Genomic DNA, 44,333 nt, shown 5'->3' on the forward strand with positions numbered 1-44,333 from the left:
CCATCTTGACTCCTTACAGTGCGGGGGCATAGTGTCAGGACCAATACCCCACTTTACTCCTGACGGGAGGCATCCGTGCCCGCATCGAACAACCGCGCCAAAACGGCGCTAACCTCAACGGCTCCCGCTTCGGTGGTGGCGCCGGCCCCAGTGCCGGCCCAGGCTCCCGCCCGTGCTCAGGACGCCGCCCCCGGCCGGGCGGCCACGGCCAAAGCCTCCGGCTTCCTGGCGTCAGGACTGGGTGTCGCCCTCTTTTCCTCCGCGATCTTCGGGCTTTCGGGCTCGTTCGCCAAGGCACTGCTGGAAACCGGCTGGACGCCCGGGGCAGCCGTGACTGCCCGGCTGACGGGGGCCGCGCTCATCCTCGCAATCCCCGCGGTTCCGGCGCTCCGGGGCCGGTGGCACCAGCTGCGGTCGAACTGGCTAACCATTGTCCTGTTTGGCCTGATCGGCGTCGCAGGCTGCCAGCTGTTCTACTTCAACGCCGTGGCCCGGCTGTCTGTTGGCGTGGCACTGCTGCTCGAATACCTCGGCCCGGTACTGATTGTGCTGTGGCTCTGGGCGGCCAGCCGGAAGCGGCCGCGCCCCCTCACCATCGCAGGGACGCTGCTGTCCCTGGGCGGGCTGGTCCTCGTCCTGGACCTCACGGGTGCCGTGCAGGTCGACGCCATCGGCGTGCTTTGGGGCCTTGCCGCGGCTGTCTGCCTTGCCATCTATTTCTTCCTCACGGCCAAGGAAAACGACACCCTGCCGCCCATCGTGCTCGCGTCGGGCGGGCTTCTGATGGGTGCCGCTGTCATGTGGCTGATGGCGGCCACCGGCCTCCTGCCCATGGCCATGAGCACGGCCGATACCAAACTCGGCCCATGGACCACGCCGTGGTGGGTTCCGCTGGGCGGCCTTGTGGTGCTTGCAACCGTCCTGGCCTACGTCTCGGGGATCGTGGCTGCACGCGCACTCGGCACCAAGGTGGCCTCGTTCGTGTCCCTCACCGAGGTGCTGTTTGCCGTGATCTGGGCCTGGCTGCTGCTTGGCGAACTGCCCGGCGCCATCCAGCTCGCGGGCGGAATGCTGATCGTAGGCGGCGTGCTGTGCGTCCGGCTGGATGAGCTCCGCGGAGCCAAATCTGGGGGACCGGCAGCGGTGACTGGACCGCTCGACCACGCGAACGACGTCGAGCCCGTCCCCTAAGTCTTCAATGGCGGGGACTTCAGTGACGGACCGTCAGTGACGCGCCGCTTAAATGCCGGAGGGCCGGACGCATGGTGCGTCCGGCCCTCCGGTGCGTTCCCGGCTTAGCGGGAGGCTTCCTCCTGCTGGGAAGCGTTGCGGCTGGCCTGCTTGCCGGCCTCGTCCAGCGCCTGCGCCACCTTGGCAAGGGCTGCTGCGTGCTGGCCGTGCCACTCGCTGCGGAACTTGTCGGCGTCCGGGCCCTTCCAGTCGGTGCCCTCGAGCACCTTGGTCAGCAGGGACTTCTGCTTCTCGATTTCGTTCGAACCAGCCTGAAGCTTGGCGCCCAAGTTCTTCAGCTGCGCAATGTCTGCACCCCAAATAGCCATTAGATATCTCCTTCAATCAACGGACCCGATCCAGTCGGCATCCCCAGCGGCCTCCGGCTCGTCCGGAAGATCCATTGCCTAAAAACTATCCTCCGGCCCAAAAGAGTGTCGATGGGCAGCGCTCCCCATGGAGTCCTTTCCATAGGCAGAAGCCCCGCCAGGAGCGGGCACGGAAGGGTCGATCCTCGGCGCTCCAGAGCCTAGCATGGGGGTATGTGCCGGAATATCCGTACCCTTCACAACTACGAACCCCACGCCACGTCCGAGGAGGTACACGCCGCGGCGCTGCAGTATGTCCGCAAAATCAGCGGCAGCACCAGGCCCTCCAAGGCCAATGAGGAGGCGTTCGAGCGTGCCGTGCACGAGATAGCGCACGTGACCCAGCATCTGCTCGAATCCCTTGTGACGCACGCTCCGGCCAAGGACCGCGACGAGGAAGCGGCCAAGGCGAAGGCGCGGGCGGCCGTCCGCTTCGGGGCGGCCTAGGGGCTGGTCCGCCGGCCCAAGTGAGTAGCAGCTGAGGGCGTTCCCAGCGCTGGGAACGCCCTGTGCTGCTACCTGGTTGGGTGCTGCCTGCCGAAGCGGCGCAGCCTCAGCGAGTTGGCCACCACCAGCACCGAACTCGCCGCCATGGCCACACCGGCCACCATGGGATTGAGCAGGCCGAGGGCCGCCACCGGAATGCCCACCGCGTTGTAGAAGAAGGCCCAGAACAGGTTGGTCTTGATGGTGGCCAGCGTGCGCCGGGACAGCTCGATTGCGGTGGCCACCTGCCCGAGGTCGTTGCCCATCACGGTCAGGTCGGCGGCTTCGATCGCCACATCCGTGCCCGAGCCCATCGCGATGCCGAGGTCCGCCTGCGCCAGGGCCGCCGCGTCGTTCACACCGTCGCCGGCCATGGCCACCGTCGCACCGCCGGCCTGCAGCCGGCGGACGGCTTCCACCTTGCCTTCGGGCAGCACGCCGGCGAAGACATCGTCCGCGTCGATCCCGACGGCGGCAGCCACCTGGGCTGCGACCGCGGCGTTGTCGCCCGTGAGCAGCATGGGCCGCAGGCCCAAGGCTTTGAGACGTGCGACAGCCGCCTTCGATCCCGCCTTGACCGTGTCCCGCAGCTCGATGATGCCGGCAGCCTCGCCGTCCACGGCCACCCAGATTGCCGTGGCACCGGACTCTTCAGCGGCGCGGAGCGCCTGGCCCTGCGCCGGCGTGGGCTCCACGCCGTTGTCCCGCAGCCAACCGCTGCGCCCGGCAGCCACGAGCCGGCCTTCAACGGTTCCCACCACTCCGCCGCCCGGCGCCGAATGGAAGCCGACGACGGCGGGCAGGCCCGCGCCGTCGTCCGCTTCACTGCCGCTATGGCTGGCGTGCGACCGGCGGCTCGTTGCGGGCACTGCGGACCGTGCGGCAGCAGCTATCGCGGCGGCGATCGGATGCTCCGACGCCGATTCGACCGCACCGGCCAGCCGCAGGACTTCCGCCTCGCTGAACGGGGCGAACGCCGCGATTGCGATGACGGACAGCTGGCCGCTGGTGACGGTTCCTGTCTTGTCCAGCAGGATGGTGTCCACCGTGCGGGTGTCTTCCAGGACCTGCGGACCCTTGATGAGGATGCCCAGTTGAGCGCCGCGGCCCGTGCCGGTCAGGAGGCCCACGGGGGTAGCCAGGCCAAGGGCGCAGGGGCACGCGATGACCAGCACGGCAACCGCCGCCGTGAAGGCCGCGCGAAGCTCCGGTCCCGTGATGTCCGGCCCGGCGGCGAGCAGCCAGCCGGCGAACGTGAGGACAGCGATGGCCAGGACCACCGGCACGAATACCGCGCTGATCCGGTCAGCAAGCCGGGCGATGGGCGCCTTTCCGGTCTGCGCCTGGGACACGAGCCGCCCCATCTGGGCCAGGGTGGTTTCGGCACCGACGCGCGTGGCCCGGACCAGCACCCGCCCGGACGTATTGATGGTGGCACCGGTGACAAGGCTGCCCGGACCGACGTCCACCGGAACCGATTCGCCGGTGACCAGGGATGCGTCCACTGCCGAGGTGCCGTCCACCACCACGCCGTCGGTGGCGATCTTCTCACCGGGGCGGACCACTATCAGGTCACCGACCGCAAGCCGGCTTGCCGGGATCTTTACCTCGGTGCCGTCCTGGAGGATAGTGGCGTCCTTGGCACCCAGGTCCAGGAGGGCGCGCAGGGCGTCCCCGGCCTTCGACTTGGCGTTCGCCTCCAGGAACCGGCCCAGCAGGAGGAATGTGGTGACCACGCTGGCCACCTCGAAGTACAGGCCGCCGGAACCCGCACCCATCTGCTCCATGCCGGGATGTTCGGTCAGACGGGGGTTGGCGAGGAGCTGCCAGGCGGAAAACAGGTAGGCGGCGGTGACACCGAGCGATACCAGGGTGTCCATGGTGGAGGCGAAGTGGCGGGCGTTGATGGCGGCAGCCCGGTGGAACGGCCACGCCGCCCAGCTGACCACGGGCAGCGCCAGGGCGCCCACCACCCAGCCCCAGTTGGCGAACTGGAGGGCGGGGACCATCGAGATCAGGAACACCGGCACGGTCAGGACGGCCGCGACGAGCAGGCGCGGCTTCAGTTCGGATGCCGTGCCGCCGTGGTTCATGTGATTTTCGTGCTGTTCCGGGGCTCCGCCGTGCGCCGCGTGCTGGGTCGCTGCGGCGTCGTGCCGGGCGCTCTCTTCCGGGTCTTGGTGGAGTGGCCTTCGGATCCTCGCCTTGTAGCCGGCTGAGGCTACTTGGTCGGTGATCTGCTGGTCCGTGATGCCTGCCGGGACTGATACGTGGGCCGTTTCCAGGGGGAGGTTGACCGTGGCCTGGACGCCGTCGAGCTTGGCGAGCTTCTTTTCCACCCTGTTCACGCACGACGCGCAGGTCATGCCCTCGACGTCGAGTTCGATCACCCGGCGGGCGGAACCTGCGGAAGGGTGTTCGGTGCGCATGACTCGTCCTTCGGTGGTGGTGCTCTGGTGGTGCCCGGTGCGAATGGGAGGCCGGGGTTAGGCCTCGTTGGCCACCACAAGGTAGCCCGCCTCGGCCACTGCCTCGCCGATTTCCGAGGGGGAGAGCTTCTGTGTGGAGGTGATGGTGACAGTCGAAACACCGCCGGCATTGAGGTCGATGTCGATCTCCTCGACGCCCGCCAGGGCCTCGAGTTCCTCGCTGACGGCGGACACGCAGTGCCCGCAGGTCATTCCGGAGACGTGGACTTTTGTGGAGATGGTGCTCATTGCTGACTCCTCGCTGGTGAGCTGACTGGGTTGGCCAGTTGTGTGGTTGGTGGTTGCCGCTAGCGCAGCAGGCGCCCGATGGCACCCGCCGCCTCCTTGACCTTGACGTCGATGGCTTCAGCCCGCAGATCCGGATCAGGTTCAGAGGCCGCCCCGACAACGCAGTGGCCGATGTGTTCTTCCACCAGGCCCAGGCTGACGGCGTGCAGGGCCTTAGTCACGGCCGCGACCTGCGTCAGGATGTCGATGCAGTACTTGTCTTCCTCGACCATCCGGGCAATTCCGCGGACCTGTCCCTCGATCCGGCGGAGCCGGCGAAGGTACGCGTCCTTGTCCGCCGTGTAGCCGTGCTGCAGGGGTTCAGTAACAGCTTCTTCGCTGGGCGCCATGGGCGTCCGTTCCTCGGAAGTCTCCATGCGTCCAAAGTTATACCCCTAGGGGGTATCCGTCAAGGAGGGTGCGGGCAGTCAGCGGCGGCGGGGAAGGGAAGGGTGCGAAAGGAGGCTGACGCGCGGAAGATTTCGGGCAGCAAAAAAGCTCCGGAGCGCGTTATTGGGGGATACGCACTCCGGAGCAGTCTTTGGGCGGGCTCTGGATCAGCCTGCCTGATTAGCTTACTTGCCGGTAGCCAAGTTGGCCACCGCCGCGAATAACTACTTTCGCTTTATTTTCGACGGCCGCATAAAGCTGGCGCCGAAGCCGCCATCCGCTATTCCGCCCGGTCCTGATGCGCTGCCATCCGGAAGGGCACCACCAGCACAGGCCGGCTCTGGTGGTGGGTGAGCCAGGCGGCCACGGAACCGTTCAGGAGTTCCGTTACGCGGTGCCCGAACCCGCGTTCCGGCGTACCCACAATGATCATCGGAGCATTGACTTCGGACGCCAGCCTGCCCAGGGCGCGGGCGGGGTCTCCGGCCAGCGTACGCAAGGTCCATGCCGGTCCGCCGTCCTGGATGGCCGACGCGATGACCGACTTCAGTTCCGTGGTTACGGAACGGATGTCGTCGTCGTCCCTGTCCGGATGCAGGGAAAGGCGGTGTGCGGAGCGCGCCGGATCCCACTCAACGAGATAGCTTGCCTCATCCACATAAGCGCAGAGCAAGGGGGCCGACAGCTTTTGGGCCAGGCCGACGGCGGTTTTGAGGACCTCCGGATGCTGGCCGGGAACCACGCCCACAAGGAGGGGAGGCGGGCCGCTGAAGTGCTCTGCATCCATAAGTCAATTGTGTGCCCGCGGCGTCAGGAAAGACCAGAGCCAGTCCGGCCTTCGCCCCAGCTCAGCGGCTGTTTTCAATCCTGCGGTGCGGCTGCTGCCCGTGGGGACGGGTGTCGATTTTCCCTTGAATACTGACCGCCGCGAGCCTAGCGTGGAGACGTAGAAAGGCGGCGTCCCATGCAGATTTTCATGTGGTGGCTTGATCTGGACCTGAAAAGCAAGGAGTGGCTTCGCGAGAATCTGCGGGCCGGCGACGTTCCGCTGTTCGTGATGCAGGGGATCGCCGAAGCGGGAGGTCCGCACCCGGACACCCCGCAGGCAGTCCTCACCGAAGCCGAGTGGGATTTCATCGAGACACAGTCTGAGTTTGTGGACTGAGGAGTTCGTGGACTGACGGGTTCGCGGATGCGCGGGCCGGTCAGTTCGCGCGTCAGTTCGCGCGCGCCACCGGCAACTCGTCCCAGTGCGTGGTGTAGCGCGGCGAACGCATCCCACGCTTCATGCTCCAGTCCAGACCGCTCCTCAGTCCCGCGAACCCGAGCCCGATCGTACTCCTGCCGTACTTCCGGCTGATTTGCTCAACGAGCGGGCCGATCCCGCGTTCCTCGTGCGGGTTGGTGAAAGGCTCCAGGGGCTGCTGATTGCCGGACGGCCGCAAGTCGGTGACCATGATGCCGGCCCGCGCGTATTTGACGCCGTCCTGGATCGCGGGAAGCAGGGCGTGGGCCGCACGGGTGAGCAGTACCGGGTCTGAGGTAGGCATGGGCAGCGGAACGCACACCGAGGGAAACGACTTGTCCTTCGGGTTGTAATGGGACGTGCCGGCGAACGCGGTGAGGACCTTGGCCTGAAGGTGGTGCCGGGCCAGCCGGGCACTCGCCTGCTGGGCGTAGACGCTCAGGACCTGGCGAAATTCGGGGACTGACGTCAGGGGAGTGGAAAACGAGCGGGAGAAGATGAGCTGGTCCCGCCCAACGCGTTCCTCCTCCAGCGGTAGGCAGGGTGTTCCGCGCAGTTCCAGCACAGTGCGCATCAGCACCACCGAAAAGCGGTCGCGCACCATCACTGGATCGGCCCGGCTGAGCTCCAGGATGGAGCAGATCCCCATGGCGTTCAGCCGTCTTTCCAGCCGGCCCGCCACGCCCCAGACCTCCGAGACTGGCAGCCGGGCCATGAGCAGTTCACGTGACTCTGGATCCATCGACTCCCAGCGGCACACCCCTCCCAGCGCGGGATTGTTCTTGGCCCACCGGTTGGCGAGTTTGGCCAGCGTCTTCGTGGCGGCGATGCCGACGCACACGGGCATCCCGACGTTGCGCTGGACCGCGGTCCTGATGGTCCGGCCGAGACCCACCACCTGGTCGGGGCTGCCCTTGATGCCCAGGAAGGCCTCGTCGATGCTGTACACCTCGAGCCAGGCCGAATAGCGTCCCAGCAGTTCCATGACCCGGGCACTGATGTCGCCGTACAGTTCATAGTTGCTGGACCGGGCAACGAGGCCCCACTCCTTGGCCCGCGGGGCGATTTTGAACCACGGTTCGCCCGTGCTTATCCCCAGGGCCTTTGCCTCCGGACTGCGGGTCACGGCGCAGCCGTCGTTGTTGGAGAGCACAACCAGGGGTTTTCCTTCGAGCGAGGGGTCGAAGGCGCGCTCCGCGCTGGCGTAGAAGCAGTTCACGTCCACCAGTGCTATCTGCTGCCGTGCCTCAGACATGGTGCAGGCACCTCGTGGCCACGCCCCAGATGGTGAGGTCGGCCAGAGCGGGGACGCTGATGTCCGGATACAGAGGGTTGGCCGCCTGGAGCACCACGCCGGCCGCGGTAATCTTCAGGCGCTTGACGGTGAGCTCGCCGTCCAGCACTGCCACCACTACGGATCCGTCCCGCGGTTCCAGTGCACGGTTGACGATCAGTTCGTCGCCGTCACTGATGCCGGCCTGTTCCATGGAATCACCGGACACTCGCACGATGTAGGTGCTGGTGATGTCCTTGATCAGGTGCTCGTTCAGGTCGATCCGCCCGTCAAAGTAGTCCTGCGCGGGGGACGGGAAGCCCGCCGCCACAGCCACGGGAGAGATCAGCACCAGCCGCAGGGACAGTCCCGCCTCTATCACGCGGGGACCAATGATCACGCCCACAACACACCCTTTTTCGAATATATGTTCGATAGTTCAGTGTAGTCCCCGGGGCTGACAAATTGTATTCCCCACCTGCGCTCTACGTGGGATCAGGCACGCACGTGCTGCCCTTCCTGAACGGTATGGCGCATACCGAGCGGCTGGACCAGGAATTCCCCGGCCGGGTGCTTGGCGGCCTGGTGAAGTTCGTCGCCACCATGGACGGCGATTCGGTTCGTCAGTTGACTGATCTGACCACGGGTGACGCTGGGCGCGCTCAGCGGGGCCGACGTTCCAGAACTTGACCCGACCCTCATCCAGCTCAGAGCGAACCAGCCGGCACGCTGCCAGGGCGCAGTAGCGCCTGCGGTAGCGGTTGTGTTCATCACACGTTCGTCGTGCCGTCTCCGTCGCAGCGGGTCTGCGTCGCATACTGGTCTCATGGGGATGCAAGGCGCAGGAGGATCAGTGGTGGAAACCTTGAAAAGGGTGGTGCGGAACGAGTACTTTCCGGCAGCAGCCGTGCTGGCGCTGGTGGTGCTCTTCTGGGTCGCGGGCCTGTTCGGCGGCCTGTCCCTGCTGAGCCGCAGCCAGCCCCCGATCGCCACGCTCACCTGGCTGCTGTTCGTTTACGCCGCCGCCGTCCTTACCCCACTGGCCGGAATCCTGGCCGCCGCCGATCTGCTCCGCCGGTGGTGGCGGAACCGCGCTGCCGCGAAGGCCGGCAGCGCAAAAGCCGCGAAGACCGGGTCCTAGGGCCGGCCCCCGCGAGTTCTCCTGGTTAACCAGCGCGGGCCCAAAACCATTGCAGCCCCTCCGCCCGAGTGGTTGCATGGGGTGCATGAATGCCTCAGAGAGTTTCGTTTTAGCAATCGGGACCAAAAAAGGCCTCTGGCTGGCCACCAGCCAGGACCGGAAGCAGTGGTCCTTTTCCGGCCCGCACTTCCTGATGAGCGAGATACCGAGCATCGGAATCGACACACGGGACGGCCGCACACGCATCATGGTGGGGGTGCGGTCCGAACACTGGGGCCCCTACGTTGCCCACTCTGATGACCTCGGCGCCAGCTGGACCGAGCCCGAGCAGGGCGCCATCAAGTTTCCGGAAGGCACCGGCGCCGCCGTCGAACGCATCTGGCAGATCTACCCCGACGCGGAATCCCGCCCCGGGGTGGTCTGGGCCGGCGCCGAGCCGATTTCGGTCTGGAAGTCGACCGACGGCGGTGAGCACTTCGAGCTGAACCGCGGTCTGTGGGACCACCCGCACCGCAGCGAGTGGGGTGCCGGTTATGGCGGCGCAGCCGCCCACTCGATTGTGGTCAACCCCGCCGGGGACAACGTGCACGTGGCCATGAGCACCGGAGGCGTGTACCGCTCGCTCGACGGCGGGACGTCCTGGGAGCCGCGGAACAAAGGCATCTCCGCCTACTTCATGCCCGATCCCAACCCGGAATTCGGCCAGTGCGTGCATAAAATCGCGGCGGATGCCGCCGTCGAAGGCCGGCTTTACGCGCAGAACCACCACGGCGTGTACCGCACCGATGACAACGCCGAGAACTGGGAGTCGATAGCGGAGGGCCTGCCGGCCGACTTCGGGTTCGTGATGCTGACGCACCCCAGGCGTGCAGGCACGGCCTGGGTTGTCCCCTTAAAGGCCGACGGCGAACGCATCCCGCCGGACGGAAAGCTCGCCGTGCACCGCACCGACGACGCCGGCGCCACCTGGAAGCGGCTGGACTCCGGGCTGCCGCAGTCAGAATTCAATGCCGTGCTCCGTGACGCGGCCGGCGTGGATTCCGCTGAACCCGCCGGCGTGTACTTCGGAACGCGCGGGGGCGCTGTGTATGCCAGTGCCGACGAAGGTGAAACCTTTACGGAGGTGTCGTCCCACCTGCCGGATGTGTTGTGCGTCCGCGCTGCTGTTGTGGCCGGGGCCCCGGTTACTGCGGCGGCATCCGCATGAGGATGTGCGGTGGCTGAGATCAGCGTCGTCCTTCCCAGCGTCCTCCAGCCGCTCGCCGGCGGGCAGTCCGTACTGACTACACCCGCCGACGGGGCGGTGACTGTGGGGCGGTTGCTGGATTCCGTGACCGGGACTTACCCGGTACTCGCCAGGCGGCTGCGGGACGAAACGGGTGCCCTCCGCCGCTACGTGAATATTTACGTGAACGGTGAGGAGGTCCGGCGTCTCCGCGGCCTGGATACGGAAGTTTCTGCCGGCCAGGAAGTGCTGATTATTCAGTCGGTGGCCGGCGGCTAGGTGGCTCAGGCGACGCGCCAAACGCTGCATTCATCGGTATTGATGGCCTTGCGCATGCCCGTGTGATGATCCATGATCCACACGACGCCGATGCCCGGGGCTGTCTCCTGGACGCTGCCGCGGCGGATGATGACGTCGTCATAGCTGGGGCCCACCGACAGGCGGGCCTCGATTTCGTCGCCGCGATGCAGCTGGTCCAGGGCACGGACCCGGGTGATGTGGGGTCTGGCTTCCTTCAACATGGCGTGGCCTCCTTAGCTGGAGCTGGTGCCTGCAATTGCCGGCACAACCAGTGTGGCGCGGCATTGTTGCGCAGGCGTTTCCTGCCCGTTAGCGCCCGGTTAGTTTCCGGAGCCGTGACGGTTTCCGGCGTCATCGGTGGCCGCGGGGCCTCCGGCCGGCGTGTGGGGAAGCCTAGGAGGAGGCCTGCATCCTGTGCCGCATTTGGCCGACGCCGCGCACGTACGTGACGAGTTCGTCGCCCGGGGCCAGGAATCGCTGAGGCACCCGGCCGACGCCCTCTCCGGGACGCGTGCCCGTGAAGATGACGTCTCCGGGGAACAGGGGCGTGACTTTGGAGAGGCGGGCGATGATCTGGGGAACGGGGAAAACCATGTCCGAGGTGTCGACTGCATGGTGCGTTCGGACAGGTCCTGCCCGATGGTGATCCCGGCGACGTGATTCCATGCCTTGTCCGCGGGTATGTGCGAGCCGCCGCGGCCGATGATTGCCACGAGCTCGACCTCCCAGTCCACGGTCCTCCCAGTCCACGGTCCCGGGCGGGAGGGTGACGGTTCCGTAGGGTCCGGCGAGGGAGCTGGCAAACTTTGTGAAGACGGTGAGGTCCTCGGGCACGGCGAGCAAGGCTTCGGCGGCGTGGTTGGCGTAGTTGAGCCCGATCGCGAAGACCTGGCGCGGCTCCGGTGCCGGGTTGCCGAAGTCTTCGGGCGGGACGTCGGCCAGGGGCACCGTTTGTCCTGCGGATGAATGGCTCGGTTGGGTCAGTTTGTGCCGGTGGGCCCCGGCCGAGGCGCACCGGTTCGAATTTTTGGCTAGGGCGCTACATCGAATTCGATGGTTCCCCAGCCCTCGAAGGTCCCCGACCAGCGGCCGGCTTCACGCATGGGAACGGCCTGCAGGCAACTGCCGGGCAGGATGACCTGTCCGGGTTCGAACTCGACGTCGTAGTCCGACAGGCGGTTGACGAGCCAGGCCAGGGCAGCGATCGGGTTGCCCAGGATGTTGCCGGTAGTGCCGGAGATGACTTCCCGGTCGTTGAACCGCAGTACTCCGCGGGTATCCCGGAGGTTCAGGTCGGTGAGGCGGCGCGGCGTGCCGCCGAGGATGATCGCCCCGGTGGAGCCGTTGTCCGCCAGGGTGTCGGGAAGACCGATCGCCCAATTCTTGACCCGCGAGTCGATGATTTCGATGGCCGGCAGGGCATAGTCAATGGCGTTGATGACGTCGGCAATGGTGGTGTTCCGTCCGCCGAGGTGCCCCTTCAGGACGAAAGCGGGCTCGAGTTCCACGAAGGGCTCGATGAACGTGTCCAGCTTCAGGGTGGTGCCCTCGTAGGCGAAGCTGCTGGCCAGCAGGTGCCCGTAGTCTGGCTGGTCAAGGCCGAAGGCGTCCTGCATGACCTTGGCGATGTTGCCGAGCTTGTAGCCCACCAGGCGGTCACCGTTTTCGACGGCATGGCTGACGTTGATCTTCTGCACCGCGAACGCGGCATCGACGTCCAGGAACGGCCAGGTTTCAGTGGGGGCTGCGATCGGCTGGCCCTGCAGCCGGGAGGCCCGGAGGGTGCCGGCGATTTCTTCGAGCGCGGTGGTGGTCATGTGTGAAGTCCTTTTGTCTGCCAGGTAGGTGGTACTCCGGCCCCGGACGGTGTCTGTTGCGGGAGCCTGTCCGGGGCCGGAAGTTTGGGATGCTACTGCGCGTGTTCGGGTTTGCCGTCGATGAGGCGGTTGATCTGCCAGGGGTTGGCATCCTGGAGGGGTGCGGGGCGGAGTTGGTCGGGGAAGTTTTGGTAGGCGACAGGGCGCAGGAAGCGGTCGATCGCGAGTGATCCGACAGAGGTGGTTTTGGCGTCGGAGGTGGCGGGGTAGGGGCCGCCGTGGACGACGGCGTGGCCGACTTCGACGCCGGTGGGCCAGCCGTTGATGATGATCCGGCCTACCTTGCGTTCGAGGGTGGGGATCAGCGGTGCGGCGGCGGGGTAGTCGTCCTCGGTGATGTGCAGGGACGCGGTGAGCTGTCCTTCGAGCTTGCCGGTGGCCTCGATCAGGTCTTCGATGCCTTTGTAGCGGACCACGAGGGATGCGGCGCCGAAGACTTCTTCGTGCAGGACGGGGTTGGTGATGAAGACGTCCAGGTCGGCGGTGAAGACCGTCGGTGCCGGGGAGTTTTCGCCCGGGCCCTCGGTGCCGCGGCCGAGGAGTTTGACGTCGGCGGCTGCCTGGAGTGCGTCGTGTCCGTGCTGCCAGGCGGTGGCGATGCCGCCGCTGAGCATGGTCTGGCCGGACAGTTCGGTGACCGCGTTGGTGACGGCGGCGGTGAAGCGGTTGCCGGCGTCGCCTTCCGGGACGAAGACCAGTCCGGGGGAGGTGCACAGCTGTCCGGAGCTGCCGGTGACGGATCCGACGTACTGCCGGGCGAGGGTCTGGACGTCGCCTTCGAGGGCGCCGGGGAAGACGTACACGGGGTTGATCGAGGACATTTCGGCGTAGACCGGGATCGGTTCGGGGCGTGCGGCTGCGGTGCGCATGAGGGCGGTGCCGCCGGCGCGGGAACCGGTGAAGCCGACGGCTTTGATGGCGGGGTCGGCCACGAGGGCCTGGCCGATGCTGGCGCCGGAGCCGTAGACGAGGGAGAAGACGCCGGGGTGCAGGCCGAGGTCGGTGACGGCCTTGGTGATGGCCTGGCCGACGAGTTCGGCGGTTCCGGGTGGGCGTTGTGTGCCTTGACGATCACGGGGCAGCCGGCCGCGAACGCCGAAGCGGTGTCGCCGCCGGCGACGGAGAACGCGAGCGGGAAGTTGCTGGCACCGAACACGGCCACGGGGCCGAGCGGGATCTGGCGCTGGCGGATGTCGGCGCGGGGCAGGGGTGTGCGGTCCGGGATCGCCGGGTCGATGCGGACGCCGCGGAAGTCGCCGTGGCGGACGACGTCGGCGAAGAGCCGCAGCTGGCCGGTGGTGCGGGCGCGTTCACCGCGCAGCCGTTCCAGGCCAAGCCCGGTTTCGATCGAGGTCCGTTCGATGAGGTCGTCGCCGATGGCCTCGATGTTCTCCGCGATTGCTTCCAGGAACCGGGCGTGCTGTTCCGGTTCGAGGGTGCTGAAGGAATCGAAGGCATCGGCGGCCGCCTCGGTGGCCGTCCTGAGCTGCTGGTCGCTGATCAGCGTGTAGGCAGGTTCGAGCTGTTCGTTGGTGGCCGGGTTGATCCCGTGGGCCGTGCCGCTGGTGCCGGGGGTAGCTTCCCCGGCGATAAGGGAATGTCCTGCGAGAGTCATGTGTGGCGCCTCCTGGGGCGGTCGAAGATCAGAAGAGGTGGGCGTTCCGGCAGGGGCACGCCTAGGCGTTGCCTGCTCCCAAGTGCCAGATCCCGAGGGCGGAAAGCAGTTCGCGCGGGTCCCAGACCACCCATTCCTCGGCGAGCTTGTCGCCGTCGAAACGGAGGAAGGACGCGCCGGTCACGGCGATGCTGCGCCCGGTGGCGGGGACATCCATGAATTCGCCGGTGTGGGTGCCTGTTGTTTGCCAGTGGACGGCCACCTTGGTGCCGTCCTCCACGATCTCCAGGATTTCGGTGCTGGAATCCGGGAACGCTGTGTGCATCGCTTCGATGGTTTTCCGAAGGCTGGCGTAGTCCTCGGTGCCGGACTTGGAGCGGCGGACGTAACCGGGGGCGAGGAGCCGCTCGAACGCGGCCAGATCTCCGTCGCCCCAGGCGCCGTTCCATGCCTCGAGAATGGTGTCGCGGCGGCTCATGATGCGCTCCTTGCAGGTTCCGTGGCGGGGATTTCGATGGGCAGGTACTGGCCGAACTTTCCGCCCCTGAACAGCAGGGCATCGCCGGTTCCCTCGCTCATGTTCGTCACGGAACCGACCACCATGTAGTGGTCTCCGACGACGACCTCGGCCGTCACGACGCAGTCGATGTAGGCTGTGGCACCGTCCAGGTGCGGGGTTCCGAGGGGGCCGGGGCGCAGGGCAGGCCCTCGAACTTCTCAGGTCCCTTCCGGGACAGCGACCGGCAGATGCTGATCTGGTCGTCGGAAAGGATGTTGGCGGTGAATTTCTGCAGTTTGCGCAGTTTCGGCCAGCTGGAGGAGGACTTGTCCACGCAAAACATGACCAGGGGCGGCTCCAGTGACAGGGACTGGAAGGTGCCGACGACGAGGCCGAGCTTCTCGCCGTCGTCGTTGATGCCGGTGATGGCCGTGACACCGGTGGGCAGCTTGCCCAGGATCTGGCGGTACAGCGCGGGAGTGATGTCGCTGTCCGGAGTTTTCTCGGGACTTGGGGTGATATCCATATCAGTCTTCCTTGATCAGATGGATTGGATCGGGCGAAGGATCAGGCATTTTCGCGGAAGCTGCCGAAGCGACCGCCGTGGAAGATGAGCGGGGCGGAAGCCCCCTCAGCGGGCGTCATGTCCAGCACGCTGGCGATGACGACAACGTGGTCCCCGGCCGTGAACTGCTGTTCAATGCGGCAGTCGAACCAGGCAAGGGATCCGTGGATGTGCGGGGTGCCCCACGCGGATTCGGACCAGGCCACATCGCCGAGCTTGTCTTCACCCTTGGCAGAGAGGGCACGGCACACCTGCTGCTGGTCCTCGGCGAGGAGGCTGATGCTGAACTGGCCCGCCTCGGCAATCCTGGGCCAGCTGGTGGAGGAGTGCATGACGCTGAAGGTCACCAGCGCCGGCTCCATGGACAGCGAGGCGAACGTTCCCACGATCATGCCGTTCTGGGTCCCGGCGACCGGGTCCGTTGAACAGATCGCGGCAACGCCGGTGGGCAGGTGGCGCATGACGACGCGGTAGGTGTCGGAATCGATCCGACGGGCTTCCAGGACGGGGGCGGTCATGCGCTCTCCTCCCGTACGGCGGCCTTGAGTTCTGCGTGGATGTTCCGGCCGGCGCGCAGGCCGGATTCGATGGCGCCGTCGAAGAAGCCGGCCCAGATGTTCGCGGTGTCGCTGCTGGCGAAGTGCAGTGCGCCTTCGCTGGCCTGCTGTGCGGCGTGGTACTTGGTGAGCTGGCCGGGGCGCTGGATCTGCCAGGTTTCCTCGGCGTAGGGGTCCTCGCCCCACTTATGCCCGGTGACCTCGAGGACTTCGAGGTCGTCGCGCCAGACTTTGATGGCTTCCTGGACCTGGACGGGGTCGGTGACGTCGATGCGGTTCGCGTCGGCGCCGAAGCCGACCAGGACGGCGTCAGTGTCGCTGACGAATTCGGTGCGGATCACGGAGAGCGGCTTGTCCTGGGCGGAGTACGCGAAGAACGGCTTGATCGGGCCCTTCACCCGGATCCATGCCTTAACACCCTGGGACGCGGTCCTTTCCCGGCTCGGGGCGAGCTTGCCCTCGGACAGGGCGGGCTGGACATCGAGCTTGTGCAGGATGTTCTGCGACAGCGTGATGACCACCTTTTTCGCTTCAATCTCCTGGCCGTCGCCGTAGGCGATGGTGGCGCCGTCGCTGTTGTGGCGAACGCTGGCCACCGGGGCGTTGAGGCGAATGTCGGCGGTGCTGTCCTGGGCAATGGCATTGACCAGCCCGTCGTTGCCGTTCTTCAGGCGGTAGATGGCGGAGGCCTCGTGCATCAGGTGCCAGTGGCCGGAGGACCCGGCGGTCCAGCGCAGCGCGTTGACGTAGGCGCACTGGTCCAGGGGTGCGTTGAAGTGGCCCACCCAGGCTGCTTCGTTGGCGTTCCGCTCGTCCTCGGAGAGGTCCAGCTTGTCCAGGATTTCCTGCAGGTTGTACTGATCCACCTCGGCCAGGCTCTCCACGGTCAGCGGTGCATCCGGGCGGGGCAGCCACTTCATGGTGTCTTCCAGCAGCCGGGTCATGCCCGGGTCGATCAGCTTCATGAAGTCGTCCAGGTTGCCGCGGCGGACTTCGTTGCCGGCCAGCCAGTAGGTTTCCTCCGAGCGGGGGCCGCGGGAGACCTCCAGGCCGTAGCGGGTGACCTCGGCCCAGACGTGGGGCTGGGTCCAGTGCAGCCAGTTGCCGCCGAGCTCCAGGTTCTGGCCCAGCCGGCGCTCGGTGTACACGCGGCCGCCAAGACGGTCGCGGGCTTCCAGGACGACCACGCTGTGGCCGCGGTTGCTCAGTTCACGGGCTGTGGTCAGGCCGGCAAGACCGGCACCGATGACGACGACGTCAGTCTGTTCAGTCATTGAAGTATCCTTCGTTGTTTCCGTCGTGATGCTTAGTTGCTGGCCAGGGTGAGCCGGGCCGTGCGGTGCCCCGTTGCAGGGTGGCCGTCCAGGGTGTGCTTCTGGCCGAAGAGCTTTTCGCGCAGGGTTACCGGATCCTGGTCCGGGTTGGGAGCCGGGGCGATCAGGCCCTGTGCGCGCAGTTCCGGCAGGGCGAGTTCGATGAAGTCTTCCCAGCTCCCGGGCTTGGTGATGTAGCTGAGGTTGACGCCGTCGACGTCGGCTTCATCCCGCCAGCGGCGCAGCTCAGCGGCCACAGTTTCCGGGGAGCCGACAATGGTGGAGCCGGTGCCGCCGACCGCGAGGAACTCTGCGATCTGGCGCGGGGTCCAGTCCCGGTCCGGGTCGGCCTTGGAGAACATGTCCACCATGGACTGGCCAGCCTTCGTTCCGACGGACCGCAGGGGGGTGTCCAGCTCGTACTCGGACATGTCGATGCCGGTCCAGCCGCTGAAGCGGGCCAGGATTCCGTCGATGGGTGCGTTCTCCACGGCCTTGCGGTACTTGGCCTGGGCTTCCTCATCGGTGGGGGCGACGACGACCGTGAGGAGGATGACCACCCTGACGTCCCGGGGGTCGCGGCCGGCGTCCGCCACTGCCTGGCGGAGCTTGGCCACCGTGCGCTTGGCGCCCTCCACGGAGGTGCTCTGGATGAAGACTGCCTCGGCGTGCTTGCCGCCGAACTCCATGCCCCTGGCGGAAGAACCGGCCTGGAACAGGACTGGGGTGCGCTGCGGGGAAGGCTCGCACAGGTGGAATCCGGGCACGGTGAAGTGCTTGCCGGAATGGTCGATCTGATGCACCTTGGTGGGATCGATGTACGTTGCCGATTCAACGTCCCGGACCACGGCGTCCTCCTCGAAGGAGCTCTCCCAGAGCTTGTAGACGACGTCCATGTACTCGTCGGCCATGTCGTAGCGCTCGGCCGGGGTGAGCTGCTGTTCCTTGCCGAGGTTGCGGGCGGCGGCCTCGGAGTAGGAGGTCACGATGTTCCAGCCCACCCGGCCGGACGTGAGGTGGTCCAGGCTGCTGTACTTGCGCGCCAGCAGGTAGGGCGGCTCGTAGGTTGCCGAGCAGGTCACGCCGAACGTGAGGTGCTTGGTCACGGCGGCCATGCCGCTGATCAGCACGGTCGGGTCGTTGATCGGGAACTGTGCGGCGTCGCGCAGGGCTGCGTCCCCGTTTCCGCCGTAGACGTCGTGGTAACCGACATTGTCGGCGAAGAAAATACCGTCGAAACCGGCCTTTTCGAGCGTCTGCGCGACACCCGTCCAGTACTGCAGGTCCGTGTACCGGTGGCCCTGATCGCCTTCGGCCCGCCAGGAACCAGAGGTCAGGTGGGACGGCGCAAAGACGTCAAAAGCGAAAAGGCTCAATGGTGCATTTTTCATGGCAGCGGTGCTTCCTTGGACTCGTGCCGGACAAGGCGACAACTTTCGGGGTGACGTTCATAAGATGAACACTGCGTTCAATTTATGATGTAAGCCAGCTCACTGTCAAGGGCTGGTCAATTGGTCCGCGGGATTACGTGCCGCATCTTGACACTGAATGTGGCGCATGCCATATTTTTGACCACGGCGTTCGGAAACTGAACGAACCCGCCTTGGCTCTTTCGCCTCCCCAACCACCGCCGCTGATATCGCCGGCGCCTTCATCCCCGTTCGAATTGGCACGATCCACAAGGAAGTCCATCGTGAATACACCTGTTACACCGGCCCCGGGGCCGTCGCTGCAATCGTCGGTTGCACCGGATCCGCAGAAGAAGCGGTTCTTGTACAAGCTCAGTGGAGTGATCGCCGGCGGCATGTTCATCGACGGCTTCATCTTGGGCGGTATCGGGCTCGTCATGCCGGCCATGACCTCCGATTTGAGCCTGTCTGCCACGTGGCAGGGCCTGATTGGCGCCTCGGCCCTGATCGGCATCTTCTTTGGCGGTCCACTTGGTGGCTATTTCGCCGACAAGATCGGGCGCAAGCCCATGTTCATCGTCGACCTGGCCATCTTCCTGCTTGGCTCCGCGGCACAGTTCTTCGTTGCCGACGCCTGGCAGTTGTTCCTGATCCGCCTGCTCATGGGTATGGCAATCGGCGCCGATTACGCCATCGGCTGGCCCCTGCTCGTCGAATTCTCGCCTGCACGGTTGCGCGGCAAGCTCATGGCCTTCCAGGAGGTGGCCTGGTACGTGGGTTACCTGCTCTCCTACGCCGTCGGCTACTACATGTCCACAGCGATCCATGCCGACTGGCGCATCATCCTCGGCATGAGCACGGTTCCTTCCCTGATCGTCTTCCTGCTCCGGCTGGGCACTCCCGAGTCGCCGCGTTGGCTTATCAGTAAAGGCAGGGTTGAGGAAGGCATGGCCATCGCCCGGGAATGCATGGAGGAGGCCGACGTCCGGGACCTGGCGAACGAGAAGTCCGAACGCCCCGACTTCCGCAAGCTTTTCTCCCCCCAGTACCTCAAGTCCACGATCTTCGTCTGCATGTTCTGGGTCTGCAATGTGACCCCGTACTTCGCCATTGCCACCTTCTCGCCGATCGTGCTCGAGAGCCTGGGCGTTGAGGATGGCCTGGCCGGAGCGCTGCTGCTCAACGGCGTGGTCGTGGCCGGCGCATTGGCCTCCATGTTCCTCATTGAGCGCGTGGGACGCCGCAAGCTGTCCATCCCGCCGATGTGGATTGCCGCCGTCGCCCTGGTTGTCATCGGCCTGTTCGCCCACGTTTCGCCGATCATCATCCTGGTCTGCTTCATCACCTTCTCCTTCTTCAACGCCATCTCCACAGCCCTGACCGGTGTCTACCCGGGCGAGGTATTCCCCACTGAAATCCGCGGTGCCGGCGTCGGCTTTGCCACGGCTTTTTCCCGCATCGGTGCGGCGGCAGGAACATTCATCCTCCCGATGTCGGTAGAGGGCCTGGGCGTGGGGGCTACCATGCTGATCGCCGCCAGCATTTGTGTGCTCGGCGCAGTCATCTCCCAATACCTGGCGCCGGAGACGAAGGGTCTGAGCCTCAGCGACACCTCGGCACCCATGGCCAAAGCGGCCCTGGCCAAGGCCGCAGCGAAGTAGCACCGCGGCCTTACCGGTTTGAGTAATCGGAAGGGGCCCTGCCCGGGCTTGCGCCGGCAGGGCCCCTTCCGTGCTGAGCACCAACTCCGTGCTCCACACCAACACAAGGCACCAAACAACCGTTGACCCCAAGGAGAACCAGCACATGAAAATTTACGGTGACAGTGAACGGGACAGCGGTCTGCGTACCCCGCCGCTGATCCTCGACGACGGCGAGACCCACCCGGGTGCCTGGATCAGTTTCCGTGACCCGGCTGTTGTGGACACGCTCGCGGCCGAAGGATTCGACTGGATCTGCATCGACGGCCAGCACGGCGGCCCGGAAACCCACAAGATGCAGCCACTCATCGAAGCCGCACACCTGTTTTCCGTCCCGTCCATCGTCCGTGTTCCCGGGCACGACATGGGCACCATCGGCCGGATCCTCGACGCCGGAGCCAGCGGAATCATCTTCCCGACGGTAGAGACGGCGGCGGCAGCGGCGTCACTCATTTCCGCCTGCCGCTTTCCCTCCCGCGGAAACCGCAGCTACGGTCCTACCCGCCGCAGCCCGCGGTACCCCAAGCCGGTCCCGGGCAACCCGCACGACGACGCCCTGTGCATTCTGATGATCGAAACAGCCGCCGGACTGGCGAACCTCGACGAAATCCTCGCGACCGGACCGGACGGCATTTTCGTGGGTCCCTACGACCTGTCCCTCAGCCTGGGCATGACCCTGGAGGAACTGACGGGCGAAGGGCCGGACGGAATACTCGCGGACATCGCACGCCGCTGCGCGGCAGCCGGCATCACCCCCGGCATCTACACCGGAGAGCCCGCACTCTCCGAGAAGATGGCCGCCCTCGGATTCCGCTTCATGCCGGCCGCCTCTGACACCGGGCTGCTGGCTGTCGCGGCCCGCAACGCAGTTTCCGCGGTCCGGCGGCTCACGGCCGCAAAGGCCATGAGCTAGTCCCGAAACCAAGCCGGTACGGGGAGCGCCGCACTAATCGTCGACTGGCCCCAAGCCAACCCACAAGGAGAACTGCCATGCCCTATGCCATGCAAATCACCCGGGCCGGAGGCCCGGAAGTGTTCGAGCGGATCCACGTTCCGCGTCCGGTCCCCGGCCCGGGTCAGGTGCTGGTACGCGTCGCCGCGGTGGGGGTGAACTTCATCGAGACATACCAGCGTTCGGGCGTCTACGCGGTCGACTACCCCCTGGTTCCCGGCGTCGAGGGGGCGGGCACAGTCGAGGAGGCCGGCGCGGGCGTCACCGGGTTTGCGGTGGGGGACCGGGTTGCCACGACAGAGGGCGCGGGCAGCTACGCGGACTACATGGTGCTGGACGCTGATAAGGCGCTTCCCGTGCCGGACGGCGTCTCTGACGACGTTGCCGCGGCGCTGCCGGCGCAGGGCATCACCGCCCACTACCTGATCAACTCCAGCTACCGTGTCCAACCCGGTGACACCGCCCTTACCTATGCCGGTGCCGGCGGGGTGGGACTGTTGCTGATCCAGCTGCTCAAGCTCCGCGGCGCCACCGTCATCACCACGACGTCGACGCCGGAAAAGGCCGAACTGGCCCGGGAAGCCGGCGCCGACCACGTGCTGGACTACGCCGAGGTCCCCCGGCGGGTGCGCGAGCTGACCGGCGGCCGCGGCGTCGACGTCGTCTATGACGGCATCGGCAAAGACACCTTTGAAGGTTCTCTGGACGCCCTGCGGGTGCGCGGCACGCTGGTGCTCTTTGGCGGAGCTTCCGGGCAGGTGCCGCCCTTCGATCTGCAGCAGCTCAACGCCCACGGCTCCCTGACCGTCACCCGCCCCAAAATCGACGATTTCCTGCTTGGCGCCGTGGAGCGGCGCTGGCGCTCCGAGGAAATATTCGGCCTGGTGGCCGACGGAAAACTCAAGGTCACCATCGGCGCCCGCTATCCCTTGAAGCATGCCGCTGCTGCCCATGCCGCAATGGAGTCACGGGCAACCACCGGCAAGATCATCCTGCTTCCTTAAGCTCGGGGGTGAACGCCCCGTTCGCTAATTGAAGGGGCATAGGATGGATGTGGACAGCACGGGCCACGCGCCCTGAGCGAATGTGAACCGGGAGCAGACATGGCGGCGGGACAAAGCGCAGCAGAAGCAGACGAAGCACAAGGTAGCGACGCCACGACTGCCGAAGAGTCGGCGGACCTGACCAACAAGTCCGTCATTAAGGCAACCGTCCTGCTCAGCGAACTTGGCCGCCACCGGCAGGGCATCACCGTGACGGAACTGGCCCAGGCCGTGGGGATGACCCGTCCGACGGCCTTCCGGCTGCTTCTGAGCCTCGAACAGACCGGCTTCGTGGACCGCGTGGACAACCGCTATCTGCTCGGCTGGCAGGTGGCAAGGCTGGGCAGGCTTGCCGACCCTTACACGGGTGCCGTTGCCAGGATCCAGCCCATCCTGGACGAATACGCCGCGAAGCTCAAGGAGACGATGAGCTTCGCGATGGTCCGGAGTGAAACTTCCTACGACGTCATCGCCGAGGCCTCGGGCTCCCGCTACCTGAACGCCACCCACCTGTACGTTGGCGGGAACTACCCTGCTCATGCCAGTGCTACGGGGAAACTCCTTCTCTCTGAACTCAGTGACGACGCCATTGCCGCCACGCTGCCTGAGAAGCTGGAGTCCTACACCGCCCGCACCATCACGAACCGGAAGGCACTCCTGCAGGAGATCCGGCAGGTCCGCGAACAGGGCTATGCCGTCATCGATGAGGAGCTCGAAGAGGGCCTTTTCGCCGTCGCCTATCCGGTGCGCAACGGTTCGGCCGGGCTGATCGGAGTGCTTGCCGCCCAGGGGCCGGTTCAGCGGTTCAAATCGGACAAGCTGCCTGGAGTTGTCGACCAGCTACATAAGGCCGCCGACGAGGTCGCGAAGGCTTTGTCCTAGAGACCCCTGCGCGGCCCGGTAATCGTGCCCGCCCGGTAATTAGGTGTTCGCCATGGCGATCAGGTGCTCACGCGACGGGTATTTCCATTCCACGTACTGAACGGGGACGCCGGCGCGTTCAGCCACCACTCCATGGGTGACGCCGTCCGCGCCCTCACTGCTGCTTACCTCGGTGATGCAGGCGATCAAGGCTGCCGTTCGCCGTTCATTGCGTTCGCGGATGATGTCCGCGGCCCGCTTGGGGATCTTACGCCTTGCTTTCTGGCGCCAGTGCGTCATGTCTTATCTCTGACGGGCGTTAGGAAGCGATGCGGCCTTCAACGTACAGGCCGGCCCACGGAGTGCAGGTGAGCACATCGGAGCCCATGGACGGCTGAGCTATGGGACTTACGTTGCCAGCCAGCCTGCGCCCGGCGATGCGGCGGGCGGAACGTGCGAACGCGCTGAGAAGGAGGCGGTGAACGGTGCTCATGGTGGGTTCCTCGCGGACTGCCGGGGGAACCAGGGGTTCCCGGGTGAAATTTCGGATACCGGAAAGCCGCCTGTGGCCGTCCGATGCGACGTGCAAGTGAAAACGCGCTTTTTGAACGTGACGTTCATTTACTGAACGTATCTTTATTGTGGCCTCTGTCACGGCATTTTGCAAGGGCTGTTCAGGGCGCTGCAGCCGGGGTCCAAATGATTGCCCGCAGGCGCCCGGCATCTGGCGCCGGTAGCGCCGCAGAAATGCATCAGCGGCAATATCCGTAATCATTGCGCCGGAAGGTGAGCCGTGCCACAATGGACCACGTTCATAGATTGAACGTGACGTTCAAGTTTCTTGCCAGCAAGTTTTTACATGACAAGGATCCCGGCCGGACACGCAGATGTGCCGGACGGCAAGGCAGAAGGGAAGGAACCATGTCCATCTCAGTAGGTCACCGAGCAATTGCCAGCGCCTTCGGCTGGGGGCAGGGCCCCGCCCGCCGCCCGGCTGCCGCGCCTTCGCCCGCCACGACGACGGCGGCGGCACAGTCCTCCGTCCAGGCCGCCGCCGTCGAACCCGGCGAACTGGTGTGCTCCCCCTGGGAAGGCCTCTACCGGGAGCAGGCCCACCCGGTGACCGCACGCGGGAAGGAAGCCACGACGCGTCAGCAGCTGGACTCCTTCCTCAACAGCCTTATGTACGGCGAATAGCCAGCACGATGACAACCATTCTGTACGCGGGGGCCGCGGACGACGCCCCATCCACGGCATCATTCACCGAGGACTGCGACGCCAACACCTGCTTCTACTGCGCCGGCCCTGAAACGGACTGAGGACAGCAAGCCCCCGCTCACCACCTCCCCGGGATTTCGGACGGCTGCCGCGAAAGCGGTCCACGGAGGCCATTGACCGCCGATTCTTCTGGAACAAGACTTTCAGTGGGCCAGCAGCCCGCCACCGTCGACCAGGAGGAGCCAGCGATGACCACGCAGGAAACCGAGGCAGAGGCGGCCTACCGGGCCGGCCGGGAATGGTTCAAGAGCGCGGTGGTGTACCAGATCTATCCGCGCAGCTTCGCTGATTCGGACGGCGACGGCATCGGCGACCTCCGCGGGATCATCGGCAAGCTGGACTACCTCCAAAAGCTGGGGGTCGACGTCGTCTGGCTCTCCCCGGTGTACCGGTCACCGCAGGATGACAACGGCTACGACATCAGCGACTACCGCGACATCGACCCCGTGTTCGGCGACCTGGAGACCCTCGACGAACTGCTGGCGGGACTGCACTCGCGGGGGATGAAGCTGGTGATGGACCTGGTGGTCAACCACACCTCGGACGAGCACCCGTGGTTTGTGGAGTCCCGCTCCAGCAAGGACAACCCGAAGCGGGACTGGTACTGGTGGCGGCCGCCGCGCGAAGGCCATGGCCTGGAAACAGCCGAGCCAGGCACACCCGGCGCTGAACCCAACAACTGGGGCTCTGCCTTCTCGGGGCCGGCCTGGGAGTACGACGCGGAAACAGGGGAGTACTACCTGCACCTGTTCTCCAGGAAGCAGCCGGACCTCAACTGGGAAAACCCGGGGGTGCGGGCCGCCGTATACGACATGATGAACTGGTGGCTTGACCGCGGCGTGGACGGCTTCCGGATGGATGTCATCAATTTCATCTCCAAGGAGCAGTCGCTGCCCGACGGTCCGCAGGCCGAAGGGATGCTCTACGGCGACGGCGGCCCGTACTTCATCTGCGGCCCGCGCATCCACGAGTTCCTGCAGGAGATGCACCAGGAGGTCTTCGCGGGGCGTGACAAGGACCTGCTGACCGTGGGCGAGATGCCTGGCGTTACCGTCGAGGACGCCGCCCTGTTCACGGATCCCGGCCGGCGGGAAGTGGACATGGTCTTCCAGTTCGAGCACGTGGCCCTGGACCAGGAGGGCGGCAACAAGTGGCGGCCCAAGAAGCTGCTGCTCACCGATCTCAAGAAGTCCCTGGGCCGCTGGCAGGAAGGGCTCGCCGAGAGCGGCTGGAACAGCCTCTACTGGGGGAACCACGACCAGGCCCGCGCCGTTTCCCGTTTCGGCGACGACGGCCAGTACCGGGAGCTGTCGGCGAAGATGCTGGCCGCCGTCCTGCACCTGCACCGCGGCACGCCGTACGTTTACCAGGGCGAAGAGCTGGGCATGACCAACATGGCGTTCGGGGCCATCAGCGACTACCGGGACATCGAAGTCCTCAACCACCACCGCGAGGCCACCACGCACCTGGGCCACACCGACGCCGAGGTCCTCGCGGCCCTGGCGCCGCTGAACCGGGACAACGCCCGGACGCCCGTGCAGTGGGACGCCAGCCGGCACGGCGGCTTCACCACCGGGGCACCCTGGATAGCCGTGAACCCGAACGCAAACACCATCAACGCCGCGGCCCAGGTTGACGATCCCGGGTCGGTCTTCAGCTTCTACCGCAAGGTGATCGCCCTCCGGCACTCGGATCCCGTGGTCGCATATGGGGATTTCAGCATGCTGCTGCCCGACGACGAACACGTCTACGCGTTCAGGCGCTCGCTTCCGGACGTGGAGCTGCTGGTCCTTGGCAACTTTTCGGGGTCCAAGCGGACAGCCGGGATCGACGACGGCACCTGGCTCAACGGGGGCGCTGAGCTGGTGCTGGCAAACTATGCGCCGGAAGCCGGCGAGGTGCCATCCTTCGACCTGCGCCCGTGGGAGGTGAAGGTTTTCCGCCGGAACGTGTAGCGCAGCCCAGGGCGTCTAGGCGACTAGGGCGCCAGGCGGTCGCCGGGCCGGTGGACGCGGAACCAGCGGTAGCCGTACCGTCCCAGCTCAAGGGTGAACCCGCCGTCGGCCTCCAACGGAACGTTGCCGCCGTCGAACAAATCCAGCAGCATGGCGTTCCTGAACGCCCGCCGCGGACTGTCCCCGGACCCGACGTTCGCGGTGACCTTGACCGGCTCGTCGCCGAAGTTGTGGAGCAGCACCACGGTGGCCTCCGGCGAGCCGCAGCGGTGCGCAAACACGGCCGGCTCGGACTGTTCGAGGACGGCGAACTCGCCCCAGCCCAGCTCCGGTGACTCGCGGTACCGCTGGATGAGCGTGGCCATGAAGTTCCACAGCGACCCGGGGTCCCGTTTGGCGCTGGCCGCGTTGACCTTTTCCGGGCCGTACTCCCCGCGGGGCAGCGGGACCACCAGCTCCGACGCCTTGGCGCTGGAGAAGCCGCCGTTCTTTTCGTCGTTCCACTGCATGGGCGTGCGGACGGCGGCACGGCCCTTCTGCCGCAGGTCCTCGCCCATGCCGATCTCCTCGCCGTAGAAGAGGACCGGCGTGCCGGGCAGGGAGAACATCAGCGAGTAGACCATCCGGATCCGGTCGGCGTCGCCGCCCAGCATCGGCGGCAGCCGGCGCCGCAGTCCCCGCCCGTAGAGCTGCATGTTTTTGTCCGGTCCGAACGCGGCGAAGACCTCCTCCCGCTCTCCGTCGCTGAGCTTGTCCAGCGTGAGCTCGTCATGGTTGCGCACGAACATCGCCCAGTGGTTGTCAGGATGCAGCCGCGGACGCGTTTTCAGCGTTTCGGCCAGCGGACGGGCGTCCTGCCTGGCGAGCGACAGGTAGATGTGCTGCATGGACATGAAGTCGAACTGCATGTTCAGCTCGTTGCCTTCGGCGCCGCCGAAATACTCCAGCTGGTCCTTGTACGGCAGGTTCACTTCGCCCAGCAGCACCGCGCTGCCGTTGCGCCGGTTCACGAAGCTGCGCAGGGCGCTGAGGTAGTCGTGCGGGTCGATGTTGGCCGCCTCGTCCTTGGGCGCACCCCGGGTCTCCAGGAAAAACGGCACCGCATCCAGCCGGAATCCGTCCAGCCCGAGCTCCAGCCAGAGGCCCATGGCCTTGGCTATCTCGTTGCGGACTTTGGGGTTGGTGACGTTGAGGTCCGGCTGGTGCTCCATGAACATGTGCAGGTACCACTCGCCGGTGGCATCGTCCTGGGTCCAGAGAGAGGTCTGTTCGCCCGGGAACACCACTTCCGAGGACGTGTCCGGCGGCGGATCACTTCGCCAGACGTAGTAGTCCCGGTACGGGTTGTCCACGGATTTGCGGGCCTCGACGAACCAGGGGTGCTGGTTGGAGGTGTGGTTGACCACGAAGTCGGCGATCACCCGGATGCCGCGGTCCTTCGCGGTGCGGATAAACTCCACAAAATCGCCCAGCGTGCCCAGCCGCCGGTCGACGTCGAAGAAGTCCGTTACGTCGTAGCCGTCGTCGCGGTCCGGTGACGGATAGAAGGGCATGAGCCAGATGCAGTTCACGCCCAGCGCCGCCAGGTAATCCACGCGCTGGGTCAGGCCGCCGAAATCACCGGTGCCGTCGCCGTCGTGGTCGAAGAACGTCTCAACATCCAGGCAGTAGACGACGGCGGTTTTCCACCACAGGTCCGATGTCTCCGCGATGTTCATGCCACCGGAACCTTCCGCAGCTGCGGCAGGACGCTCTGCGCGAAGGCGTCGATGAACGGCGCCTGCTCCTGCCCCACGAAGTGCAGGTACAGCTCGTCGAACCCGAGATCCAGATACTCGCCCAGCCACTGCACGTGGCGGTCCAGGCTGGCGGAGACGTTCACCGATTTCCGGACCTGGGCCTCCCCAACGTCGGCGCTGACACCGTCGAAGTGCGCCGCAGTCGGCAGGTCCCAGGGGACGGGCGGGGCGAAGACGTTCGAACGCCACTGATCCATGGCAATGGCGACGGCGTCCTGCTCCCGGGGAGCCCAGGACAAGTGGATCTGCAGCACGGCCTTCCCCTTGCCGCCCTCTGAGCGGTACGCCGCCAGCATTTCCGTGAGCTTTTCGGCCGGCTGGTTCACCGTCACCAGGCCGTCAGCCCAGCCGGCCGCCCGGCGGGCCGTTTCCACGCTGATCGCCGGTGCGATCAGCGGCGGCGGTGGTGAGGGCACATCCCAGATGCGCGCCTGTTCCACGGTGACCAGGCCGTGATGGGTCACCTCCTCACCCGCATGCAGCCGGCGGATGACGTCCACGCACTCCTCAAGCCGTTGCTGGCGTGTCTCCTTCAGCGGCCACGGGTCACCCGTGACGTGCTCGTTCATGTTCTCGCCGCTGCCCGGAGCCATCCAGAACCGGGCCGGAAACATGGACGCCAGTGTGGCCGAGGCGTGGGCGATGATGGCCGGGTGGTACCGCTGGCCCGGCGCTGTAACCACGCCGAAGCGCAGGCTGGTGGTGGCCAGGGCAGCCCCCAGCCAGGACCACGCGAAGCCCGAGTGCCCCTGCCGCGCCGACCACGGTTCGATGTGGTCCGAGCACATGGCGGCGTCGAAGCCCGCCTCCTCGGCGAGCCGGACGTCCTTGAGGAGCTGGCCGGGGCTGATCTGTTCATGCGATGCGTGGAAACCTATAGCTGCCATCGTTAATGTCTACCGGCGGCCAGGGATCGTGTCGAGGGGGCTATGCCGGGGGCGGAGCGGTGCCGGGGGTGGCGTCCGGCAGGGTCCCGGGCAAGAATGGGGCCTATGCAGCTGCCGGTCATGCCCCCTGTCGCCCCCATGCTGGCCAAATCGGTCGGCGCCATCCCCGAAGGCCGCTTGAGCTACGAGCCGAAGTGGGACGGATTCCGCTCCATCATCTTCCGCGACGGCGACGACGTGGAGATCGGTAGCCGCAACGAGAAACCGATGACGCGCTACTTCCCCGAACTCGTGGAGGCGCTGAAGGCCAACCTGCCGGCCAAGTGCGTAATCGACGGCGAGATCGTCCTGGTGGGCTCGTCCGGCGACCGGCTGGATTTCGACGCACTGCAGCAGCGTATCCACCCCGCAGCCAGCAGGGTCAAGATGCTTTCCGAGCAGACGCCGGCAAAATTCGTGGCTTTCGACCTGCTGGCCCTCGGCGACGAGGACTTCAGCGGCCGTCCCTTCGCCGAACGGCGCGCGGCCCTGGAACGGGCGTTCGCCGCCGCCAGCGCCCCGGTCCACCTGACCGCCGCCACGCAGGATCCGGAACTGGCCGGAAAATGGTTCCACCAGTTCGAGGGCGCCGGCCTGGACGGAATCATCGCCAAACCCCTGGACGGACCGTACCAGCCGGACAAGCGCGTGATGTTCAAGATCAAGCACGAACGAACCGCTGACTGTGTCCTGGCCGGTTACCGCGTCCACAAGAGCGGCCCCGACGCGATCGGGTCGCTGCTGCTGGGCCTGTACAAACCCGGCGGCGAACTCGCCAGCGTGGGCGTGGTGGGCGCCTTTCCGATGAAGCGGCGCAAGGAGCTTTTCGAGGAGCTCCAGCCCCTGGTCACCAGCTTCGACGAGCATCCGTGGGCCTGGGCAAAACAGGAGGAGGGCGCCCGGACACCCCGCAACGCGGAGGGCAGCCGGTGGAGCGCGGGCAAGGACCTGTCCTTCACGCCGCTGCGGCCGGAGCGCGTGCTGGAAGTGAAGTATGACCACATGGAAGGCGAGCGGTTCCGCCACACCGCCCAGTTCGTGCGCTGGCGTCCGGACCGGGACCCAACGTCCTGCAATTATGAGCAGCTCGAGGAACCGGTGAAGTTCGACCTCGCCGAAGTGCTCGCCACCTGAAACTGATTAAACCCCGACGGCGGTCCGCCCCTTCCGAAAAGGGGCGGACCGCCGTCGTCGTACTAGTTTGCCTAGGCTCCGGTCTACTTGAGCCCGAGCTCCTTGGTGGGAACCTTGAACGTTTCCTTGGCCGTCAGCGCGGAGACGGCGGCGATGACGCAGATGACCGCGGTGAAGATGCTGATCTGCACCCAGCCGCCGGGCTTGATGCCGCCCATGGCCGCAACGATGGCCGGCGCGAAGCCTGCCATCAGAAAGCCGAGCTGCGTGCCGATGGCCAGGCCGGAGAAACGCACCTTGGTGCTGAACATCTCGGCGTAGAAGGAAGGCCAGACGGCGTTCGAGGCTGCATAGCCGCAGGAGAAGAAGGCGATGGCAGCCAGGAACATCAGCGGCACGTTGCCGGACTCGAGGCTCAGCAGGAACAGCGGGGCCAGGGCCGCGCTGGACAGGGCGCCGTAGATGTAGACGGGCTTCCGGCCGATCCGGTCGGCCAGCTTGCCGAAGAGCGGCTGGGTGCCCAGGGCAACGAGGTTGGCGCCCACCACGAGCCAGAGGGTGATGGTGCCGTCCACGCCGGCAACGGTCTTGGCGTAGCTGATGGCGAGGGTGCCGAACACCGTGGAGACGGCGGCGATGAAGGCGCAGCAGATGACCCGGAGGACGTCGCGCCAGTGGGCCTTGAGCAGGTCAGCCACGGGCAGCTTGGCGATCTGGGCCGACTTCTGGGCGGCTTCGAAGGCCGGCGGCTCGTGCAGCGTGCGGCGGATGAAGAAGGCAATCAGGACAACCACGGCGCTGAGCCAGAAGGGGATCCGCCAGCCGATGCCGTACTTGACCTCGTCCGGCAGGGCGAGCACGGGAATGAAGACGAGTGCCGCCAGGATCTGGCCGCCCTGCGTGCCCGTCAGGGTCCACGAGGTGAAGAAGGAACGCTGGTTGTCCGGAGCGTGCTCCAGGGTCATGGAAGAGGCGCCGGCCTGTTCGCCGGCCGCGGAGAGGCCCTGGCAAAGGCGCGCCAGAACCAGAAGGGCCGGAGCCCACCATCCCACCGTGTTGAAGTCCGGCAGGCAGCCGATCAGGAAGGTGGAGGCACCCATGAGGACCAGGGTGAACATGAGGACCTTGCGCCGGCCAACCCGGTCCCCGAAGTGGCCCAGGACAACGGCGCCGACGGGCCGGGCGATGTAGGCAAAGCCAAAGGTCGCAAAGGACATGATGGCGGCGTTGGCGTCAGCGTTCGGGAAAAACACGTGCGGGAAGATCAGTGCGGCTGCCGAGCCGAAGATAAAGAAGTCGTAGTACTCGACGGCGCTGCCGAGGAAGCTGGCAAGGGCTGCCTTCTTCGGTGTCCCGGCCGGGGCAACAGTGCCCGGCGCGGCGGACGGAATGGTCTGGCTCATGGTGTTCCTTCAGGGGGACGACGTTGTCGCGGGATGGATCAGGGGTCGCGGCCGCCGTCCTTGTTGGGGAAGAGGCGGCGGAGGTCCTTGGAAAGACCGACCCGGATCAAGTAGCCACATGGTGAGAGCTACTTGTGCGATACAGCAATGATGGCTGTGAGGGCAGTCACCTGTCAAGAAAACTGCTCACGATCTAGAAATAGCTCTCACATTGTGGCAACATCAAGCTATGAGTGTGAAGGAAGCCACAGGCGAAGACGCCTCCCCAGCCACCCCCGTTGAAGCAGATGCCCCCGCTGAAGCGGCAAGACCCGCCAAGGGGGAATCCCGTACCGACATGGTGGGCAAGGCCCTGGGCCTGCTGGTCCTGTTGGGGGATGAGCCCCGCGGGGCCAGCGCGGCGGAGATTTCCCGGCGCGCGGACCTTCCGTTCAGCACCACCTACCGGCTCCTTGGTTCGCTCACCCGTGACGGGTTCGTGGACTACGAGCCGGACGGCCGCCGCTACCACCTTGGCCTTCGCATTTTCCAGCTGGGCCAGGCTGTATCCCACCACCACGGATTCGCCGGTACGGCGCTGCCCATCCTGCGCCGCGTTACCGAGCAGACGGGCGAGGCGACCATCCTCTCCGTCCGCGACGGCATCCACCACCTCACCGTGAACAAAGTGGACGGCCCCCAGACCTTCCGCGTGACCAGCGACCCCGGGCATCTCGGCGCGCTCCACACCACCTCCGTGGGCAAGGCGCTCGTCGCGTTCGCCGAGAAAGAGGACCGAGAGCGGCTGCTCGAGGAACTCCCGCTGGAGCCCCTGACCGCCCTGTCCATCACCGACCGGGACGCCTTCCGCGCCGAAATCGAGAGGGTCCGCCGGCAGGGCTACGCGGTCATGGATGAGGAGAACGAGCTGGGCATGCGCGCCGTGGCGGTGCCGGTCTTCAACTCCCAAGGCATCGCCTTCGCCTCCCTGGCCACCGCTGTTCCGGTGTTCCGGCTCAGCATGGAGGCTCTGGTGGCACTGGTTCCCCTCCTGCAGGCGGCCGCCGTCGAGCTTTCCGCCCGGCTGCCCCAGCGCTGAACCGCGCAGCGCTAAACCGCCCGGAGGTGCTGCCAGAAACTATTTTGTTCGCATCTAGAACAAGAGTGCATCATATGAACTTTTCCTGTACTGTTATCCGTATCACCCGGCCAGCGCGGGGCGCAGCAGGCGCCCAAGCCGGTCGAGTGCCGTTGTCAAAGGAGCCGCACGCATGAGCAATCGAACCGAGTCCTACCTCATAGGACTTGTCGGGGATGGCGTGATGCCGTCGCTCTCGCCCCACATGCACGAGCGCGAAGGCGACGTCCAGGGCGTCCGGTACCTGTACCGGCCCGTCGACCTGCACGAGCTCGACCTGCCGGCCACCGCCGTCGGCGACCTGCTGCAAAGCGCCTACCGGATGGGCTTCAACGGGCTGAACATCACGCACCCGTGCAAGCAGCTGGTCCTCCAGCACCTCGACGAGATCGCCCCCGATGCCGAACGCCTGGGCGCCGTCAACACCGTGGTCATCCAGGACGGCCGCTTCATCGGCCACAACACAGACTTCTCCGGCTTCGCCGCCGCACTGGCCTCCGGACTTCCGGACGCCAGGCTGGACCGCGTGGTGCAGCTGGGAGCGGGCGGCGCCGGATCCGCCGTCGCCTACGCCCTGCTCACGGCCGGCGTGCAGACGCTGGAGCTCGTGGACATGGACCCGGCGCGCTGCGCCGAACGCGCCGCCGAACTGGCCGGATTTTTCCCGGACCGCACCGTCACAGCGCGCACGACGGCGGAGCTGCCGCTGCTGATGCCCGCCGCCGACGGCCTGGTGCACTGCACTCCCGTGGGCATGGCCGCCCACCCCGGCACGCCGCTGGACATGGCCCTCGTGGAGCCCCGGCACTGGGTGGCGGACATCGTCTACCGCCCCATCGAAACCGAGCTCGTCCGCGAATCGCGGGCCAAGGGCTGCCAGGTGCTGGACGGCGGGCGCATGGCCGTGGGCCAGGCCGCCGATGCTTTCCGGATCTTCACCGGACTCGAGCCCGACGCCGAACGGATGCGCGCCCACTTCCTGGAGCTCATCGCAGCGGAAGAGGTGGCCGTCTGATGCGCACCGGGATCGCCACCGTATGCCTTTCCGGCACGCTGAAGGAAAAGATGCAGGCCTGCGCCATCGCGGGCTTCGACGGCATTGAGATCTTCGAGCAGGACCTGGTCACCTCGTCGCTGAGCCCCGAAGACGTCCGCAAGATGGCCGCTGACCTGGGCCTCACGCTGGACCTCTACCAGCCCTTCCGCGACTTCGACAGCGTGACCGAGGACCTGCTCGCGGCCAACCTCCGCCGGGCCGAGGCCAAGTTCCGGCTCATGTCCCGGCTGGGCATGGACACCATCCTGGTGTGCACCAACGTCGCCACGGCCACGATCGACGACGACGACCTGCGGGCCCAGCAGCTCGCCGCCCTGGCAGACCTCGCGGGCGAGCACGGCGTCAAGGTTGCCTACGAGGCCCTCGCCTGGGGCAAGTACGTCAACGACTATGAGCACGCCCACCGCCTCGTGGCGAAGGTGGACCACCCCAACCTCGGCACCTGCCTGGACTCCTTCCACATCCTGTCCCGGGACTGGGACACCGCGCCCATTGAGGACATCAACGCGGACAAGATCTTCTTCGTCCAGGTGGCCGACGCCCCCAAGCTCTCCATGGACGTGCTCTCCTGGAGCCGGCACTACCGCGTCTTCCCGGGCGAGGGCCAGTTCGAGCTCGCCAAGTTCATGGGCCACGTGGTCCGCGCCGGCTACACAGGGCCGGTCTCGCTCGAGGTCTTCAACGACGTCTTCCGCCAGTCCGACGTTGAGCGCACCGCCGTTGACGCGATGCGCTCGCTGATCTGGCTGGAGGAGCAGAGCGCCAAGTGGCTGGACACCAACGCGCCGGCCGCTGGGAACGCCGCCGGTGCGGGCGGCACCCAGGCCGCCGCCCGCCGTCGTTATCCCATGGAACTGGCAACGCTCCCGCAGGTGGCGGAGCCCGCCGGCTTCAACTTCGCCGAGGTCAAGGCCGCGGACACCGGGGTGCTGGAAAAGGTCCTCGGACAGCTTGGCTTCGAGTTCAACGGCCGCCACCGCACCAAGGACGTCCAGCTCTGGACCATGGGCCACGCCCGGGTGATCATCAACGAACAGGCCCCCGAGGCCGCCGAACCGGCCATCGCCGCCCTGGGGTTCGACGTCGACTCCCCGGTGATTGCCTCCGCCCGCGCCCAGCAGCTCAAGGCCCCCGTGGTTCCCCGGAAGAGCCAGGCCAACGAGGAAGTGTTCCAGGGCTTCTCCGCCCCGGACTCCACCGAGATCTTCCTGTGCCAGGGCAACCCGGACGGAACCGCCGCGTGGACGCGTGAGTTCGGGGAGGGACTCGAGGTACCGTCCGGTGCACGGACCGCGGTGATCGACCACGTGAACCTGGCCCAGCCGTGGCAGCACTTCGACGAGGCTGTCCTCTTCTATACGAGCGCCCTGGCGCTGGAGCCGCAGCCGTACGCCGAGGTCGCCAGCCCCAGCGGGCTGGTCCGGTCCCAGGTCATGCAGACCTCGGACCGGGACGTGCGCCTGGTCCTGAACCTGGCCCCGGTCATCCAGCAGGACGGCGCGGACCCGGGGACGGCCCCACGGAAGACCTACCAGGAGCACATCGCGTTCGCCGTGGATGACCTGGTGGCGACCGCCCGCGCCGCCCGCGACAGGGGCCTGGCGTTCCTGCAGATCCCGGAAAACTACTACGAGGACCTGGACGCCCGCTTCGACCTCGACCCCGGTTTCCTGGGCACGCTCCGGGACCTCAACCTGCTGTACGACCGCGACGCTGACGGTGAGTTCCTGCACTTCTACACCGCCACGGTGGGCAGCGTGTTCTTCGAAATGGTGGAACGCCGCGGCAACTACGACGGCTACGGAGCGCCCAACGCACCGGTGCGCCACGCCGTCCAGTACGACCACCTGCACGACCTGACCAAAACCAACCACTGATTCCAACCACAGATTGAAAGGAGGCTGCTGTGCCTGAAGACGTGAATCTCGCAACGTACAACGCCGACGCGCTGACCGAGGACCTGTCGGACGCAGTACCTGCAACCCCGGCCGCCGCCCCGGCAGAGAAGCCCCGCGTGGAAACCCAGCAGGATCTCAGCGCGGAGATCAAGGCCCTCGGAGACGCCTACGCCCGGGCCCTGAAGGACGGTGCGGCGCCGGAAACCCAGCCGCGCCTGGACTTCCCGCCCTACCGCAGCAGCCTCCTGCGCCACCCCACCAAGAGCCTGCACCACGCGGACCCGGAAACCATCGAGCTGTACTCCCCGGCGTTCGGCCACCAGGACGTCCACGCCCTGGAGTCTGACCTGACCATCCAGCACAACGGTGAGCCCCAGGGCGAACGCATCATCGTCGCCGGCCGCGTGCTGGACGGCGACGGCCGGCCGGTTGCCGGCCAGCTGGTGGAAATCTGGCAGGCCAACTCCTCCGGCCGCTACATCCACAAGCGCGACCAGCACCCGGCACCGCTGGACCCCAACTTCACCGGCGTGGGCCGCTGCATCACCGGCCCGGACGGCTCCTACCGCTTCACCACCATCAAGCCGGGCGCCTACCCGTGGAAGAACCACCTCAACGCCTGGCGTCCAGCGCACATCCACTTCTCCCTGTTCGGCACGGAGTTCACGCAGCGGATCGTCACGCAGATGTACTTCCCGGGCGACCAGCTCTTCCCGCTGGACCCGATCTACCAGTCGATCGTGGACCAGGATGCCCGCGACCGCCTCGTGGCCACCTACGACCACGACCTGACCCAGCCGGAATGGGCGCTGGGCTACAACTGGGACATCATCCTGACGGGCTCCAAGCGGACCTGGACCGAGAACGAGGCGCTGGGCGCGGAAGGCGACGACCATGAGTAACTCCACCAAGCTTGTTCCCACCCCCGGCCAGACCGTAGGCCCGTTCTACGGCTACGCCCTGCCCTACGACAAGGACCGCGAGCTGCTGGCCCCCGGCTCGCCGGGATCCATCCGCCTCCAGGGCACCGTCTACGACGGCGCCGGGCACGCCATCCCCGACGCCATCCTCGAGATCTGGCAGCCGGACTCCGAGGGCAACATCGTGCACCGGACCGGTTCGCTCGTCCGGGACGGCTACACCTTCACCGGCTTCGGCCGCAGCGCCGTGGGCAACTCCGGTGTCTACACCTTCACCACGGTGAACCCCGGCCCCACCGAACCCGGCGCAGCAGCCTTCATTTCCGTCGCGATCTTTGCCCGCGGCCTGATGAACCGCCTCTTCACCCGCATTTACCTGCCGGAGAACGAGGAGGCGCTGGCGAATGACCCGCTGCTGTCCTCGCTGGACCCCGAGCGCCGCAGGACGCTGATCGCACGCCGCGACGCCGACGGCGGGCTCACCTGGGACATCCGCCTGCAGGGCGAGGGCGAAACCGTCTTCCTCGACTTCGAGGGAACCGGAACCGGGGGCGCCGCAAAGTGACCGGCTTCCAGGCAGCGGGCGCCGGCGGGCTCGGCGACGTCGGACTGCTCAGCCCTGTGTCGGCGTCGCCCCTCGTGGAGGCCCTGACCGGTGACCGGGCCATCCTTGCGGCGATTCTCGCCGTCGAGGCCGGCTGGGCCGCCGTGCTGGAGCACCATGACCTCGCTCCCGCCGGGTCCGCTGCCGTGGTGGCCCACGCCGCCGACGCCTCCCGGTACGATCTTGCCGATATCGCCAGGCGCGCCCAGGGCGGCGGAAACCCGGTGATCCCGCTCCTGGCCGACCTCCGGGCCCAGGTGAAGGCGCTGGACACTGCCGGTGCCGGTGTGCGTGCCGCCAAGGCTGTGCACACCTCGCTGACCAGCCAGGACGTGCTGGACACGGCCCTGATGCTGGTGGCGCGCAACACCGTCGCGGCGCTGCTCGCTGACGTGAAAGGCACGACGGCGGCACTCGCCCGGCTGGCGGGACAGCATGCGGACACGCTGTGTGTCGGCAGGAGCCTGACCCAGCACTCGCTGCCGTTCACGTTCGGGCTTCGGGCGGCGCAGTGGTTCTCCGGCCTGGCTGCTGCGGCACGCCGGCTTGAGGCGCTGGTGCTGCCGGTGCAGTTCGGCGGCGCGGCGGGTACGCTCGCTGCCGGCACGGTGCTTACCTCCCAGGCAGGGCTGACGTCCGGTTCTGCCACGGATCCCTTTGCACTTTCCGACGCGCTGGCCGCCCAGCTGGGCCTCGCCGCCGCCCCCGCCCCGTGGCACACCAACCGGCTGGCCGTGACGTCGCTCGGCGACGCGGTCGCCTCCGTGGTGGACGCCCTCGGCAAGATCGCTGCGGATGTCCTGTTCCTGAGCCGTCCCGAGGTGGCCGAAGTGGCCGAACCGCGCGCCCCCGGCCGCGGAGTTTCCTCGGCGATGCCGCAGAAGCAGAATCCCGTGCTGTCTGTGCTGGTGCGCAGCGCCGCCCTGCAGGCGCCCGGCCTCGCTGCGCAGCTGCACCTTGCCGCGGCCACCTTCAACGATGAACGTCCCGACGGTGCGTGGCACACCGAATGGCCGGCCCTGCGCCAGCTGCTCGCGCTGGCCCTCGGCGCCGCCGGCCACGTGCGGGAACTCGCGGAGGGGCTGCAGGTCTTCCCCGACGGCATGCGGCGAAACCTGGACCTGTCCGGCCCGCTGCTGCTCAGCGAAGGCGTCTCCGCTGCGGTGGCACCGCTTCTTCCCGCCGGCGGTGATGGTACCCCCGAAGCCGGCCTTGACGGGAAGCAGCAGCTGCAGGCCGTCGTCGACAAGACGCTGCAGGCGCCGCCGGCCGAACAGGCCGCCACCTACCGCCGGCTGCTGCGCGAGGCCGTCCCCGCGGACAGGCTCTCCGACGCCCGGCTGGAGGAGCTGCTCGACCCGGCCCGCTACCTCGGGCAGGCAGCCGAGATCTCGCGGCGGATCCTGGCGGCTTTCCCGGATTTTGCGCCTACTTCAACCGAACCAGACGGAAACGGAGATTCCCGTGGCTAAACCAGCAGTGAAGGCAGTGCTGCTTTCCCCCCAGCGCGCGCTGGGGGACAAACCGCTCCTGATCGTCGGGCCGTCGCTCGGCACCTCCTCGGTGCTGTGGGCCCAGGTCGGCTCGCTCCTGGGCAACGACTTCGACGTCGTCGCCTGGGACCTGCCCGGACACGGAGTCTCAGCCGCCGCCAGCGAAACGTTCAGCGTCGCGGACCTGGCGGACGCCGTCGTCGAACTTGTTGACTCGATCGCCCCCGGCGAGAAGTTCCACTACGCCGGAGTGTCCCTGGGCGGAGCCACCGGCCTGCAGCTGGGCATCAAGCACGGCGACCGGCTCAAGAGCCTCTCCGTGCAGTGCTCCGGCGCCAAGCTCGGCACCCCCGAGGGTTGGCTGGAACGCGCCGAGACTGTCCGCACCCAGGGCACCCCGGTGATGATCCAGGGCTCGGCCGAACGCTGGTTCGCGCCCGGGTTCATGGACCGCGAACCGGAAGTCAGCAGCCGGCTCCTGCACTCCCTGCGCGACGCCGACCGCTTCAGTTACGCCTTCTGCTGCGAGGCACTGGCCGGCTTCGACGTGCGCGACCAGCTCGGCAGCATCACCGTCCCCACGCAGGTGGTGGCGGGTGCGCTGGACGGGGTGGCCCCGCCGTCGTTCGCCGAAGAGGTAGCCGCCGGCATCACCGCCGGCGGCGGAACAGCGTCCGCAGCCACCCTCGAGGGTGTGGCGCACCTGGCGCCCGCCGAGGCACCCGCCCACGTGGCCGAGCTGATGCGGAGCCTAATTTCCTGGACCGAAACCCGTGGAGGAGCGAAATGAGCAGCGCCGAAGCTACCGGTACACAGGCAACGGACACACAGGCACCCGGCAACCGGGCAGCCGACGCCCGGCGCAACGGTGTGGTTCAGCCGGACGCCACCAGCCGGGAGATTTACGACGGCGGCATGGTGGTCCGGCGCGAAGTGCTCGGCGACGCGCACGTTGACCGGGCAAACGCCAAGAAGGACGCCTTCACCGAGGACTTCCAGGACATGATCACCCGCATAGCGTGGGGCGGCATCTGGACGCGTCCGGGCCTGCCGCGCCAGATGCGCTCCGCCGTCACCATCACCGCCATGGTGGCGCACGGGCACTGGGAAGAACTGGCCATGCACATCCGCGCGGCCATCACCAACGGCCTCAGCCGGGACGAGATCAAGGAGATCCTGCTGCAGACCGCCATCTACTGCGGAGTCCCCTCCGCCAACACCGCCTTCAAGACAGCCCAGCAGGTCTTCCATGAAATGGACAGCGCCGGGCTCGACAACACCCCCATCCCACCCAACTAGGTAGCAGCAGACGGCGTTCTGAGCCCTCACAACGCCCTGAAGTGCTACCCAGTTGGGTCCAGAGAATTCGAGGAATTCATGAACCAGGCATTTGTATACGACGCCGTACGCACGCCGTTCGGGAAGTTCGGCTCCGGCCTCGCCGGGGTCCGTCCGGATGATCTTGCAGCGCATGTGATCGGCGAGTCCGTTCGCCGGGCCCCCGGGCTGGACGTGGAGCGCATCGACGAGGTGGTGTTCGGAAACGCCAACGGCGCCGGCGAGGAGAACCGCAACATCGCCCGGATGGGCACACTGCTGGCCGGTTTGCCGGTCTCGATCCCCGGCACCACGGTGAACCGGCTCTGCGGTTCGTCGCTGGACGCGGCGATCATCGCGTCCCGGCAGATCAACGCCGGCGACGCCGACCTGGTCCTGGTGGGCGGTGCCGAATCGATGTCCCGGGCACCATGGGTTTTGCCCAAGACGGAGAAGCCGTACCCGGCCGGGGACATGACCCTGGCGTCCACCACGCTCGGCTGGCGCCTGGTGAACAAGGCCATGCCCAAGGAGTGGACGATCTCCCTGGGCGAGGCCACCGAACGGCTCCGCGAGAAGTACGGCGTGACCCGGGCCCAGCAGGACGAGTTCGCGGCTGCCTCGCACAACCTGTCCGCCGCGGCGTGGGACGAGGGGTTCTACGACAACCTGGTCGCACCCGTGCCGGGCACGGACCTGGTCCGCGATGAGAGCATCCGCCCGGGTTCGTCGGCGGAGAAACTGGCCGGGCTGAAGACGGTGTTCCGGCCTGAAGCTGCTGGGGCTGAGGGCGGCACGGTGACCGCCGGAAACGCCTCCCCGCTCTCCGACGGCGCGTCCGCGGCCTGGATCGGGTCCGAGAACGCCTCGTCCATCCTGGGCCTGGAACCGCTGGCCCGGATCGCCGGCCGCGGCGCGCACGGCAACGATCCCCAGTTCTTCGGCTTCGCCCCGGTGGAGGCGGCAAACAAGGCCCTCGCGAAGGCGGGCATCGGCTGGGACGAGGTGGGCGCCGTCGAACTTAACGAGGCGTTCGCCGCGCAGTCCCTGGCATGCATCAACGCCTGGGGGATCGACCCCTCGATTGTGAACCGGCACGGCGGTGCGATCGCGATGGGCCACCCGCTGGGTGCCTCCGGTACCCGGATCCTGGGCACGCTGGCGCGGTCCCTGCAGGCGTCCGGGCAGCGCTGGGGCGTGGCGGCGATCTGCATCGGCGTCGGGCAGGGCCTGGCAGTGGTGCTCGAAAACGTAACTTCTTCCAATGGAAAGGCGTAGGCGATGCTGAATTTCGTTGACACGGTCGGCGAGGCCGTCGCGGCCGTCAAGGACGGCTCCACCGTGATGATCGGCGGGTTCGGCAACGCCGGCCAGCCGTTCGAACTGATCGATGCGCTGCTGGACAGCGGCGCCACGGACCTGACCGTGGTGAACAACAACGCCGGCCAGGGCGACCAGGGCCTGGCTCTGCTGATCAAGGAAGGCCGGGTCCGCAAGATGATCTGTTCGTTCCCGCGGCAGTCGGACTCCTGGCACTTCGACGCGAAGTACAAGGCCGGTGAAATCGAGCTGGAGCTGGTGCCGCAGGGCAACCTGGCCGAGCGCATCCGCGCGGCCGGGGCCGGGATCGGTGGGTTCTTCACCCCCACCGGGTACGGCACCATGCTCGCCGAGGGCAAGGAAACCCGTATCATCGACGGCCGCGGCCAGGTCTTCGAAACCCCGATCCACGCCGACGTCGCGCTGATCAAGGCGCTGAAGGCCGACCGTGTCGGGAACCTGGTCTACCGCAAGACCGCACGGAACTTCGGCCCGATCATGGCCGCCGCCGCGAAGCACACGGTCGTGCAGGTGTCCGAGATCGTGCCCACCGGCGGCCTGGACCCGGAGAACATCGTGACCCCCGGCATTTACGTCAACAGCATCGTCCGTATTGACTCCAGCGGTGCTGCCGCCGCCGGCAACGCAGAACAGGTGGCCTGAGATGAGCCTCGTAGAAACGTCCATCCAGACGTCCGAAACCCCGCTGGGCCGCGACGACCTCGCCCGGCTCGTGGCCCGGGACATCAAACCCGGTTCGTTCGTGAACCTCGGCATCGGCCAGCCCACCCTGGTGTCGAACTACCTGGTGCCGGAGCAGAACATCACGCTCCACACCGAGAACGGCATGCTCGGCATGGGGCCGGTGGCCACCGGGGACCAGATCGACGAGGACCTCATCAACGCCGGCAAAATCCCCGTCACCGAACTCCCGGGAGCGTCCTACTTCCACCACGCGGACTCGTTCGCGATCATGCGCGGCGGGCACCTGGACATCTGCGTCCTGGGCGCGTTCCAGGTCTCCGCGACCGGTGACCTCGCCAACTGGCACACCGGCGCACCCGACGCGATCCCGGCCGTGGGCGGCGCGATGGACCTCGCCACCGGAGCCAAGGACGTCTTCGTGATGATGACACTCCTCACCCGCGAAGGCGCGTCCAAGATCGTCGAAGCCTGCACCTACCCCCTCACCGGCGTCGGCTGCGTCACCCGCGTCTACACCGACAAGGCCGTTTTCCTCACCGGACCCGAAGGAGTCCGCGTCCGCGAAACCTTCGGCTGCACCCTCGAAGAACTCCAGGCCTTGGTGCCCGTCCCCCTCACCGCAGCCCCCGCCGTCGAGCAGTAACCCAGCGCGAACTGGCAGCAGATGCCTCAAATCCCGGATCTGAGGGCATCAGCTGCCAGTTCGCGCTCCGGCGGGCTAATAGGATTGGTAACCATGACCGACGCAGCAGCAGGGACCACGCCTCGGGCGGGCCGCCCGCCGAAGGACGGGGCGGCGCCGGCGGCCAGTGACCAGTACGTGCAGTCGCTCGCGCGCGGGCTGGCTGTGATCCGCGCGTTCGACACCGAACATGCCGACATGACGCTCACCGAGGTGGCTGCCCGCACGGATCTCACGCGTGCCACCGCGCGGCGTTTCCTGCACACGCTGGTGGAGCTCGGTTACGTCCGGACCGACGGCAAGACCTTCGCACTTACGGCCCAGGTGCTGCAGCTTGGCTACGCCTATCTTTCCGGTCTCTCGCTGCCGCAGCTGGCGCAGCCGCACCTGGAGGAGCTGTCCCTGAAGCTGGGGGAGTCGACGTCGGCGGCGGTGCTGGACGGAACGGACATCGCTTACATAGCCAGAGTTACCACCCGCCGGATCATGACCATCGGCATCACAGTAGGGACCAGGTTCCCGGCCTACGCGACGTCGATGGGCAGGGTGCTGCTCGCCGGCCTTCCGCCGGAGCAGCTGAAGGAATACCTGGCCGCGGCGGAGATCAAGCCCCTGACTCCGCGCGCGATCGGCACGGTGAAGGACCTGTTGGCCGTCCTGGACAAAGTTCGGGCTCAGGGCTGGTGCTTGCTGGACCAGGAGCTGGAGCTTGGGCTGATGTCCGTGGCCGCGCCTGTTTACCACGGCGCGAAGGTGGTGGCCGCCGTCAATGTATCGCTGCAGGCACAGTCTGTTGCCGCCAAGCCGGATCGCGAGGCCTACCTCGAATCCGTGCGGAAGGAAATCGTGGCCACGGCAGAACGAATTTCCTCCGACTTCTCCAGCGGACGGTAGCTGTACTCACCCGGTTGGTTGATGACGCCGCCGAGGATCTGCGCGCCTTCCCACAACGGAGCTCAGAGAAAACCAGCAGTGAGCTTATTCCCGTTGGGGGCGTGAGCGGAAGTAGTGGTTGCGGCGGGGTTTTCGGTGGGGGTCGAGTTCTGGTGGGGGTTTGAACCAGGGGACTTGGTTGGTGATTTCGATGGTCCACAGTTCTTTGTGGATGAGGTGGTGGTGGTGGGTGCAGAGGAGGACGCCGTTGCCGGTGCTGGTGGTTCCGCCCTGTGACCAGTAGGTGATGTGGTGGGCTTCGCACCAGGGCGCGGGGATGGTGCAGTCGGGGAATGCGCAGCCCTGGTCCCGGGCCATGATGGCTTTGCGGATGTGGGGCGGGAAGACCCGTGAGGCGCGGCCGATGTCCAGGATCCGGCCGTCGTTGCCGAGGACGACGGGGATGAGGTCGGCGTCGCAGGCGATTTTGCGGATCGTGGCGGGGTTTACCGGGCCGGAGAAGGCGAACAGGGCGGTCCCGTCGCCGGTCCGGCCGGTGTAGCCCGGCCGGGGACCCTGCACTCCTTGGAACGAAGGCGCTCCTTGGAACGAAGGCGCGCTTTGGGACCACTGCGTGCCCTGCGAGGACTCCTGCGGCGGTGCTGCCCGGTCCGGCGGTGGTGCGGCCCACTGTGCGTTGTGCCGTTGGTGGAGTTCGGCGAGGAGGTCGCGGTAGTTGATGGTGACCAGGATCTGGGGCCGGTGTCCGCCGTTGGCGGGCAGGGTGTCGGTGGTGAGGGCGGTTTGGCAGGCGCCGACGAGTCCGTCGAGTCTCTTCTGGCCCTGGGACCGGTGGTCCAGCGGGATTTCCGGGAGGTCCGGGGTGTCCCAGCCGGCCGGGCCGCCCTGTTCCCCGGCCCCGTCACCGTTCGTCCCGTCACTGTCAGTCCCGGCACTGCCGGTCCCGGCACTGCTGTCCCTGGTTGCTTCGGTGCCGGTCCTGTCGGTGCCGGTCCCGGTTGTGTCGGTGTCGGGTGTCGGGGTGC

44 protein-coding genes and 5 pseudogenes are annotated in these 44,333 nt (G+C 66.8%); 26 read left to right on the forward strand and 23 right to left on the reverse strand.

The genetic code is table 11. The features are described 5' to 3' along the window. Positions 1–135: 135 nt before the first annotated feature. Positions 136–1,191: an EamA family transporter gene (locus ARGLB_RS05755; RefSeq protein WP_373279088.1), complete on the forward strand. Its 1,056-nt coding sequence runs from the start codon at positions 136–138 to the stop codon at positions 1,189–1,191. 104 nt (positions 1,192–1,295) lie between these two features. On the opposite strand, the gene ARGLB_RS05760 is transcribed toward ARGLB_RS05755, so the two are convergent. After that, entirely contained in the window at positions 1,296–1,559 is a 264-nt protein-coding gene (locus ARGLB_RS05760) for a hypothetical protein (RefSeq protein WP_003799987.1), read from the reverse strand. Between the two features lie 213 nt (positions 1,560–1,772). Between ARGLB_RS05760 and ARGLB_RS05765 the strand changes: the two genes are divergently transcribed. After that, complete coding sequence (locus ARGLB_RS05765; RefSeq protein ID WP_003799989.1) at positions 1,773–2,045, forward strand: DUF2277 domain-containing protein; 273 nt, start codon at positions 1,773–1,775, stop codon at positions 2,043–2,045. A gap of 68 nt (positions 2,046–2,113) precedes the next feature. On the opposite strand, the gene ARGLB_RS05770 is transcribed toward ARGLB_RS05765, so the two are convergent. From ARGLB_RS05770 to ARGLB_RS05785, 4 genes are all read right to left on the reverse strand, one after another. Continuing rightward, positions 2,114–4,513 carry a heavy metal translocating P-type ATPase gene (locus ARGLB_RS05770; protein ID WP_003799991.1) on the reverse strand — a complete coding sequence of 800 codons (2,400 nt, stop codon included), beginning with the start codon at positions 4,511–4,513 and terminating at the stop codon, positions 2,114–2,116. Between the two features lie 57 nt (positions 4,514–4,570). Beyond that, entirely contained in the window at positions 4,571–4,801 is a 231-nt protein-coding gene (locus ARGLB_RS05775) for a heavy-metal-associated domain-containing protein (RefSeq protein WP_003799993.1), read from the reverse strand. A gap of 59 nt (positions 4,802–4,860) precedes the next feature. After that, the gene (locus tag ARGLB_RS05780; protein ID WP_003799995.1) at positions 4,861–5,217 is read right to left on the reverse strand and encodes a metal-sensitive transcriptional regulator; all 357 of its coding nucleotides are present in this window, start codon (positions 5,215–5,217) and stop codon (positions 4,861–4,863) included. 293 nt (positions 5,218–5,510) lie between these two features. After that, positions 5,511–6,017 carry a universal stress protein gene (locus ARGLB_RS05785; protein ID WP_003799997.1) on the reverse strand — a complete coding sequence of 169 codons (507 nt, stop codon included), beginning with the start codon at positions 6,015–6,017 and terminating at the stop codon, positions 5,511–5,513. Positions 6,018–6,194: 177 nt separating this feature from the next. Here ARGLB_RS05785 and ARGLB_RS05790 point away from each other — a divergent pair, with 177 nt between their 5' ends. Next, positions 6,195–6,395 carry a hypothetical protein gene (locus ARGLB_RS05790; protein ID WP_003799999.1) on the forward strand — a complete coding sequence of 67 codons (201 nt, stop codon included), beginning with the start codon at positions 6,195–6,197 and terminating at the stop codon, positions 6,393–6,395. 52 nt (positions 6,396–6,447) lie between these two features. On the opposite strand, the gene ARGLB_RS05795 is transcribed toward ARGLB_RS05790, so the two are convergent. Beyond that, positions 6,448–7,731: a Y-family DNA polymerase gene (locus tag ARGLB_RS05795; RefSeq protein WP_003800001.1), complete on the reverse strand. Its 1,284-nt coding sequence runs from the start codon at positions 7,729–7,731 to the stop codon at positions 6,448–6,450. Continuing rightward, a complete protein-coding gene (locus tag ARGLB_RS05800; protein WP_003800003.1) occupies positions 7,724–8,155 on the reverse strand; it encodes a LexA family protein in 432 nt (143 codons plus the stop codon). Before ARGLB_RS05800 ends, ARGLB_RS05795 begins: the two co-directional genes overlap by 8 nt. 101 nt (positions 8,156–8,256) lie before the next feature. Between ARGLB_RS05800 and ARGLB_RS05805 the strand changes: the two genes are divergently transcribed. The 4 genes from ARGLB_RS05805 (at position 8,257) to ARGLB_RS05820 (ending at position 10,394) form a co-directional block, all read left to right on the forward strand. Next, on the forward strand, positions 8,257–8,439 hold the full coding sequence (locus tag ARGLB_RS05805; RefSeq protein ID WP_003800004.1) for a hypothetical protein: 183 nt from the start codon (positions 8,257–8,259) through the stop codon (positions 8,437–8,439). A gap of 166 nt (positions 8,440–8,605) precedes the next feature. Continuing rightward, positions 8,606–8,890 carry a hypothetical protein gene (locus ARGLB_RS05810; RefSeq protein WP_043418156.1) on the forward strand — a complete coding sequence of 95 codons (285 nt, stop codon included), beginning with the start codon at positions 8,606–8,608 and terminating at the stop codon, positions 8,888–8,890. Between the two features lie 76 nt (positions 8,891–8,966). Next, on the forward strand, positions 8,967–10,097 hold the full coding sequence (locus ARGLB_RS05815) for a WD40/YVTN/BNR-like repeat-containing protein (protein ID WP_043418152.1): 1,131 nt from the start codon (positions 8,967–8,969) through the stop codon (positions 10,095–10,097). Positions 10,098–10,106: 9 nt separating this feature from the next. Then, positions 10,107–10,394, forward strand: coding sequence for a MoaD/ThiS family protein (locus ARGLB_RS05820; protein WP_003800011.1), 288 nt, complete (start codon positions 10,107–10,109; stop codon positions 10,392–10,394). A 5-nt stretch (positions 10,395–10,399) separates the two neighbouring features. Here ARGLB_RS05820 and ARGLB_RS05825 read toward each other — a convergent pair whose 3' ends face one another. From ARGLB_RS05825 to ARGLB_RS05865, 10 genes and pseudogenes are all read right to left on the reverse strand, one after another. Further along, entirely contained in the window at positions 10,400–10,636 is a 237-nt protein-coding gene (locus tag ARGLB_RS05825) for a hypothetical protein (protein ID WP_003800013.1), read from the reverse strand. Between the two features lie 172 nt (positions 10,637–10,808). Continuing rightward, positions 10,809–11,149 (reverse strand): annotated as a pseudogene (locus ARGLB_RS24395) (fumarylacetoacetate hydrolase family protein). Positions 11,150–11,165: 16 nt separating this feature from the next. Further along, positions 11,166–11,363 (reverse strand): annotated as a pseudogene (locus ARGLB_RS24400) (fumarylacetoacetate hydrolase family protein); the annotation flags it as partial. A gap of 83 nt (positions 11,364–11,446) precedes the next feature. Then, complete coding sequence (locus tag ARGLB_RS05835) at positions 11,447–12,232, reverse strand: 2-keto-4-pentenoate hydratase (protein WP_003800017.1); 786 nt, start codon at positions 12,230–12,232, stop codon at positions 11,447–11,449. 92 nt (positions 12,233–12,324) lie between these two features. After that, positions 12,325–13,907, reverse strand: a pseudogene (locus tag ARGLB_RS05840) (aldehyde dehydrogenase (NADP(+))). A 61-nt stretch (positions 13,908–13,968) separates the two neighbouring features. Next, the gene (locus tag ARGLB_RS05845) at positions 13,969–14,385 is read right to left on the reverse strand and encodes an ester cyclase (RefSeq protein WP_003800023.1); all 417 of its coding nucleotides are present in this window, start codon (positions 14,383–14,385) and stop codon (positions 13,969–13,971) included. Further along, positions 14,382–14,932: pseudogene (locus ARGLB_RS05850) on the reverse strand (flavin reductase family protein). The gene ARGLB_RS05845 and the pseudogene ARGLB_RS05850 overlap by 4 nt, the downstream one beginning before the upstream one ends. Positions 14,933–14,973: 41 nt before the next feature. Continuing rightward, entirely contained in the window at positions 14,974–15,489 is a 516-nt protein-coding gene (locus ARGLB_RS05855) for a flavin reductase family protein (RefSeq protein ID WP_003800027.1), read from the reverse strand. Further along, positions 15,486–16,838 (reverse strand): annotated as a pseudogene (locus ARGLB_RS05860) (flavin monoamine oxidase family protein); the annotation flags it as partial. The gene ARGLB_RS05855 and the pseudogene ARGLB_RS05860, both read right to left, overlap by 4 nt. Further along, positions 16,835–18,232 carry an LLM class flavin-dependent oxidoreductase gene (locus tag ARGLB_RS05865; RefSeq protein WP_003800031.1) on the reverse strand — a complete coding sequence of 466 codons (1,398 nt, stop codon included), beginning with the start codon at positions 18,230–18,232 and terminating at the stop codon, positions 16,835–16,837. The pseudogene ARGLB_RS05860 and the gene ARGLB_RS05865, both read right to left, overlap by 4 nt. A gap of 302 nt (positions 18,233–18,534) precedes the next feature. On the opposite strand from ARGLB_RS05865, the gene ARGLB_RS05870 reads away from it, so the two are divergent. From ARGLB_RS05870 to ARGLB_RS05885, 4 genes are all read left to right on the forward strand, one after another. Next, complete coding sequence (locus tag ARGLB_RS05870) at positions 18,535–19,911, forward strand: MFS transporter (protein WP_245531485.1); 1,377 nt, start codon at positions 18,535–18,537, stop codon at positions 19,909–19,911. Positions 19,912–20,056: 145 nt separating this feature from the next. Further along, positions 20,057–20,863 carry an HpcH/HpaI aldolase family protein gene (locus tag ARGLB_RS05875; protein ID WP_050934289.1) on the forward strand — a complete coding sequence of 269 codons (807 nt, stop codon included), beginning with the start codon at positions 20,057–20,059 and terminating at the stop codon, positions 20,861–20,863. Between the two features lie 77 nt (positions 20,864–20,940). Then, on the forward strand, positions 20,941–21,906 hold the full coding sequence (locus ARGLB_RS05880) for a quinone oxidoreductase family protein (RefSeq protein ID WP_003800037.1): 966 nt from the start codon (positions 20,941–20,943) through the stop codon (positions 21,904–21,906). Positions 21,907–22,005: 99 nt separating this feature from the next. Continuing rightward, positions 22,006–22,827 carry an IclR family transcriptional regulator gene (locus ARGLB_RS05885; protein ID WP_003800038.1) on the forward strand — a complete coding sequence of 274 codons (822 nt, stop codon included), beginning with the start codon at positions 22,006–22,008 and terminating at the stop codon, positions 22,825–22,827. A 39-nt stretch (positions 22,828–22,866) separates the two neighbouring features. Here the strand turns inward: ARGLB_RS05885 and ARGLB_RS05890 are convergent, their stop codons facing one another. Both ARGLB_RS05890 and ARGLB_RS23525 read right to left on the reverse strand, forming a co-directional pair. After that, positions 22,867–23,106: a TetR/AcrR family transcriptional regulator gene (locus tag ARGLB_RS05890; RefSeq protein ID WP_003800039.1), complete on the reverse strand. Its 240-nt coding sequence runs from the start codon at positions 23,104–23,106 to the stop codon at positions 22,867–22,869. A gap of 19 nt (positions 23,107–23,125) precedes the next feature. Further along, positions 23,126–23,299: a hypothetical protein gene (locus tag ARGLB_RS23525; protein WP_175304963.1), complete on the reverse strand. Its 174-nt coding sequence runs from the start codon at positions 23,297–23,299 to the stop codon at positions 23,126–23,128. A 428-nt stretch (positions 23,300–23,727) separates the two neighbouring features. Between ARGLB_RS23525 and ARGLB_RS05900 the strand changes: the two genes are divergently transcribed. Further along, a complete protein-coding gene (locus ARGLB_RS05900; protein WP_003800043.1) occupies positions 23,728–24,003 on the forward strand; it encodes a hypothetical protein in 276 nt (91 codons plus the stop codon). 269 nt (positions 24,004–24,272) lie between these two features. Beyond that, positions 24,273–26,039, forward strand: coding sequence for a glycoside hydrolase family 13 protein (locus ARGLB_RS05905; RefSeq protein ID WP_003800045.1), 1,767 nt, complete (start codon positions 24,273–24,275; stop codon positions 26,037–26,039). Between the two features lie 23 nt (positions 26,040–26,062). On the opposite strand, the gene ARGLB_RS05910 is transcribed toward ARGLB_RS05905, so the two are convergent. Together ARGLB_RS05910 and ARGLB_RS05915 are read right to left on the reverse strand one after the other, a co-directional pair. Beyond that, a complete protein-coding gene (locus ARGLB_RS05910) occupies positions 26,063–27,757 on the reverse strand; it encodes an alpha-amylase family protein (protein WP_003800048.1) in 1,695 nt (564 codons plus the stop codon). Further along, complete coding sequence (locus ARGLB_RS05915) at positions 27,754–28,725, reverse strand: TIGR03885 family FMN-dependent LLM class oxidoreductase (RefSeq protein ID WP_003800050.1); 972 nt, start codon at positions 28,723–28,725, stop codon at positions 27,754–27,756. Before ARGLB_RS05915 ends, ARGLB_RS05910 begins: the two co-directional genes overlap by 4 nt. A 105-nt stretch (positions 28,726–28,830) precedes the next feature. Between ARGLB_RS05915 and ARGLB_RS05920 the strand changes: the two genes are divergently transcribed. Continuing rightward, positions 28,831–29,898: an ATP-dependent DNA ligase gene (locus ARGLB_RS05920; RefSeq protein ID WP_003800052.1), complete on the forward strand. Its 1,068-nt coding sequence runs from the start codon at positions 28,831–28,833 to the stop codon at positions 29,896–29,898. Between the two features lie 83 nt (positions 29,899–29,981). Here the strand turns inward: ARGLB_RS05920 and ARGLB_RS05925 are convergent, their stop codons facing one another. Then, positions 29,982–31,301, reverse strand: a complete 1,320-nt coding sequence (locus ARGLB_RS05925; RefSeq protein WP_003800054.1) for an MFS transporter — start codon at positions 31,299–31,301, stop codon at positions 29,982–29,984. Positions 31,302–31,530: 229 nt separating this feature from the next. Between ARGLB_RS05925 and ARGLB_RS05930 the strand changes: the two genes are divergently transcribed. The 12 genes from ARGLB_RS05930 to ARGLB_RS05985 all read left to right on the forward strand — a co-directional run bounded on the left by ARGLB_RS05930 (position 31,531) and on the right by ARGLB_RS05985 (position 43,308). After that, positions 31,531–32,379 (forward strand): IclR family transcriptional regulator, encoded by an 849-nt coding sequence (locus tag ARGLB_RS05930; protein WP_003800056.1) that lies wholly within the window; start codon positions 31,531–31,533, stop codon positions 32,377–32,379. Positions 32,380–32,551: 172 nt separating this feature from the next. Then, positions 32,552–33,433, forward strand: a complete 882-nt coding sequence (locus ARGLB_RS05935; protein WP_003800058.1) for a shikimate dehydrogenase — start codon at positions 32,552–32,554, stop codon at positions 33,431–33,433. Continuing rightward, positions 33,433–35,352 carry a bifunctional sugar phosphate isomerase/epimerase/4-hydroxyphenylpyruvate dioxygenase family protein gene (locus tag ARGLB_RS05940; RefSeq protein WP_003800060.1) on the forward strand — a complete coding sequence of 640 codons (1,920 nt, stop codon included), beginning with the start codon at positions 33,433–33,435 and terminating at the stop codon, positions 35,350–35,352. The genes ARGLB_RS05935 and ARGLB_RS05940 overlap by 1 nt, the downstream gene beginning before the upstream one ends. A 29-nt stretch (positions 35,353–35,381) precedes the next feature. Further along, on the forward strand, positions 35,382–36,275 hold the full coding sequence (pcaH, locus tag ARGLB_RS05945; RefSeq protein WP_003800062.1) for a protocatechuate 3,4-dioxygenase subunit beta: 894 nt from the start codon (positions 35,382–35,384) through the stop codon (positions 36,273–36,275). Next, complete coding sequence (pcaG, locus tag ARGLB_RS05950) at positions 36,268–36,858, forward strand: protocatechuate 3,4-dioxygenase subunit alpha (protein ID WP_003800064.1); 591 nt, start codon at positions 36,268–36,270, stop codon at positions 36,856–36,858. The genes pcaH and pcaG overlap by 8 nt, the downstream gene beginning before the upstream one ends. Beyond that, entirely contained in the window at positions 36,855–38,369 is a 1,515-nt protein-coding gene (locus ARGLB_RS05955; protein ID WP_003800066.1) for a lyase family protein, read from the forward strand. The genes pcaG and ARGLB_RS05955 overlap by 4 nt, the downstream gene beginning before the upstream one ends. Continuing rightward, positions 38,362–39,180 carry an alpha/beta fold hydrolase gene (locus ARGLB_RS05960; RefSeq protein WP_003800068.1) on the forward strand — a complete coding sequence of 273 codons (819 nt, stop codon included), beginning with the start codon at positions 38,362–38,364 and terminating at the stop codon, positions 39,178–39,180. Before ARGLB_RS05955 ends, ARGLB_RS05960 begins: the two co-directional genes overlap by 8 nt. After that, positions 39,177–39,689: a 4-carboxymuconolactone decarboxylase gene (gene pcaC, locus ARGLB_RS05965; RefSeq protein WP_003800070.1), complete on the forward strand. Its 513-nt coding sequence runs from the start codon at positions 39,177–39,179 to the stop codon at positions 39,687–39,689. The genes ARGLB_RS05960 and pcaC overlap by 4 nt, the downstream gene beginning before the upstream one ends. 78 nt (positions 39,690–39,767) lie before the next feature. Next, a complete protein-coding gene (locus ARGLB_RS05970) occupies positions 39,768–40,985 on the forward strand; it encodes a thiolase family protein (protein ID WP_003800072.1) in 1,218 nt (405 codons plus the stop codon). 3 nt (positions 40,986–40,988) lie between these two features. Next, entirely contained in the window at positions 40,989–41,690 is a 702-nt protein-coding gene (locus ARGLB_RS05975) for a 3-oxoacid CoA-transferase subunit A (RefSeq protein ID WP_003800074.1), read from the forward strand. Position 41,691: 1 nt separating this feature from the next. Continuing rightward, a complete protein-coding gene (locus ARGLB_RS05980; RefSeq protein WP_003800075.1) occupies positions 41,692–42,375 on the forward strand; it encodes a 3-oxoacid CoA-transferase subunit B in 684 nt (227 codons plus the stop codon). A gap of 93 nt (positions 42,376–42,468) precedes the next feature. After that, positions 42,469–43,308: an IclR family transcriptional regulator domain-containing protein gene (locus tag ARGLB_RS05985; RefSeq protein WP_003800078.1), complete on the forward strand. Its 840-nt coding sequence runs from the start codon at positions 42,469–42,471 to the stop codon at positions 43,306–43,308. A gap of 84 nt (positions 43,309–43,392) precedes the next feature. Here ARGLB_RS05985 and ARGLB_RS23985 read toward each other — a convergent pair. Further along, a partial coding sequence (locus ARGLB_RS23985; protein ID WP_003800080.1) for an HNH endonuclease signature motif containing protein occupies positions 43,393–44,333 on the reverse strand: 941 nt, incomplete at its 5' end.

The sequence above is a fragment of the Arthrobacter globiformis NBRC 12137 genome (assembly GCF_000238915.1).
GTDB lineage: Bacteria > Actinomycetota > Actinomycetes > Actinomycetales > Micrococcaceae > Arthrobacter > Arthrobacter globiformis.

Bases quoted from the DNA above. Each gene is read 5' to 3' on its own strand.
- ARGLB_RS05760 (WP_003799987.1), bottom strand. From the start codon at position 1,559: ATGGCTATTTGGGGTGCAGACATTGCGCAGCTGAAGAACTTGGGCGCC.
- ARGLB_RS05765 (WP_003799989.1), top strand. From the start codon at position 1,773: ATGTGCCGGAATATCCGTACCCTTCACAACTACGAACCCCACGCCACG.
- ARGLB_RS05770 (WP_003799991.1), bottom strand. From the start codon at position 4,513: ATGCGCACCGAACACCCTTCCGCAGGTTCCGCCCGCCGGGTGATCGAA.
- ARGLB_RS05775 (WP_003799993.1), bottom strand. From the start codon at position 4,801: ATGAGCACCATCTCCACAAAAGTCCACGTCTCCGGAATGACCTGCGGG.
- ARGLB_RS05780 (WP_003799995.1), bottom strand. From the start codon at position 5,217: ATGGAGACTTCCGAGGAACGGACGCCCATGGCGCCCAGCGAAGAAGCT.
- ARGLB_RS05785 (WP_003799997.1), bottom strand. From the start codon at position 6,017: ATGGATGCAGAGCACTTCAGCGGCCCGCCTCCCCTCCTTGTGGGCGTG.
- ARGLB_RS05790 (WP_003799999.1), top strand. From the start codon at position 6,195: ATGCAGATTTTCATGTGGTGGCTTGATCTGGACCTGAAAAGCAAGGAG.
- ARGLB_RS05795 (WP_003800001.1), bottom strand. From the start codon at position 7,731: ATGTCTGAGGCACGGCAGCAGATAGCACTGGTGGACGTGAACTGCTTC.
- ARGLB_RS05815 (WP_043418152.1), top strand. From the start codon at position 8,967: ATGGGGTGCATGAATGCCTCAGAGAGTTTCGTTTTAGCAATCGGGACC.
- ARGLB_RS05825 (WP_003800013.1), bottom strand. From the start codon at position 10,636: ATGTTGAAGGAAGCCAGACCCCACATCACCCGGGTCCGTGCCCTGGAC.
- ARGLB_RS05835 (WP_003800017.1), bottom strand. From the start codon at position 12,232: ATGACCACCACCGCGCTCGAAGAAATCGCCGGCACCCTCCGGGCCTCC.
- ARGLB_RS05845 (WP_003800023.1), bottom strand. From the start codon at position 14,385: ATGAGCCGCCGCGACACCATTCTCGAGGCATGGAACGGCGCCTGGGGC.
- ARGLB_RS05855 (WP_003800027.1), bottom strand. From the start codon at position 15,489: ATGACCGCCCCCGTCCTGGAAGCCCGTCGGATCGATTCCGACACCTAC.
- ARGLB_RS05865 (WP_003800031.1), bottom strand. From the start codon at position 18,232: ATGAAAAATGCACCATTGAGCCTTTTCGCTTTTGACGTCTTTGCGCCG.
- ARGLB_RS05875 (WP_050934289.1), top strand. From the start codon at position 20,057: ATGAAAATTTACGGTGACAGTGAACGGGACAGCGGTCTGCGTACCCCG.
- ARGLB_RS05880 (WP_003800037.1), top strand. From the start codon at position 20,941: ATGCCCTATGCCATGCAAATCACCCGGGCCGGAGGCCCGGAAGTGTTC.
- ARGLB_RS05885 (WP_003800038.1), top strand. From the start codon at position 22,006: ATGGCGGCGGGACAAAGCGCAGCAGAAGCAGACGAAGCACAAGGTAGC.
- ARGLB_RS05890 (WP_003800039.1), bottom strand. From the start codon at position 23,106: ATGACGCACTGGCGCCAGAAAGCAAGGCGTAAGATCCCCAAGCGGGCC.
- ARGLB_RS23525 (WP_175304963.1), bottom strand. From the start codon at position 23,299: ATGAGCACCGTTCACCGCCTCCTTCTCAGCGCGTTCGCACGTTCCGCC.
- ARGLB_RS05900 (WP_003800043.1), top strand. From the start codon at position 23,728: ATGTCCATCTCAGTAGGTCACCGAGCAATTGCCAGCGCCTTCGGCTGG.
- ARGLB_RS05905 (WP_003800045.1), top strand. From the start codon at position 24,273: ATGACCACGCAGGAAACCGAGGCAGAGGCGGCCTACCGGGCCGGCCGG.
- ARGLB_RS05910 (WP_003800048.1), bottom strand. From the start codon at position 27,757: ATGAACATCGCGGAGACATCGGACCTGTGGTGGAAAACCGCCGTCGTC.
- ARGLB_RS05915 (WP_003800050.1), bottom strand. From the start codon at position 28,725: ATGGCAGCTATAGGTTTCCACGCATCGCATGAACAGATCAGCCCCGGC.
- ARGLB_RS05920 (WP_003800052.1), top strand. From the start codon at position 28,831: ATGCAGCTGCCGGTCATGCCCCCTGTCGCCCCCATGCTGGCCAAATCG.
- ARGLB_RS05925 (WP_003800054.1), bottom strand. From the start codon at position 31,301: ATGAGCCAGACCATTCCGTCCGCCGCGCCGGGCACTGTTGCCCCGGCC.
- ARGLB_RS05930 (WP_003800056.1), top strand. From the start codon at position 31,531: ATGAGTGTGAAGGAAGCCACAGGCGAAGACGCCTCCCCAGCCACCCCC.
- ARGLB_RS05935 (WP_003800058.1), top strand. From the start codon at position 32,552: ATGAGCAATCGAACCGAGTCCTACCTCATAGGACTTGTCGGGGATGGC.
- ARGLB_RS05940 (WP_003800060.1), top strand. From the start codon at position 33,433: ATGCGCACCGGGATCGCCACCGTATGCCTTTCCGGCACGCTGAAGGAA.
- pcaG (WP_003800064.1), top strand. From the start codon at position 36,268: ATGAGTAACTCCACCAAGCTTGTTCCCACCCCCGGCCAGACCGTAGGC.
- pcaC (WP_003800070.1), top strand. From the start codon at position 39,177: ATGAGCAGCGCCGAAGCTACCGGTACACAGGCAACGGACACACAGGCA.
- ARGLB_RS05970 (WP_003800072.1), top strand. From the start codon at position 39,768: ATGAACCAGGCATTTGTATACGACGCCGTACGCACGCCGTTCGGGAAG.
- ARGLB_RS05975 (WP_003800074.1), top strand. From the start codon at position 40,989: ATGCTGAATTTCGTTGACACGGTCGGCGAGGCCGTCGCGGCCGTCAAG.
- ARGLB_RS05980 (WP_003800075.1), top strand. From the start codon at position 41,692: ATGAGCCTCGTAGAAACGTCCATCCAGACGTCCGAAACCCCGCTGGGC.
- ARGLB_RS05985 (WP_003800078.1), top strand. From the start codon at position 42,469: ATGACCGACGCAGCAGCAGGGACCACGCCTCGGGCGGGCCGCCCGCCG.